The following is a 47,908-nucleotide window of genomic DNA, read 5'->3' as shown; positions in this document are numbered from 1 at the left end:
AAGCCCCTTCCAAGCCCCTTATAAGCCCCTACCAAGTAATAAATCATTGAGAAAAAACAAAACAAAAACAACTACAAGAACAAAACAAGCGCGAAAAAATGAAACCGGTGTTGTAGTAGTAAAAAAATTGTAATTCGAATGCCAAAACCATTCCCGCATTCCTATCTTTATAATGAAGGATTAAAATTTTCCTATTTACTAGCAAAGAGTGGAGGGAAACATATGGCGGTATACCGTAATGTGCAGGTGAACTTTTGGCAAGATGAATTCATATTAGATTTAACGCCAGAGGAGCGTTATTTTTACATATATTTGTTAACTGGTACGAAAACGAAGCAATGTGGTATTTACATATTACCGAAGCGTGTGGCAGAGCTTGAAACAGGTTATAGTATGGAAACTGTAGGGAAGTTGCTAAACAGGTTTGTTGAGTATGGAAAGATTTTATATGATACGGAAACGAAAGAGGTATTCATAATAAACTGGTTACACTATAACCCTATTTCAAATACGAATGTAGAGAAGTGTGTATTACGTGAGCTAAAGACTGTAAAAAGTAATGAGTTCATACATATGTTTATACGTAAATGTCTGGAAGAAGAATACATGATTCCATTATTATTGCAGCATTTTGGTATGCCAAAAGAAGAGGATAATAGTAGTTCACAAGTAGTTATTGAAGAGAAAGAAGAGGTAGAAAGTATGGAAGAGGACGTTCCAAATAGTGAAGTTTATAAGTTTTAGGAACAAAATATTAGTAGTTTATCTCCATATATTGTGAAGGAATTGAAGAATTGAATACAAAGACTTTCTGGAGAGAAAGTGTTAGAGGTACTTAAAATTGCGTTTGAAAATAATAAGAAAACGTTAGCTTATGTGAAGGGGATTTTGAGGAATTGGTGTAGTGAAAAATTAAAGGATTTTAGTGGGGAGAAGTGCGTAATGGGAAGTTTAGAGAGAAGGAAATGTATTTTGAGTAGTGTATTTTAATTTACATGAATTTAATACAGAATGTATGTTCGTTTTCGTGGGTTTTATGCTATACTACCATTAAATAAGGGTATTTTTATAATAGATAAAAAGATGCGGGGGGTACAAAGTTTGACTACTAGTACATCTGAGTTGTTTCAATATATTAATATGACAGAAGAACAGGAACAATTATCACAACGATATTTACAGACAAAAGAAGAAGAGATTTTAAAAGATATTCAACTAACGACAATTCGTGATCAAAAAAGAAGCGATTTTGCGGAGCGATTTATAAACGATTTTAGGAAAGTGCATAAACAAGATCCGGATTTTTTTCGATTATTTTACCATATACTCGAGGAGCAATTATTAAATGTTCTTGTAGTCCGTTTTGCATATGTCAGTTTCTCTAAAATGAAGATTTATTTAGAAAAAAGTGCACTTCCTTTGGACAAACTTGTAGCAATCGCATGTAAATATTTATCCAGTATTTCAAGTTATGTGAATGAAGCAAATGTTTTTCTTAGAGAGTTAACAAAAGAGAATCCGAACTATATAGAGGGACAATTACATACTTTACCAACTAAGCAGCAAGTAATATTACTTCTTGTAATGTTTGATGTAGATTATGAAAAGTTTCGTACATATAGTTCTTTATTGAATGAGAGGTTAGAAGAACATACAGAATTTATATTGAAACTGCTAGGGGAAAAGGAAAAGGTTGAAGCAGTTAAACGGTATTTAAAAGGTAAAGATGATAGTGAAGTATTTATAGGTGGGAATTTACCGGAACATATTTGGCGGCTATTATTTTGTGTTCATAAATATTCGAATGTTGCGAGGCGATATATTGAAATATTGGCGAAGAAAAATGTTTGGGGTTTTATAAACTATGCAACACGTTATATGTGTCACACTCTCGGTCAGTCTCAAAACTACAAAAAAACTGGTAGTGTAAATAGAGAAACATATGAAGAAATTCAAAGTTTTTGTACACAGTTTTGGATTTCTAAGGAAAGATTTTTTGCGCATCGTCTAAGGCAACATGATTTAAATAGTGAGGATTTTTGTAAGACGTATGAATATGAATTGCTATGCTTTATGTTGGAGGAAGATCCTGAATTTATTCAACGTACTTTGCAATATGTAAGTAAAATGAATTATCTCATCATCGCACGCACGTTAGCTGAAAAAGGATATGAGCTAAATATAGGGAAAATGCGAGAAGAATTTTTTGTTGCTGCTTTGCAAATAAAATTGTCTACAGTGCGGGATACATATCGTGATTATTTACTAGGGAAATTGTCACTTGGGGATATGGAGCAAATACTTAAAAATCCGAAATATAGAAGTATGTATTGGGGTATGCCGGTGTTAGAGGTTGCGCTTCTTTGGGATATAGATGATGTAGCAAAGAGGGAAGCTGTACTTACACTACAATTTGGAGATGATGATAGTGTTAAGTTATACGAACTTCTTTATGAATGTTCTGTCAGAGGGATAGAACCAAAACAAGTATTAGAAGATCTGCTTTCGTATGGGTTAAGTAAGGAAAAGCTTATCGCTTATGCAGTTGAAGAAGCTGCATGCTACAGTGAAGAGAGAAATAAGGCGAAGGAAGCGCTTGTTTGTGTAATTGTAAAAGAACAAGCGTACATCATTGAACGGTTTGATGAGTATTCTGCTGTGGCAAAAGCATATATTTTAGAAGAGTTAGCAAAGGATAACATGGTTAAAATGCGTCCGATTTTAATTGAAAGCTTAGGAGATTCATCTAAAAAAATGCGTGAGTCTGTAGTTAAACTGCTTTCAAAAGATGTAGAAGCTGCAGCAGATGTAGCAGTTGAACTTCATAATAAAAAGAAGATTGTTCGTGAAAATGTGATGAAAATACTAATAGAGTATAAGCTTGAAAAATATACGAAACTTGTACAGGAAGCTTTGCAAGAAAGTAAAAATGAATCTTTCGCTGGAAAATTCTCGTTTTTATTTCAAACGGAGGAAGAAAAGGTAGAAGAACTGTGTGCACGTATTTTAACTGAACAAACAAGAAAGTCACTTCTGCAATTCATTGGGGGTGAGCCACAAATCCGTTTACGTGACTCTAATGAAATTGCTGATGCTACAATTCCGTTAGCCTATTTACAACAGTATATTTCAGATGCTGCTATTGAGAAGAAAGAAACGGCAGAAGTAATTGGTAGAGCTTTAAATGAAGAAGACTTAAAAGAATATGTGCAAACAATATATCAAATATGGATTTCTCAAGACGCAGATGTGAAGAAACGTGGAATTCTTTCGTTATACGGAATGTACAGTGACGACAAAATGGTCGACATACTTAAGAAGCAAATTGATGAATGGGTGTTTCATATGAGAGGAAAGATAGCAGCGGATGCCGTTCGTGCTTTAGGTTTGTCTTCATCTAAGCTTGCACTTATGTTTATTCATGCAATAGCATTTAAGTATAAACATAAGCAAGTACGTAATGCAGCAAAAGAAGCGCTAAGTCTTGCTGCAAAAACACGTGGTATTACAGAGGAAGAACTAGAGGATCAACTGGTGCCAGACCTTGGCTTTACTATAGGTGGTGAAAAGATAATTGATTTCGGGAATCGAAGTTTTACTGCCATTTTAACTGCAGAGTCAAAAATTGAATTAGAGACAGAAGAAGGAAAACGTATGAAGTCACTTCCAAAGCCGAATGCAAAAGATGATATAGAAAAAGCTGAAGAGGCTAAGAAAGAGTTAGCCACTTTAAAGAAGGAACTCCGAAGTACTCTTTCATTGCAAAAACAGCGATTGGAAGCGGCACTTTCATTAAAGCGTTATTGGTCACATAATGCATGGAAATCTGTATTTGTGGATAATCCAATTATGAAGCAATTTTCTATTTCACTCATTTGGGGTGAATATAAGGAAGGAAAGTTGCTGAAGGCATTCCGTTATACGGAAGTTGGCGTGTTCTGTACAATTGACGGGAAGAGTTATGAACTTTCGTCTGGCACTGTTATTGGTTTCATTCATCCGTTAGAATTGTCTGGAGCTGAGAAGGAATTATGGAAAGAGCAATTAGAAAATGCGGGAATTGTACAGCCGTTCCTACAAATTGAGCGTCCAGTGTTTGTAGTAGAAGAGAATGATGAGAGTGCTATTGAGAGATTTGGCGGTATTTTACTAAATGGTCGTTCGTTATTCGGTAAGATGACGAAGCTTGGATGGATCCGTGGGTCTGTTCAAGATGGTGGTGTGTATTATACATTTTACAAAGAAGATACGCGGACTGGACTAGGAGCAGAACTTTCATTTAGCGGTGCGCCGATTGGTTATGAAGGTGAAGAGGATGTATGTGTATTTGATATTCAATTTTATAAAGCAGGTACAGTGAATCGTGGTTCATATGAATATGATGAATATGATGAAATTGATGAGGAAAGACGCATTGTACCAAAAGAAGTAGATAAACGCTTCTTTAGTGAAATGTTATATGATGTGCAAATAGCGACAGATTCAAACCTTGGACATAATGAAAGCTGGCGTAGCGAACGATAAGAAAAACCCCCTTCATTGGTAGGAAAATGAAGGGGGTTTTTCAATGTTTTTAAAAGGTTCTTTCTTAAAGGGGAGCGAATAGTGTGAGAAAGGAGGGGTTATATGGAAGTCGTTATAAAGAAGAAACGAAAAAGGGGAAAAAGAGTTTTTATTTGGTCTAGTAGTATCGTTCTTTTGTTAGTTATTTTTGCTGCGATTTTTTTGAACATATATACGCTGATATCTATGCCAAAAATAGATGGAACGATAAAGCTAGAGGATTTACAACAAGCTGTGACGGTGAAACGAGATAGTAAAGGTGTACCGCATATTAAATCGGAAAATGCACATGATTTATATTTTTCACAAGGATATGTACAAGCGCAAGATCGGTTGTTTCAAATGGATTTAAGTAGAAGACAAGCTTCTGGTATGTTAAGTGAAGTTGTTGGGGAAGCAGCTGTTGACCGAGATAAATTGTTTCGAACACTCGGTTTACGACGAGCGGCAGAAGCTTCAGTTAGTCAATATGATGGAGAAGCGAAATATGCTCTGCAGTCATTTGCTGATGGGGTGAACGCTTTTATAAGTGAGGCAAAAGAGGAAAAGAAATTGCCGGTTGAGTTTACTATATTAGGTTATGAGCCTTCTGAATGGTCAATCGTGGATTCTTTAACAATTGGAAAGTATATGGCGTTTGACTTAGGAGGACATTGGCATGGACAGGCGTTCCGATATTGGGCGCTGAAAAACCTTCCGAAAGAGCAAGCAAATGAGCTATTTCCTACATATCCGAAAGATGCACCTAGATTGCTAGCTGAACTAAAAACTACAAATGTGGACGTAGTACAAAGTTTTTCAAAAACGATAATCCCCCCGGAGTTTAACGGTAGTAATAACTGGGTTGTGAGCGGTGAGAGGAGTGCGTCAGGTAAGCCGATTTTAGCAGATGACCCTCATTTATCTCTTGCGACACCTTCTATATGGTATCAAACGAGACTTGAAATGAAAGATTTAAATGTGAGTGGCGTTATTTTCGCTGGAGTACCAGGTGTTATATTAGGCCACAATGACAAAATAGCGTGGGGCGTTACGAATACGGGGCCTGATGTGCAAGATTTATATATTGAGAAGAGAAATCCTAATAATGAAAATGAATTTCTGTATAACGATAAATGGGAGAAAGCTACGGTAGTTGATGAATCGATTAAAGTAAAAGGTGGGAAGACAATTCCTTATAACGTTACGATTACGAGGCATGGGCCAGTAATTTCAGAGTTTGCGGATAAGGGGAAGGAGAAAACGAAAACCGTATTTGCTTTAAAGTGGACTGCTTTAGAACCGTCAGCTGAGCTAAAAGCTGTATTAAATATGAATAAAGCAAAAGACTGGAATGAGTTTGAAACTGCTCTTCAAGATTTTCATACACCAACCCAAAACTTTGTGTTTGCATCAAACGATGGCACGATTGCTTATAAAGCGAATGGAAATATACCAGTGCGTAAAAAAGGTGATGGCAGCTTGCCTGTTCCAGGGTGGACAGATGAATATGAATGGGAAGGGTATATTCCATTTGATCAACTGCCGAAAGTTATAAATCCGAAAGAAGGGTTTATTTCAACTGCGAATAATAAAATTGTTGATGATGATTATCCGTACCATATTAGCAATACATGGGCGCAGCCGTATAGACAAATGCGTATTCAAGAATTTTTGCAAGAGAAGGAAAAGTATACGGTAAAAGATTTAGAAAATTTACAGATGGATCAAAAGAATTTATATGGGAAAGAGTTTACTCCTATATTTTTAAAGGAGCTAAATAAAACTGAGTTAACTGAAGCAGAGAAAGAAGGAGTAAAACGATTAACAGAATGGAACTTTTATGATAATAAAGATGAAGCGGCACCATTAATTTTTCATTTATTAATGAAAGAGATTTCTAATACGTTATTTTCAAAAGAAATACCGAAAGATGTAATGGAGTTATTTAAAGGGAAGTCACAAGTTGTTGATGAATTGATTCGAAAAGAAGTAGAGGGAGAAAATAGCGCTTGGTTTACGAAGTACGGAGGTTTCACAAAAGTTGTGCATACATCGTACGAGAATGTAATAAAGAAATTGCAGAAGGAATATGGATCGGATGTTGGAACCTGGAAGTGGGGCGATTATCATCAACTCGCTTTTACACATCCAATTTCGAAATCATCGAGTATGTTAGCATTACTAGCTTTTAATCGTGAGAAACCAGTTCCAATTGGTGGAAGCCAAGTTACCGTTCAAGCAGCGAGTTACGGCGATAACGGTATTGTAAATCACGGGGCGTCTTGGAGATTCGTTATTGATACGAAAGATATGTCAAACGGTTATCATATAGTGGGACCAGGACAGTCGGGACATTTTAGAAGCGATTGGTATCATGATCAAATAGATGATTGGGTAAAGGGAGAGTATCATACGACTACACTGAATACGGCGGGAATAGAAGGGAAAGTATTAACGTTACAGCCGAAGTGATAGGATGTTTTAATTGGTGGATGGACTGCTTTATGAAGTTATATAAAGGTGAGTGCAGATGAAGAACATATGAATTTAATTATGAATATTGGTCAATTTGAAAATTTAAATCGTGAAAAGAAAGGAAAAAGGAGCGGAAATCTGTTCCTTTTTTATTTTTCCTACTATTTTTAGGAGATTTATATGAATATAGGTGAACGAAACTTCATTTTTTTCTGGAATAAATGTGAAACGTTGTATAAAATAATCAAGAAAGTCAAAAATTATAGGGGGAAAGTTGTGAAGAAAAATAAGAGTTTAATAAGTTTTTTAGGAGTGTTTATTATGTTGTTTTCTTTTTGTTTTCAAGGAAATGTACAGGCAGATGTAAATACTGTTCAATCTGGAAAAATCAAATCAGGAAACGTAACAGTATGGGAAGTTGGAAATGTAGCGAAAGTATTAGCGGATGTGGAGCGCTTAAATTTAAATACAGTAAATGTACCGATTCAGGTAGATATCCCGAATGTGACCTCTACGAACATGGTAATTAATCAAGCGCAAAAGCAACAGGCTATTGTTTTAATTCGAGAATTATTAAAGCGTAATATTCAAGTTATAGTGGAACCGTTCCCGTATATTCAGCAGGGGAATGTTGGAGAGACAGAATGGAATCCGAATAACATTAATGATTTCTTCTGGAACTGGAAAACGGTTATTTTACAAGATATTTTTAATTCTATTACAAGTAAATACAATGTGTATGGACTAAAGATTGCTTCCAATTTCGTGAATATGGAATATGCAGAGGGATACTGGAGCGATACAATTGATTTTGTTCGTAAGCAGTATAAAGGAAATGTTTTGTATCAAATGAACTGGTGGTTAACAGCAAGTTGGGATCCTTCATACGAAGCGAAGTTTAAAGAGAAAATCAATCGTCCGTATTTAAAAAAGGTGGATATTGTTAGTATTGATAGTTGGTTTGAAGTTTCAGGAAAAAGAAATCCAACATATGAAGAAGTGAAGCAAAGTTTATTTGCAACAACAGTATATAATCGTGGACAAAATGTTGTTCAGCAATTGGAACAATTACATAATGCAACAGGAAAGCCGGTTTACTTCGGTGGATTTAACGTTCCAGCACGTGAACTTGGATTACAAAATCCATGGAATCCGGATGCTTCAAATGTGTTTTCAAAAGATGTACAATTAAATGGATGGAGTGCTTACCGAGATGTATTAGAACCGAAACCGTATTTTAAAGGTTTTTCAATTTGGTTTATTGGCTCAAATAATAGTACGCATGCGTATCAAATACATAGTAAAGAAGCAGAGGCAGTTATTAACGGATGGTACCGAAAATAAATTTTATAAAATAGGCAAGTTTTGAAGTTCAATACATATATTTTTAGTGAAAGGCCTTTCACCATCTTATCACCTAGGGGGCAATCATAATGAAATTTTTGTCTTACCTTACAGTAATATTGGTGATTCTTGGCGGTTTGAATTGGTTATTTGTAGCGTTAGATTACAATGTAGTTGAGAAATGGTTTGGTTCTATGCCGGCGCTTGTGGACACTATTTATTGGCTCTTTGGTCTTTCAGCTATCTATCAAATTTTTGATCGGTTCTTTACGAACAATTAGCTATTATTCTTTCATTATTAGAGTGTTAAGTACGATTATGTACTTAACACTTTTTTATGTGTTTATCCCGCTATTTGCCGGGCAGTAAGATCCCTACCTCAAAATTCAGCGGAAGCAAAGAAGTTAGGTGGGGGTCGGGCTGCCCGTAAAAGCCCGATTGGTGAGGGCTGATAATCAGTGGTGGATGAACAAAACCCCACTGATTAAAGTTTCACTTTATAAAAAAGTCTGCACTTGCAAGCGATTCCATCGCGTCTTGCGCCGTAATAATAGAAAACAAATTGACCGTATATAATATTTTAGGGTATAATTCAGAAAGTTTAAAAAATAATCGAATGAGAAATAGGGAGGTTATGAGGGTGATGGAGAGAGTCTATAATTTTTCAGCAGGACCATCAATACTCCCTTTGCCAGTTTTAGAGAAAGTGCAAAAGGAGCTTGTAAATTATAACGGGACAGGCATGTCTATTATGGAAATGAGTCATCGATCTTCTTATTTTCAAAGTATTATAGATGAAGCGAGTAACTTACTTCGTGAATTAATGAACATTCCTGATGAGTATGAGGTACTATTTTTACAAGGCGGTGCGTCATTACAGTTTTCTATGATACCGTTAAACTTAATGAATACGTATAAAAAAGCAGGGTACGTATTGACTGGCTCATGGTCTAAAAAGGCGATGCAAGAAGCTGAAAAAGTAGGAGAAGTACAAGTAATTGCTTCTTCTGAACAAGCGAAGTTTACTACAATTCCTAAACTGGATGGTTTACAAAATGATGAAAAACTAGATTATGTACATATTACAACGAACAATACAATTGAGGGTACGAAATATGTGGACATTCCACATTTAGATAAAGTACCGCTCGTTGCGGATATGTCCTCAAATATTTTATCAGAACAATATGATGTTACGAAGTTCGGTCTTATATATGCGGGAGCGCAAAAGAATTTAGGGCCAGCGGGCTTAACGATCGCTATTATAAAAAGAGATTTAATTGGGGGAGCAGATCGCTCTTGTCCTACTATGTTAAACTATGAAACTTACAGCAAAAATAACTCCTTATATAATACACCGCCAACCTTTAGTATTTACGTAACGAAACTTGTACTAGAGTGGTTGAAAGAGCAAGGCGGGGTATCTGCGATTGAAGAACAGAATAGAATGAAATCTTCACTTCTTTACAATTTCTTAGATGAATCAAAATTATTTACTTCACCAGTTGATTCTACGTATCGATCACTTATGAACATTCCGTTTACAGCACCGTCAGAAGAGCTGAACAATGAGTTTTTACAAAAAGCGAAAGAACGCGGCCTTGTTACGCTAAAAGGACATCGATCAGTCGGTGGTATGCGCGCTAGTATTTACAATGCGATGCCAGTACATGGCGTACAGCAATTAGTAAATTATATGAAGGAATTTGAGCTTGAGAATAGATAGGGAGATGGGGATATGTTTCGTGTTCAAACGTTAAATCAAATTGCGGAAAAAGGTTTGCAAGTACTTAGCGGAGATCGTTATGAAGTAGGGGATAGAATGGACCACCCAGATGGTATTTTACTTCGCAGCTATTCTTTACATCAAGAGGATTTTTCAAAAGACTTAAAGGCGATTGCAAGAGCTGGTGCTGGTGTAAATAATATTCCTGTCGAGCGATGTACAGAAAAGGGAATTGTAGTATTTAACACGCCGGGAGCAAATGCAAACGCCGTAAAGGAACTCATTATTGCAAGTCTTATTATGTCTTCACGTAACATTATTAATGGCGTAAGCTGGACGAAAAACTTAGAGGGTGAAGAAGTACCACAGCTTGTTGAATCTGGAAAAAAACAATTTGTTGGATCAGAAATTGCGGGGAAACGTCTAGGGGTTATTGGACTTGGCGCAATCGGTGCTTTAGTTGCGAACGATGCGTTAGCGTTAGGGATGGACGTTATCGGATATGATCCTTATATTTCAGTTGAAACAGCTTGGCGTCTTTCTACACATGTACAAAGAGCATTTAGCCTTGATGAAATTTTTGCAACGTGTGATTATATTACACTGCATATTCCTCTTACGAATCAAACGAAAGGGATTATTGGTGAACACGCTGTAGAGAAGATGAAAAAAGGGATGCGTCTATTCAATTTCTCTAGAGGAGAACTTGTAGATGAAAAGGTTCTTCAAAAAGCGTTAGAAGAAGATGTTATTACACATTACGTAACGGATTTCCCAAATGAAAATGTGATAAAGATGAAAAATGTAACAGCGACGCCTCACCTTGGTGCATCTACATCTGAGTCGGAAGAAAATTGTGCAGTAATGGCAGCACGTCAATTACGTGAATATTTAGAGACAGGAAATATTCGTAATTCAGTAAACTATCCAAACGTAGAACTGCCGTATATCGGAAAGAAACGAATTACAATTATGCATCAAAATGTACCGAACATGGTAGGGCAAATTACAGGATGTTTAGCAGAACATCATATTAATATTGCAGATATGATTAATCGTAGTAAACATTCTTGGGCATACACAATGATTGATATCGATAACGGAATTGATGATATAATAAAAGAGAATATTGTGGAAAATATAAGCAAAATTACAGGTGTTGTAGCCGTTCGAATGATTGTGTAAAGGAGAGAGGAATGTGGCAAAAATCCGACCGTTTCGGGCCATTCGTCCAGTAGAGGAAAAAGCAGCACAAGTGGCAGCTTTACCTTATGACGTATTAAATAGTGAAGAGGCAAGAGAAGTTGTAAAGGGGAATCCATATTCTTTCTTGCACGTTGATAAAGCAGAAATTGATTTAGACCCTGAACTGTCACCGTATGATGATCGCGTGTATGAAAAAGCGGGTGAAAATTTAAATCGTTTTATACGAGAAGAAGTGTTCATTCAAGACGAAGAGCCAGCGCTATACATTTATGAACTGACGATGCAAGGAAGAACGCAGTCAGGTCTTGTCGTTTGTACATCTATTGATGAGTATGAAGATGATACAATTAAAAAACATGAAAGAACACGTCATGAAAAAGAACTAGATCGCATTCGCCACGTAGATGTGTGTGACGCAAATACAGGTCCTATCTTTTTAACGTACCGTACAAAAGAAGAAGTAAAGAGTTTAATTGCAAATTGGAAAGAAAATCATGCGCCAATTTATACATTTACAGCTGAAGACGGCGTTAAGCATGTTGCGTGGAAAGTTGCAGATGAAGAAGTAATTGCGACTTTAGTAAACGCATTTGAAGATATTCCTAATCTTTATATTGCAGATGGGCATCACCGCTCCGCATCAGCTGCAAAAGTAGGGCTTATGCGAAGAGAACAATATCCGAATTACACAGGAGAAGAGGAATTTAATTTCTTCTTATCCGTTCTATTCCCTCACGATGAATTATCAATTTGGGACTATAACCGAGTTGTAAAAGATTTAAATGGATTATCAGAGGAACAGTTTTTAAATCAAATTACGCAGTACTTTTATGTAGAAGAAGCACCTGTTTCTCCGTATAAACCAAATGAGCCAAAAACATTTGGTATGTATGTAAATGAGAAGTGGTATAAGCTTACAGTGAAAGAGGAAACGTTTGATGCGAATGATCTTGTTAGAGGTTTAGATGTATCTATCCTGCAAGATCATTTATTAAGCCAAGTACTTGAAATACATGATCCGCGTTCTGATTCACGCATTGATTTTGTTGGTGGAATTCGAGGGTTAGAAGAGCTAGAACGCCTTGTGAACAGCGGTGAATACAAAGCAGCATTTGCATTATACCCGACATCAATGGAAGATTTATTAGCAATCGCAGATGCCGGAGAAGTCATGCCGCCAAAATCAACGTGGTTTGAACCGAAACTGCGTAGTGGGTTGTTTGTTCATTCTTTAAAATAAATAGACTTCTTTAGTTAGAAAAACCGAAATGATTTTTAGTTTCGGTTTTTCTTATTTTAGAAGTATTTTTGAGGAGGGGTATGGATGAAATTGCAAGTAGGCGAAAAAATCACCTTTGAACGAACTTTTACAAAAGAAGATGTTGTGTTATTTACGGAAGTATATAAAGATGAAGGTGTTCATCATGTTACACCAGATGAGCAGGGGAGATTTGTAGTACAAGGGCTGTTAACATCAACATTGCCTACAAAAATTGGCGGTGACTATAACGTACTAGCTCGCAAAATGGATTTTGAATTTTTACGTCCTGTTTTTAGCGGTGATACAATTCGCTGTGACGTAATCATTGAACAATTAGAGCCTGATGAAAAAATCGTACAAAGATAATTGCGATGTTTACATGTAGGAATCAACTTGAAAAAGAAGTTATGAAGGGGAGTTTTTCGGGGATTATTCTTTAATTGGTAGGAAAAGTAATGAGTAAGTGGGGTCCCCATGCCTCTCAGGCTTAGAGTTTTAATTCTCCCATAACGAAAATTTTATGTATTATATTCTGTTCTGTTCTTTTCTTAACTATTAGAAAATAGTTGAATAAGCTCGTCAACAAAAAGGACATTCCTAGTATTACAAGAAATGTCCTTTCCACTATATAATAGGGTATTTTGCTAAAATTCAAACTCTAAAATCAGTTTACTAGTTTGACCTGTAAACTGATAATGATAGGATCCTCTCAGATTTTCTAAGTTACCGGTAGCTTTAATAATTGTTCCTGGGGAATCCAGATTTCCTTTATCGAATATTCCTTGCTCTATAGCTGTAAATGTCCCATGTTGCCCCTTATAAATTCCTTCAAAGTGTAAAAATCCAGAAATTTTAGCAGTAGCCAAGTGACCATCATTTATATTTGAGTCTAAATAATATAATAAGTATTCAATAAAAGCTTTTCCTTTTAATTCACCATCAATATCATATTCAACATGAGCAATATTAATAGGGAAATCTTTTCTAGTATCATCAATTGGTTTTTCATCCCATTTACTTACTGTAAATGTTACTTCCATACACGTAAATCCCCCTTTATCATTAGATAAGTAATCTCCATATCATTTGAAAAGTACCAATTCACAGTCATATCTCATAGGAGTGTTTTTATTTATTTGAGTCCCGCTATATCGCTATCGAGCTAATAAAATACGCTATTTTTTCTGTAGAATCAGGAAAACATAATTATAAAACTTATGCTTCTACTTATTTAAAGTTTTACTCTACGCCACTTTCCAAAATAGAGAAAGATCCATTTCCACAATCAATTTCTGCCATCGCGCCGTAAGGTAAAATAAACTTCGGTTCGGTATGGCCAAAATTTAAATTATAAAGAATCGGCAAATCTTCTAAATGATATTCCTTCATAACCTGCAGTATTTCATGTTTGTATTCTTCATAGTATTGTTCATCTTTCGGTTTACCGAAGATGATACCTTTTGCTTTTTGCAGAATACCTTGCGCTACATAATTTCGTAACCAATACTTTATATAACTTGGTTCTGGATGATCTTCAGAAGTTTCAAAGAAGAGAATGTTATCCTCCCAATGTTTTTTCTCAGGCCAAAGTTCCGTTCCTTTTGCAAATTCTAATACTTCTATACAACCACCAATCAAGCGGCCCTGTACAGTGGTAGAGCCTTGAAGTAGCTCATATCCGTTGTTTTGTTGCATTGTACGCCTTTTCTCCTTATTTCTCTCTATCCACTCTAAACGCTCACTTGTCCATTTAGGAGCTGGTTGAATCTCGCCAATTGTCTCATTTGAAAAGAGAGTTCGATTTACCATTTCAATTGTATATGGATCCATCTCTACATTTTCAGCAAAATCAGTTAAAATGGCTGGACCGTATAAAGAGGAAAGCCCTGCTTTATGGCAAAATAAATGTGAAATAGTAACGTCAGAGTATCCCATAAAAATTTTCGGGTTTTCACGTATCACATTAAAATCTATATAGGGAAGTAAGCGAATGCTATCTTCACCACCAATATTCGCAATAATTGCTTTCACGCGCGTATCTTTAAATGCTGTCATTAAATCTTCCGCACGGGCCTGTGGGTTGTTATAAATGAATTCGCTACCTTTTAAACTATTTGGCATTGGAATAACCGTAAGGTCAAAAACTTCCTCTAATCTTTTTACTCCTTGCTCATATCGCCATCTTATCTCAGAATCACCTGCGCCTCCCCATGAAGGGCTTACTGTTGCCACGATATCACCTGGCTGTAATCTGTTTGGTTTTATTAACATGTTAACTCCGCTCCTACATAATGTAATGGACTACGGCTATACAAATCGTAGCGCTGAAAAATATGATGCATGACATTATTTTCTTCATCATTAATCTGTTTACCTGCTGGTATTCAAGAATTTAGCAGTAGTGTTGAATATAGGAATAATCGATTTATATTTGAAAAACGCGGTATGCAACATTGCATAAGAAAGACGGTTGCTATTTTCTACAACCTGTAACTATAATAGTTACAGGTTGGTCGTATCCAATCAAAAAAATACAATCATCATGAATGGAGATGTTTCATAATGGGTATGAAAAAAATAATTTTAGCAGGTGCTTTAGGTATCGCAGCATTATCAGGAACAAATTTACCAGGACTAGAAGTAACAAAAGCGAGTGCAGCTTCTATTGAATCGAATTTCTCGACGTTAGAAGGACGAGTAGTAGAAGTAGATAACGGTGTAATTGTTGTAAAATCTAAGCAATATGAGGAACCGGTTAGTGTGTATATTGATTCACTTTCAAACGTGAAAGTAGGAGATGAAGTAAAAGCTACTGGATCTATGATGCGTAATTTTACAGAATATATGGTTGCAACTGCAGTTGAAAATACAACAAACAAGTTAGGTATGCACATGAAAGAAGACGGTTCTCCTGATTATGTAATTGGTGAAGTATCAAAAGTAGGAACGATGGAAGATGAGGGAGACGGTGCTACTAAATATGTCGTAGTTGAATATCCATCGCTAAATGGGAAGAAAGCTATTATTGATGTTTTCTTAACAAAGGGACAAGTATTTCATACGGGTGAGAAAGTAAAAATTGATATGAAGTATGTAGGCTGGGGTGGTATTTCTATTAACTGGAACACAGTTGATCATATTGAAAAAGTTCATGAAGCAAAGACGAACGCTGAAAATAATGATGATGTATGGATTTGGTCTTAATTAAAATCCTGTAAATAACAAATGTATCATGTAGTATCCAGCAAATGGTGATGTGTATGACCATTTGCTGGATACTTTTTTGCTTTGTATTTTTGAGAATAAGGGATTTCCGATTAGAATATGATGTTTAAATCGGAGCGAATTTAAAAAATACAATAATGAAAGAGGTGTTTATATATGGAGCGAGATGAGATTTATTTACGAGCTAAAAAAAGAGTGGAGAATTTAAAAGCGTTTTATATTCATTTAACGGTATATATACTAGTTAACTTAATGCTTTTTTTCATAAATATAAGCTCTGATTCAAGTAAATTATGGTTTTTATATCCACTTGGAGGTTGGGGCATCGGTATTGTTATACATGGTTTGACAACTTTTCCAGTGGGGATATTCGGAAAAGAGTGGGAAGAACGAAAGATTAAAGAATATATGGAGAAAGATAAGTAAATTCATTTCTGGAATGTACGAATATAAATCTCTATGATCATATTCTATAGCTTCGCCTATTTGCTTTGTATTCGAAGTTTGTGCGAGTGTTCATTTTTTTAGCATCAATTGCATGTGAAATCAAAACTATACTTGTAGTACATAATAAATACAGTTGTTTTACTTTTTTAATTACTTGTGGATATAGGGTGAAGTTGATTTATTACCCTATATTAAAATAAAAATAAACCACTGTTCGATTTGAATATTCCACGATATAATGGTGAGAGTTTATGACAGAATAAATATTTACATAAGAAGTGAGGTACTGTATGAAAAAAAGAACAACAGACATTATTTTTATTATTATTGGTGCATTTCTTTTTGCGTTAGGTGTCAATTTGTTTGTTATCCCAAACGAGTTTGGTGAGGGCGGGGTAACAGGTATCACGATTATTACGTACTATTTATTTGAATGGTCACCGGGTTTAGTTAACTTAATTTTAAATGCGATTTTGTTAATAGCCGGTTATAAATTTTTAAATAAGATTACAACAATTTATACGATTATCGCTGTAGTTACAAACTCGCTATTTCTTCATTTGACAGAAGGCTGGACGATTGCTTCGGATGAAATGCTCGTAAATGCCATTTTCGGAGGAATATTTATTGGATGCGGGATTGGTCTTATTATTCGCGTTGGCGGAACAACTGCAGGTACTACCATCTTAGCAAGGATGACACATAAATATTTAGGATGGAGCATTAGCTACGGTCTACTGTTCTTCGATTTAATTGTTGCGTTTTCATCGTATTTCATCATTGGTGCAGAAAAACTGATGATAACAATTATTATGCTATATGTAGCAACGAAAGTGATGGAATTTGTAATTGAAGGTTTAAATCCGAAGAAGGCTATTACGATTATTTCTGATAACCCGAATGAAATTGCTGGGAAGGTCACTACGTTAATGGGCAGAGGAGTTACGGTGTACTCAGGTCATGGCTATTACACGAAAACTCCGAAGGAAATTCTTTATGTTGTTATTAATAAGCAAGAAGTAGTGAAGCTAAAACGGATTGTTCAAACTACGGATCCAGCTGCATTCATTGCTATACACGATGTTCGTGATGTATTTGGAGAAGGGTTTGTTGATATTTCTAAGGCTTAGAAATTCTTTTTGGTTAAAATAATCTTAATACTAAAACGTAAGAATCTATTTTGAATAATCTTTTTTCAAAATAGGTTCTTTTTCTTTTTCTTTTTCTTGCAAAAAATTCAATTGTTTCTTAATGTAAAGATGTAGAAGGATGAACAAGAGAGGGTTTAATGAAGATGATACATATTTTATTAGCTGATGATGATAAGCATATTAGAGAGTTATTACATTACCATTTACAAAAAGAGGGGTTTAAAGTTTTTGAGGCTGAAGATGGGAAGGTAGCGCAAGAAGTATTAGAGAAGGAAAATATTCATCTTGCGATAGTGGACATTATGATGCCGTTTGTTGATGGCTATACGTTATGTGAAGAAATCCGGAAGTATCATGATATACCGGTTATTTTATTAACTGCGAAAGATCAGTTAGTTGATAAAGAAAAAGGATTCATTTCTGGTACGGACGATTATATTGTAAAACCGTTTGAGCCAGCTGAAGTCATTTTCCGTATGAGAGCTTTGTTGCGCCGTTATCAAATGCTGAGTGCAGACATTATTACACTTCACGGGACGACAATTGATCGTAAAGGTGTTGAAGTAAAGTGTAATGATCAAACGATTTTACTACCATTAAAGGAATTTGAATTATTATCACAGCTCGCTAGTTATCCTGGGAGAACATTTTCAAGAGAAGAGTTAATTGAGCTAGTATGGGGAATGGATTTTGAAGGGGACGAACGAACGGTTGACGTTCATGTGAAGCGACTGAGAGATCGTTTCTCAAAACGAACTGATGATTTTCAAATTACGACAGTGCGCGGACTCGGTTATAAGTTGGAGCTGAGATAAGATGAAATCACTATATTCTAGATTTGTATTTATGACGGTCGGGATTATGCTACTTAGTAGTATTATCGGTTTTTTATTAACGAACGTATATTATCAAGTGAAGTTAAAACCGTATAATAGTGAAAAGATTTTAACGTATGCAAAAGAAGTTAAGTCATTATATGAAAAGCAAAGTGAAGGAAATCAAGAGGCGTACTTGCATTCTATTGCGAAATTAGGATATGAAATTTATATTGTTGATGATCAAAAGAATGGAAAGCGTATCGGTAATGCGTTCCGTAAAACGTCAATTAGTGATGATACCGTTCATAAAGTATTGCAAGGGGAAACGTTTAACGGCGTTTCCACATATCCAACACGCCTTTTTATTACAGGTTTTTTCGATAATGAATTAATTAATAGTGTCGGTGTACCAGTGCAACACGGTGATAAACAATATGCTTTATTTATTCGTCCTGACATTCAGAACCAATTTGGTGAGATGCGAATTTTCTTAGCGGTATTGCTTGGGTTTATCGTTTTGTTAAGTATTATTTTTATTGCGATTGCAGCAGGATATATCGTTCGCCCAATTCGTAAATTTACGAAGGCTACGCAAAAAATTGCGAGTGGTGAATATGAAATCGAATTAGACGTAAAACGAAAAGATGAAATAGGAACGTTATCTACAAGTTTCCAAAAGATGACGAAAAGTATAAAAGAACTAGATGAAATGAGACAAGAATTCGTTTCAAACGTTTCACATGAATTCCAGTCGCCGCTTTCTTCCATACAAGGGTTTTCGAAGACATTACAAACAGAAAAGATGAGTGAGGAAGAAAGAAACCATTACCTACAAATTATTGAGGGCGAAAGTAAGCGAATGTCTAGTTTATGTAAACAGTTACTTACGCTTGCTTCATTAGATAAAGAAGAGCAAGTGTTGCAAATAAAAGAATTCAATTTGCAAAAACAAATTAAAGACGTCATTTTTATGCTTGAGTGGAAATGGCGTGAAAAAGATATCGCCGTTGAATTTGATGTGCCGGATATTGCTATAAAAGGTGATGAAAACTTACTTCATCAAGTATGGAGTAATATTTTCACGAATAGTATTAAGTTTTCAAACGATGGTGGGACCATTGAGTTTTTTGTCGAAGAGTTAGAGTCTAGTGTTATTATTTCTATATCCGATAACGGAATCGGCATGGAAAAAGAAGAAATGGATCGTATTTTTGATCGTTTTTACAAAGTAGATACGGCAAGGACAAGAAATGTAGAAGGTAGCGGTTTAGGATTATCGATCGTGCAGAAGATTGTTGAACTGCATAACGGAAACGTTTCAGTGTATAGTACGAAAGGGGAAGGGACTACTGTTCGGGTTGAACTTCCGAAATAGATGTAAGGGAAGAGGCTGTTTGGAGCGGCCTCTTTTTTGTTCGTTAGTATACGTGCAAAGTGAAAAAATGTGAGTCATTTTCATTACATAATCGGACAAGTTTGTGGAGTGAAACCAGGAGGAAGTTTGTTTAGAAATGTAGAATTTCTACATAGTTATAAGGATTTTATTGAAACTGTAACTATTTAGGGAGGAAATTACTTTGAAACGAATTGACGTGTTATTAAACGTACTAGATTCAACATTCGATAAAGAGAGTTGGTATGCACCGTTTAAACATGCTATTGAAGGACTTACAGCCGAACAAGCTATGTGGAAACCATCTGGTGAGGGAACGAAAACCATTTGGGAAAACGTTAATCATCTCATTTATTACAAAGAGAGGCTTGCTGCAGACTTGGAAGGCCGTGAATGGACACATAATCTTGACGGTAATGACACCTTTTATCTTACTGGGCAATCTAATGATGATATGGAATGGGAGAAAGTCGTTGAACGTTCTAAAAATGCTCAGTGTAATGTAAGACAGGCATTAAGTGCAATTTCCGAAAGAGGGCTTGAGCAAAATTCACTAGAGGGGAAATTACTGGACATCATGCTTCATGATGCTTATCATACAGGCCAAATTATTCAATTAAGGAAAATGCAGGGGTCTTGGCCATCAAATCGTTAATCGAACGTTTTCGTTGGTGCTATTGTTATATTTTTAGTGAAGTATTTTACATTCAAAATTAAATAACTATAATTATAACCCCGTCCAAATTTAGAACGGGGTTATGTTTAGTTTGCTATAAAGCCGCACCTTTCTCGCACTCTTCCTTAAACCGAAGCTCAAAAGTATCCGCTGTAATTTCATCAGCTTTCGGCAAAGCCCGTAATTTCGGATGAAGCAGCCATACGAGAGAAATGAATAAAATCCCGATGCTAGCGAGGGCGAAAATGAGTTGGCTACTATATACATTTGCAGTGTATCCGCCAATTAAAGAGCCAAGCGGCATAGCAATTGTGCCCATACTCCGTGTGACTGAATTGATACGCCCAAGATATTGGTTTGGAATTACAATTTGACCAATTGTCGCAAATAATATGTTGGTCGCACCGATTGGTATCCAAGCTAAGCCGAATAAAAAAATGGATAACCATTGAAACGGTACAACCGTAGAGAGAAACCAAAAGAAAGCGCCAGTCGCAAAGCTAATAATGGAGACACGGCCAACATTATGTTTACCAACCCATGAACTGAATAGAGCTCCAATTAAACAACCGGCTGATATAGCGGCTAAATAGAAACCATATAATTTCACACCGCCTAAAGAATCAGCAACAGAAGGGAGTATTGCCATCGTCATACCGATTGAAAAATTAGCGACAACTGAACCGATTAAGAAGACACCCATCAATGAACGAAAGACGATTGAAAACCCTTCTTTTAAATCAGAGAAATATTGCTTAGTTGAAAGTGTTGTGCCTGCTTCGGTTTGCTTTGGCATTTTTAATGAAAAGAACAAAAGGGCAGTAATCGCAAATGTAAAGGAGTCAATTACATATAAAGTAATGGCGCCAAGTAGTGCTACTAATATGCCAGAAAGAGTCGTGCAAATTAAATCAATACCTTGGTATGCAAATGAGAAAAGTGAATTTCCTTTTAATAATTGTGTTTTATGCAGTAGAAGTGGTAAAGCTTTTGACTGTGCGGGATAGGCGAATTGTTCAATAAAGGCTACGATGGGCATGATGATGAGTAGTAGTTGGACTGTTAATAGGTCGAAGTAGTGTGTAATAGGAATGATTAAAATAAGAATGCATTGCAAAACTTGTGTGATGACGAGGGTGTTTTTTATTGACCATCTATCAACGAATGGACCAGTAAGAAATTGTAGTGCAGAAGGTAATAACGTAAGGGAACCAGCCAATCCAGAATAAAAAGGATTACCACTTAATTTGTATACGAGCCACATTGCTGCTACATAATACAAGCTATCTCCTATGTTTGTAAAAATTCTCCCTAAAAATAATAAGAGGAAATTCCGGTTTTTTAATATGTCCACTTTATCTACTCCTTTATAATAAATTTATTCGGTAAAATAAATTTGACCGTCTCAGTAAAAAAAATCGTATTACGATTTTTCTTCTTCTTTAATAAATTGCTGCATTGTTCTCTCAGCGATTTGAAGTGCAGTAGTAGAAATATAATAAGGTTTACTATTCGGATCTTTATCTGCACCTTTTGTGATTTCGTTTAATTCAGCCATCAATTCATGAAACTTTTTCACCCACACTTGAAATTGTTCTGGCGTAGCATCAAATTCCCAGCAAGATGAAACGTAATTCCACTCAGTTGGATTTTCACTTGCATTTCGTAATGTAAAAGCTTCTTCTGGTGCAGCGAGAATTTGGCTTTTTGTTCTTTCTATCATTTGTAAAAATATTTGGCGACCTGATTCGCTTAATATTTCTAAATGAGGTAATAGATCTGCGGCAGGGGTGAAGCCCTTAGCGACAGATTGATAAAACTTTTGAATGATGCCATTTTTTTCTTCGGTGTAAACGATCTCTATAAGCCCATTCTTTTCTAATTCTTTTAAATGATAATGAATTTTCGCCCTTGAAATGCCGAATTTCTCAGATAGTAATTGTCCAGTATAAGGACGTTCGCATAGACGTATCATCATTTCGGCACGTAGTGGATCGCTTAATGCTTTTAGTTGGCTATAAGTAGTTAGTGTTAACACGGGCTTCAACATAATCAACTCCTTAAATGAAATTACTCGGTCAAGATTATTTGACTGAATTGTATCAGGGATTTCATTTGTTTTCAATACTTTCAGAAAATTTATTTTTTTGCTCTGTAATCTTCTGTTCATACTCCGTTCATATTTCTTTTTTATGATAAGTGCATAGAAAGAAAGAGGAAGGAGCGAGCGAAATGTTTTTAGCTCTGCGTGAATTAAAACAATCAAAATTAAGATACGGATTAATTGGACTTATTATGGTTTTATTATCATTTTTAGTCCTTGTTATTTCAGGATTAGCAAATGGATTATCATATGATAATGCTTCATCGATTCAAAATATGGAGGCAAATAAGTTTGTTTTAGCAGATGATGCGGAAAATAAATTACTTCGTTCACAAATTAAGAAAGATGATGTAGATAACGTAGTAAATCAAGTGGGCGAGAAAGAGGCAGTTCCGTTTCGTGTGAAAGTTTCAACGTATGAAAAGAAAGATAGTTCGAAAAAAGTTGATGTCGCTATTTTCTCAAGTGAACGTGATACATTTTTAGAACCGAATATTGTAAAAGGTGAGAAGTTAGGTGCAGCAAACAACGAAATGGTTGCTGATGAATCAATTAAAGAAAAAGGAATCGATATTGGAGATACAATTATTGATCCTGTTTCAAAGAAAGAATTTAAAATTGTTGGATTTACGAAAGATCAAATGTTTAGCCATACACCAGTCGTTTATGTAAATGAAGACGTATGGGGATCTATTTCACAACCAAACCAAAAAGATTATAGTGCAATTGCGCTGAATACAGATAAAGAAGTAAAAAATGCTCACGTAATTGATAAAAAAGAAGTACTGCAAAGTATTCCAGGATTTAAAGAAGAGCAAGGAACATTAACGATGATTATTGCATTCTTACTTGTTATCGCTGCGTTACTAATCGGTGTATTCTTCTATGTAATTACGTTGCAAAAAACACAGCAATTAGGTGTATTAAAAGCAATCGGTACGAAGAACTCTTATTTAGCAAATAGTTTAGTTGTGCAGGCGTTATTCTTATCAGTCGTTGCGATGGTAATCAGTATTGTTCTTGTACAAGGATTAGAACAAATTTTACCAGCGGGTATGCCGTTCTTATTAACAACACCGATGATTGCACAATACGCAGCAATCTTTATCGTCATTAGTATTTTAGGAACACTTATTTCGTTATACCAAGTATTAAAAGTTGATGCATTAGAAGCAATTGGAGGCGGGATGTAATGACTTCATTATTAAAATTAGACAAAGTAAGTAAAGTGTACGGAGAAGGGAATACGGAAGTAACAGCCCTTCATCCGATATCGCTTGATGTGAAAGCCGGAGAATTTATCGGAATCGTCGGTCCTTCTGGATCAGGAAAAAGTACGTTATTATCAATCGCGGGTGCGTTACTATCACCGTCAAAAGGGGATATTTACATTCGTGAACAAAATATTACACAGTTATCCGAAAAGGAAATGACAGATATTCGTTTGAGAAAAATCGGATTCATATTCCAGTTTGCAAACCTTGTTCCATATTTAAATGTGAAGGAACAATTGCTTTATATTGCTAAGCTAAAAAAAGAAAACAAGAAAGAATCGGAAAAGCGTGCGGATCATTTATTAGCTGCATTTGGATTAGGAGAAAGAAAAAATCATTATCCAAATCAACTATCTGGTGGAGAAAAACAAAGGGTAGCAATCGCTCGTGCGTTCATGAACAATCCAGATTTAATATTAGCAGATGAGCCAACTGCAAGCTTAGACTCAAAACGCGCACGTGAAGTCGTTGAAATGATGAAACGTGAAGTGAAAGAAAGTCAAAAAGCAGCTATTATGATTACACATGATGAAAGAATGCTTGATGTATGTGATCGTATATTGACGCTTCGAGATGGACAGTTAATTCAAAATTAAACAATGAAAAAGGAACTCTTACGATTGTAAGAGTTCCTTTTTCTGTTTAAAGTAAAGAGTGTTTATTTATTTTGTCACACATTAACAAGAGGAAGAGGGTGGTATACTTTGTGGAAAACGGAAAAGATTTTCGGGGTCGTATTTTGCTTTTATTTTCCGAAGCTTATCAAAGTTTGCTCCGTAATATTCTTGTCCAAAATTTTCGATGTTTTGATCTGGAACATTAACATAAGAACCAGATACATAAGGTTTTATTAATTGGCGTACCCTTTCAACTGATGCTAGATTGGCAGCTTCCTCGGATTTGTCTGTCCAGCTAGCAGTCCATTCCGTATAAAATAATGGGCTACGCCAAAAGAAAGCTGTTTTACTACTAGGTACTTTACTTATAGCACCTCCCCAATTAATAAAAAAGAAATTAGCTTCTGTTCCAGTAGCTTCTTCTAAAAATTGTTTCATAATTGAAATAGGTTCTTCCGGCCAAAGGTCAAGTGCCCAAGCTGAAGAAAACTTAACGCTTTGATCAGATCGACCAGGGATTGGCTCATCAGGATCTAAGAAATCGATAGCGGCTGGGTAGGGTAATTCTTCTATAACAATTTGAGTTGGAGTTCCAGCACTTGTTAAAGGTTCTAATAGTTGTATGAGTTCGTTTTTTGAGCCTAAAAAAATACCTTCTGCATGACAAAGTCCATTTATCTTGCTGTAAATTTCAAGTAGGCATCCTAATCGTGAGTCTACAAAAGGCGCCCATTCTTGCCAAACTTTGAAAACAGTTTCTAACTGATCCCATGGCCAAATGATATTGAAGACTGTGGCAGTATTAGGGGCGCGATGAAGCTTCAATGTATATTCAGTATTGTATCCGAAATTTCCGCCACCACCACCTCTAGAAGCCCATAATAAATCTTTATTGCAACATTGATCTGCTTGAATGATTCGGCCTGTTGCATCTACTGTTTCTAAAGCTATAAGGTTATCACTTATTAGACCGATTGTTCGTGAGACTACTCCAAAACCACCACCCATTGTAATGCCACCGATTCCAACTGTTGGACTATCTCCAAACGGTGACATAAAACCTTCTCTAGCTAGTCCCTTTACAAGTGGGCCGACGTGAATTCCAGTTTGAACGGTTGCTATACCATTCTTTTTATCTAAACTTACTTTGTTCATATCACTTACATCGATAACAATGCCGCCATTTACTACAGAAAGGTTTTTATCTAGCGCATGTCGACCGCTTCTGACACGTAACGGAACATGATTTTCGCGAGCCCATTTAATGGCGTTACTGACATCATATGAACTTTGTGCAAAAACAAAGACGAGGGGGAAGACATCAACGTAAGGATTCCAATTCTTGATAGCTTCTAAATAGCCGGGATCTCCTTTGTAAATTACTCGTCCTGTGAGTTTTGTTGAACCCATGTATTTCACTCCTTATAAATATTTATAGATGTCGTTCTAATGTAGCGATGGAACATGGTCATGTAGGAATTAGAAGTATAAGAACTTTATGGGAGGGGGGATGAAAATATCATGTAGGTATGAGTAGAGGCTGAATATATGGTGGTTTAGATGATTTGAAAAATTTTATTGCTACACAAGTTCTATTAGTAGTGTATGAATTGAGAGTTAGTATTGTTAAAGAATTGTACACTTTCCTATTAGCATGACTTAGGAAAAGGACAGTATGAATGAGAGTTTTTCAGTTTTGTTAAAGTATAAGGAACTAATCTAAGTTTGAAATTTGATAATCATATTTATTTTTGGGGTATTATCATAATGAAAAAGTGAAAGGTTTGTCTTTACAACAAATGATATGTGGATAGAAATAGAATGTAACTTGAGAGGAATAACTAGTTTGTAAATTCACTTATATTTGGTCTCTTCCTTAAGAAGCCTATGCATAGGCTTCTTAGAGAAAGGACAGTAGATTATATAATCTAAATGATAACTGTTTTATAAATATTTTTTAATTTTATTACGAGTAAGTAATAAAACACCGCCTAATACAGATAACATTCCTAGAGCCATATTGTTTGATTGCTCACTACCAGCGTTAGGAAGTTCTTTAGCATTGTTTTTTGCTGGAACAGTAGTATTGTTATTGTCTGTTTGCGCCTGTTTCGATTGTGATACCTCATTAATTTTGTTATCAACATTTTGCTTCGTTGTATGTAACTCAGCTAATTTGTCGTCAATTTTTTTCTCAGTATGTTTAAAGTCGTTGATTTTAATATCTAAGTCTTGTTTTTTCTTTGATAAGTCATCTGAAACAGTTTGTTTCGCTTGTTTCATTTCGTCTATTTTATTGATTAAGTCTTGTCTAGCCTCTTGTAATGCAGCAAGTTTGTTTTTTACATCTTGTTTAGCTAGTTCTAAGTTAGAGGCAAGGCTAACTAAAGTGCCTTTAATTTTCTTAAGTTCTTCTAACGTGTTACCAGTATTCGGCTTATTTTCTTTTAGCTCAGCTAGTTTGTCCTCAGCAGTTTGTTTCGCATTCTTTAACTCAGCTAATTTTTCATCTACTTGTTTTTTAACTTCCTTAAGTTCATTAACCTTCTGATCGATGTTCTCTTTATGTTGCTTAATTTCATTCACTTTTTCATCGACAGTTTGTTTATGTTCTTTAATCTCATTAACCTTTGTCTCGATATTTTGCTTATGTTCTTTCATTTCAGCAACTTTGTCATCTACTTGCTTTTTATGCTCTTTGATTTCAGAGATTTTCTCATCGACAATTTGTTTGTCTTGTTGAAGTTTTGCATCTAAGTCTTGTTTATGTTGTTTAATCTCACTGATTTTTTCATCAGCAACTTGCTTATGCTGCTTAATTTCGTTTACTTTTGCATCAACATTTTCCTTAGCTTGGTTAAGGTCATTTAACGTTTGATCCACGTTTTCTTTATGCTGCTGCAATTTCGCATCTAAGTCTTGTTTATGTTGCTTAATTTCAGCTAAACGATCTCCAGTACTTTGCTGAGGAGTAGCATCATTTACTTCTGCATGAGCTGAATTCGCGCCAGCAATCATCGCTAAAGCTAGTGTAGACGCAGCAATTGTTTGTTTTGTTTTCATATTTTTGTACCTCTTTTCTTTCATATGCATGAGCTGTTTTGTGTAAAATTGAGCATATAGAAGTAGATTCTTTCATCATTATATACTATCTGCGCCGCCTAGAGGAAGTATTTGCATAATAATCTATGATTATGTAATTTTCATAATCTCTTATTTTGGGTAGGGGAGAACTCTTCAGCAAGATGAACAATTTCTAATAAAGTAGAGTTTACATCCTTACTATTACGAATAACAAACAAATAATCAGCTTCGTCTTCTACAGGATCTATTACATTTTCATGAAGTGATTCGGCTTGTTGGCGATGGAGAACTTCTTTGAAACTACAATAGTTCCCCCTAAAAATATTTGTACTTCGTTTACTAAGAGCCACTCTTTCATAAAGTACAAAATCTGGAATGTCAAAATGGACCAATATGCGTACATATTCGTTTTGCGGAAATACTTCGTTTAGTAAATAGAATCTTCCGTTTTTACTGAGATTGGAGTTACAAATAATAAGGTGTAAATTTGTATATTCTTTCGCATAATCAACAATGAATTTTGAAAGACCATGCTTTAGTGTATTCGGTCCTTCTGTCGGCTGTAATTTTTCATAATGCGTGTTAATAAATTCAGCTTGGTTGTCTTGATCCATAACGAAAGAGTAGGGTAATTCTTTTTCTAATGCCTTTGCAAATGTAGTTTTTCCACTGTGTGTTTTCCCTACTGTAATGATGACTAATCTTTTCATGACGCCCTCCATTTGTATTGTTATAAACTGGAATATTCGGTGTGGATTGAAATCTTCCTGCTAGAAATTACACAAATTGTTGGAGCGCTAGTAGGCTGAAAACTTGACAAAAAAACTTATTTATGCTATAATTTACCAATATTAAAATAAGGTGTATAATAGGGTTCTCCTGGCCAGGGGAACCCTATTTTTGTTGTGAAAATGAAGGAGAGTGTATGTGCATGAAACAAGGTGAAGCAAGTGTAACGTCATTAGTATCGGCTTTCGGAAGGGCATATCATAGTGAATTTGATAATCCTAAAATCTTTGATGATTATGTAGCTAAAAATTTCATTTCACAAAAAGAACGTAACGATATTGAAACGAATATGGTTCAAGGTATACATTTTTTCAATACAGACATTGCAGAGCAGTTTCAAGACAATCCAAAAGAGATATTAAAATGGATTACGCAAGTTCAGTTATCACCAACACCTTTAGCACGTGCGGCATATTGTGAAAGAGTATTACTACATGAAATTATATTAGGAGCAAAACAATACGCCATACTCGGTGCAGGCTTAGATACGTTCGGTTTTAGACACCGAGAATTAGAAAATAAAATAGAAATATTTGAAGTGGATCATCCTTCTACGCAAGCGTTTAAGAAAAAAAGAGTGAAGGAAGCAGAACTTGAAGTTCCAAATAACCTTCATTTTGTTTCGCTGGATTTTACGAAAGGATTTTCCTATGAACAGTTACAGAATGAAGGGTTTGAAAATAAAAAGACTTTCTTTAGTCTTTTAGGTGTTACGTACTATTTAACGAAAGAGGAACTTTCCAGTTTAATAGAATGTTTATTTGAAATGGTTCCAGAAGGGAGTTCTATCGTTTTTGATTATCCGGCTGAAAACTTATTTACAGAAAAGGGGCTGTCCAATCGAGTGGAAAACATGGTGAAAATGGCTGCGGTAGGCGGAGAACCGATGAAATCGTGTTTTTCTTATACAGAAATGGAAGCACTGTTAGAGAAGGCGGGCTTACTCATTTATGAGCACTTATCACCAGAAGACATAAATAAATTATATTTTGAAGGAAGAAATGATTATTTAGCAGCTTTTGAGACGGTGCATTATGTGCATGCGGTGAAGAGATAGGAAATTAACAGGCATGGAGAGGAATCCCTGTGTCTTTTTTTATAAAAAAGGAAATGGGCCGTAGTGATGGAAAATAAAATGAGAAATATATTATATATGAATATCTGTTTTGTAGAAACTAAAGGAAAGGGGAAATAGAAAATGTTGAAATTACAAGGGAAATATAATGAAGCAAAAGTGTTTACTACGAATGTAGAAGAAACAGCAGCAGGTCAAATACTCGATCTTTGTAACCAAGAGTTCGTAAAGGATAGTAAGATTCGTATTATGCCAGATACACATGCGGGCGCAGGTTGTACGATTGGGACAACAATGACAATTCAAGATAAGATTGTTCCTAATTTAGTCGGGGTTAACTAATCGGCTCAGACTGTAAACTACTCACTCAATTGACTGGGAACCCTAACGATAAAAGGCGAGGGCAATCAGCAGCCAGTGGTTATGGTGACATAATCGAATGGTTCAGAGACTTGTATCATGTTAGCAGACTAAGGTACAGAATTATTCCTCATCCATTTTGAGTTGAAGAGGAATAATTAATACGGTGAGCCTACAGTAGAGACTGCATATCTCGATGACTGTAGAGAAGGTATAGTCCACTCTTTCAGGAAACTGGGAGGTCGGTACGATATTGGTTGTGGCATGGAAGTTGTTAAGATTAATAAGAAAAAAGAGGAAATCAATTTCGATCACTTAGACGAAACGATACGTAGATTTGTCCCAAGTGGTTTTCGTATTCGAGATAAGGAACATAGATTTTCAAAAATGATTGAGTTTAATAGTGTAAGGGCCCCATTTACATTGCAACGCGCTCAAAAGAGTATTGGTACGCTTGGCGGGGGAAATCATTTTGTCGAACTGAATGAGGATGATAAAGGAAATGTATATATTGTCATTCATAGTGGTTCTCGTAATTTAGGGAAACAAGTAGCAGAGTATTATCAAAACTTTGCTTACGAGCAACTTATAAACGTTAAATCGATTAAAGAGGAAATCATTGAACGTTTAACGAAGGAAGGCAGACAACAAGAAATACATGAAGCTTTACGTGAAATTAAGAAACCGGTAATTCGCAAGGAATTAGCTTATTTAGAAGGACAAGGATTTAAAGATTACATGAATGATATGAAAATTGCTCAAAAGTATGCGGAGTTAAATCGTAAAGCAATGATTGATGAAATCGTCACTAAAATGGATTGGAAAATAACAGATCAATTCACTACAATCCATAACTACATCGATATGGAGAATATGATTCTACGAAAAGGTGCTATTTCAGCTCAGAAAGATGAACGAGTAATCATTCCAATTAATATGAGAGACGGTTCAATTATTGCCTTTGGTAAAGGAAATCCAGATTGGAACTTTTCTGGACCTCATGGAGCAGGGCGTATTATGAGTCGTAAGAAGGCGAAAGAAGTACTTAACTTAGAGGATTTTCAAAATACAATGACAGCGGTTTGGACTACATCTGTTGCAGAAAGCACTTTAGATGAAGCACCAATGGTATATAAGCCAATGGATGAAATTATTGAGAATACAAAGGATACAATCGATATCAAGCATGTCATTAAGCCGATTTATAATTTTAAGGCTAATTAAAAGAGGGGTAATGTTTATTATTAGAAAATATAATGTTGGGAAGTAGGCATTATATTTTCTAATAATCCTCTAAAATCGATGCAGTGAGCTCTTATAGATAAAATCGAGTTTGTCGGCATATGGAGAGTTTGTTTTACCGGAATTGTTCGGATTAAATGAAGAGAACTTGAAAAGATAGCCTATTTTGTGGCGGTTATGTAATAGAGATTAAAAGAAAACGCATCAAACTAAAAGATTTACCATCAAAATTTACATTTATTTAATGTTAAAGGTTAGAAAGCTAGATTGACGCGAATTACTAATTGTGGAGTGCGAAAAAAAGACAAAATCTCTTAAAAAACACTTAATTTTTCATTCCATCAATCTTTACAATCTCCCCATATAATGTGAATTGGACAAGCACCTAAGAGAGAGCAGAACATGTCAGTTTGTACATTCTATTATTAGGGGGAGAATTTGTATGAAAAAGACAGTTGCTTCGTTAGCAGTTATGGCGGCATTATTACCGACGTTTTCAGCATATGCAGAAGGGAAAGAGCAAGTCCGAAAATCAGCTACAACTTTTAACGTTATTAGTGATATTCAAGGGGATTTAGGGGATTTTGATCATGTGCTAAAAGATATGAACAAAGTGACGCCACTTTCTAGAGCGCTTATTATGAATGGGGATATAACGCCAACTGGACAACAGTCACAATATGATGATGTAAAGCGTGTGTTAAATAAAAATAAGCATCCGGAAAATGTATGGTCTACTGTTGGGAATCATGAGTTTTATGCTGGGAAATGGACAGCTGATGGGAAACTCTCTCAAAGTACATGGCCAAATGGTGTAACGGAAGAAACACTATTTGGTCGCTACTTACAATTTAGCGGACAAGAAAAGGTATATCATAAAAAAGAATTAGATGGCTATCCACTTTTATTTTTAGGAACTGAAAAATATATGAAATACCACGATTCAAAAATGTGGGATGAAGTATATATGAGTGATGAGCAATTAGGTTGGTTAAAACAAAATTTAGAAGATTATAGTCAAAAAGATAAAAATAAGCCAATCTTTATTTTCTCTCATCACGTTTTACCTGATACAGTATCTGGATCAAGACAATCACCATATTTACAAGATTATTTAAACGTGGATAAATTGTACGATATATTAAAAGACTATCCGCAGGTTGTTTTCTTCACGAGTCATACACATTGGGATTTAAACTTACCTGACTGGGCTGGTAAAAAGAAAATTACAGGCGGAGATGAAAAAGGTTTCACTGTTGTAAATACGGGCGGGATTGAAACAGGCTGGATGTCAGCAGGACCAAATGGAGGAGAGAAAACTGCTCCAGATGGCTACTCATTTAAACAAGGGTTACAAGTGAAAGCATATGGTAACGATGTAATTGTGACAGCTTACGATTACAAACGTGATAAGGATATAAAGAAGTTATTAATTAGTGATTCAAAAATTGCGCAGATGGCACCAAATGTAACGGCAGATGATAGTAAAAATATAATTGTCGGAGCAACAGAATATATGGAGTATACTATTGAAGGAACGAATGAGTGGCATACGTTTAGTAAAGCAAATCCTCCGAAATTTGATGGAGATAAAGTCGTATACGTACGCCATAAAGGTGAAATGAATTTACAGCCAGGATTAACGCAGCTTCTTCGTTTTTCAGCAAATAAGTAATTAGTAAGGGCCTACTTTTTAATGAGTGGGCTCTTTTTATTTTGTCGGTAAGTCGATATGAATTTCATGTACCGTACTAGAAATTGAAAATTATCTATGTAATTTCATGCATCGACACTGAAATCCAATACATTTTTACCCTAGAAGGTGACTTCACCATTTTTACATGTAATAATAGTAACGTTACATATATTGTGAAAGAAGTACAAAAGGAGCGTTACAATGAATTTAGCTAAATTCCCGAGAAAAAAATATACAGAATCATATACACCAATTGAAAGGCTAAACAATTTTTCTGAAGCACTTGGTGGTCCAACTATTTATTTTAAACGAGATGATTTACTTGGTTTAACAGCCGGTGGTAATAAGACGAGAAAGTTAGAATTTCTAGTTGCGGATGCACAGGAAAAGGGTGCAGATACGTTGATTACAGCTGGTGGTATTCAGTCAAATCATTGCCGCTTGACACTTGCTGCTGCGGTAAAAGAAAAGATGAAATGTATCCTTGTATTAGAGGAAGGGCTTGAGCCAGAAGAGAAGCGAGACTTTAACGGTAACTATTTCTTATATCACTTACTAGGTGCTGAAAACGTAATTGTTGTACCGAACGGAGCAGATCTTATGGAAGAGATGCAAAAAGTAGCGAAAGAAGTTAGTGAAAAAGGTAATACACCATATGTAATACCAGTTGGCGGATCAAATCCTACTGGCGCAATGGGATACGTTGCTTGTGCGCAAGAAATTATGGCGCAATCATTTGAGCAAGGAATTGATTTCAGTTCAGTCGTTTGCGTAAGTGGTAGCGCTGGTATGCACGCTGGTTTAATTACTGGTTTTTCTGGAACGCAAAGCCATATTCCTGTAATTGGAATTAACGTAAGTAGAGGAAAAGCTGAGCAAGAAGAGAAAGTAGCAAAACTTGTAGATGAAACTTCAGCACACGTTGGTATTCCAAACTTTATCCCGCGCGACGCTGTTACGTGCTTTGATGAATATGTAGGGCCAGGCTATGCGTTACCAACGCCGGAAATGGTAGAGGCAGTTCAGTTACTTGCGAAAACAGAAGGTATTTTACTTGATCCAGTGTATACAGGTAAGGCAGTAGCGGGATTAATCGACTTAATTAAAAAAGGTAAATTTAATAAGGAAGACAATATTTTATTCGTACATTCAGGTGGTTCACCAGCTTTATATGCGAATACGTCTCTATTTGCGTAAATGTAAAAAGCATTGGGTATCCAATGCTTTTTTGTTATATACTGGAATTGTCGGGAAGTAGGAGGATTATATGAACTCAAATTTAAAATGGATCATATATACGGTACTCGGCATTTCTATTCTATTAATCTTATTTGTAGCTTATGGGGTGTATTCTTATTTTACATTTTAAAAGCGTAATGGAAGTGAACTATTATATACACTAAAGGCGGAGAGCGCTATGCAAATGAGAAATTTGTATTTAGTCTTCAGCGTGATTTGTTTATTTGTAGTAACCAACTGTTCAAATAATATAGGAAATCATGATCAAACAATCGAAGTACAAAAACATGCTGGTGATAATCATTATGAGGATTTGAAGGTAATTACAGACAAGAATAAAGTATTGCAAGTAAAGAAAATATTAAATGATACTAACTTTGAAAATAAAAAGGTGGAAATGTCTCGTTCAGCTGATTATCAGTTTGTTTTTCAGTTTAAAAATCCGAAAATAGAGGCGAAAGCTGTGTTATATCAAATGTGGATTAATTCTAATAAGGATAAAGTAGAAATAATGGCGGGGGATAATCAGTACGCTCAATTAGCAGAGAAAGACGCAGCTGCTTTGTTTCAGATTATTACCGGAGAGAAATGAGCTGAATAAAAGTATATGGTACTCATTTTTTTCGTATTCATCAATGCAATGTATGTTGTAGTTTCATATGTTAATTACTTACAATACTTTCTAAAAGGAGAATACATAATGAGAGCAAAGAAACTAGTAACGTTAGCAGTTCCATTTATGCTGTTAGTCGGATGCGAGGTAGGAGATAAAGATTCTACTCATAAGACTGAGCAAACTAGTAAAGCAATAACGAAAACAGTAATTTCCGAAAAACAGTATCCGTACTACATATGTGAACAAGTGGTAGAGTTCCAATTTAAGAAGGATGAACTATTACTAAACTTAGGAGAATCCTTAAAGGATAAAGAAAAAGCAAAAGATGTATTAAAAACATCAAACGAGATAGATAAAATTTTAGACAATATGGAACACATAAAAGTACCTGATACATACAAAGACATTCACAAATCCATACAAGAAGGGGTAACAGAGGCAAGAAAAGCAACGAAGTTAATTAAGGATGCTGGTAAAGAAGATAAACAGCAGATTCAAGAAGCTACAATGAAAGGTTCTGAATTTTTATCAGGTGTAGACGGAGAGCATTGGAAAAAAGCAATTTATGAGTTATCACAGGAAAACAAAGATGCTTACAGTAAAGCACTTGATAAGAAAGTAAAGGAGCACTCAAAGTAAAACAGTAACTTGTAACAATGCATACCCACCTCAAATTTCCGCGAATGCCAGGAAGTTAGGTGGGAGATTACTTCCCTTACATGTGGCTGATTAAAGCTACAGCCACATTCTCCTGTTCTAATTAACTAAAAGAAGAATTTCCCCATCCCGATTAGGCTACTAATCATTCCTATTCCATTCATGGTGCCTTTTCCTGCTGTAAGTAAGTTTCCAAGCATTCCTAGCTGACCGTTACCTCCGTTATTTCCCCATCCCATGGGACTTACCTGTCCACCCCATCCTGGAGGGTTTCCAAAAACACCCCATTTATTGGTACTAAAATTAAAAGGGTTGGCTGGCGGCGATAGTAAAGCGGCAAGATGCCCTTGTGCAAACATCCCCGTATGATTGAAAGGTTGAGCCCAGGGGAAGGGGGGATTTTGAAAATTGAAACCTGCATGGCCTGGTAATGGAGCCCAATTAGCAGAATGTCCTTGGGGCATCATCCCTACATAATTGATTGGCTGACCCCAAGAGAAGGGAGGGGGTTGGGGGTTGAAACCCGTATAATTGGTTGATGAATCCCAACCAACTGGATAGACCCGATAACTCCGATTCCCAGGAATCTTCAAACCATTCATTCCCTCAGCTTTAGTTATTTGGGGCTGTGAATATAATGATGCCATTGAAATTTGGTTATTATATTGTTCCTCGTTTTCCATTGAATTCAAATACCAATATTGGTACATATGTTTATTCCCCTCACTTTAAAAATGTAATGTTAGACTTAGCCTATGTAATATTCCTTTTTATGAATGGTTACATAACTAGATCTACAAGCCCGTATTTAAAGGAATGGGTGCGTGGTCTTTTTGATTTATCCCGCTATTTGGGGGCTGCCTATAAAAGCCCTACTGATTAAAATTTCACTTTATTTTAGAATGGTATTTTCAATTGCTTCTTTTGTTTATTTCAGCCTAATTTAATTTCCGTTAACAAACGTAATTATAAAGGTTTAATCAATAAAAAATTTTTTAAAATGTTATGTTGAGCAAGTGGAATTGCTAAAAAGAGAATATCTATTCGAAGAGTTTGGCAAAATACTGCAAGGGTAATGTATTCCTATGCAAATATGTAAACGATTTAAACGAATCAATGAAATTTATAATGAAGGGGCAATTAAATATATGGGTGAAACATTACATAAAAGAAAACCACCATATTTAATGCTTGTAATCCTTTTTATTGGGGCATTTGTTTCATTTCTAAATAACTCGCTTTTAAATGTAGCTTTGCCATCAATAATGAAAGATTTAGACATTAAAGATTATTCAACGATCCAGTGGCTTTCTACAGGGTATATGCTTGTAAGTGGTATATTAATTCCGGCATCAGCATTTTTAATAACGCGTTTCTCAAATAGGAGCTTATTTGTTACATCTATGGTGATTTTTATTTTTGGTACTGCCTTAGCGGCTGTAGCGCCGAATTTTGGTTTATTACTTACTGGTCGGATGGTTCAAGCAGCAGGTTCTTCAGTCATGGGGCCTTTGTTAATGAATATTATGCTAGTAAGCTTTCCAAGAGAAAAAAGAGGAACAGCAATGGGGATCTTTGGATTAGTTATGATTACAGCTCCAGCAATTGGACCGACACTATCAGGTTATATTGTAGAGTATTATGACTGGCGTTTGCTTTTTGAAATGATTTTACCGTTAGCAATCATTAGTTTACTGTTAGGGATTTGGAAATCGGAGAATGTCATGAGACAAAATAAAAATGCAAAACTTGATTATCTCTCATTACTATTATCTTCTGTCGGTTTTGGTGGTTTGTTATATGGATTCAGTTCTGCAAGCTCTGATGGTTGGACAAATAAAATTGTCTTAACAACCTTAATCATAGGCGCTATTTCCCTAATTGCTTTCATTATCCGTCAATTAAAAATGGATGAGCCGTTATTGGATTTACGTGTTTACAAGTACCCAATGTTTGCACTTGCGTCTGTAATTGCAATTGTCAACGCGGTGGCCATGTTTTCGGGTATGATTTTAACACCAGCTTATGTACAAAACGTCCGTGGTATTTCACCGCTGAGCTCTGGGCTGATGATGCTTCCAGGTGCGGTAATAATGGGGGTTATGTCACCAATTACAGGTAAACTATTTGATAAATATGGCCCTCGGATTCTTGGCATAGTAGGACTTTCCATTACTGCTGTTTCAACTTATATGCTGGCAAACCTGCAAATTGACTCTAGTCACACACATATTATTCTTATTTACACACTGCGGATGTTTGGGATGGCGATGGTGATGATGCCACTTATGACAAATGGTCTTAATCAATTGCCAACTCGCCTAAACCCGCACGGTACAGCTGTTAATAATACAGCTCAACAAGTGTCCGGTTCGATTGGTACTGCGATTCTTGTTACGATTATGAATTCTGTAACAAAAACAAAAGCTGAAAGTCTAATGTCTGATATAGATCCAACAACCTTCACAGAAACTACGAAGGCAATAGTAACTCAGAAGGCTTTATTATCTGGAATTCAATATTCATTCTATGTAGCGCTTGGCATGAATGTTGTTGCACTACTATTAGTTTTTTTCGTTAAACGTGTAGATACAAGCGCGGAAGCTGTCGAGAAGTTAAATCGGTAGAGAAGAATAAAACTCTAGATAATGATTCCTACAAGTTTTTTTGCTGATTAGTTAGACAATGAAGAAATGCAATTTTTTGCTGTTAAGTCGCCGGTATTTAAAGCTGGAAAAGAACTAAAAGAAGCAGGGAAATAATTATATAGTCAAAGAGGACCTGATGTTCATATCAGGTCCTCTTTCATTAGTAACACCGTATACTTGCTTATCGTATTGGTTTAACTAAACTATTTACTAATACTACAATCTTAAGCTCGTCAACTTCTTTATTTTGGGGTGTTTTAGAAGAAAATTAATCAAAATAATCGTTTTATAAACAAATACAAGAAATGAAATCCGTTTGCAATTTCTCATAAACATTATAATTTTAGATTATTTTTTAACACCAACATTAAAAGGCTCCAATTATATTAATTCGCTTCATTCTAATTTAGTATTTTTCTACAAGTTATAAATCTAATTGCCAAGCTTATACTCAATATCATAATCATGAATAATTAGGGAAAAGATAAAATGAGGTAATTAATTACATATCTGTATCCCAGGCGATTAATGGCTATTTTCTCTTTATTAAATGGGGTATTTTATTTCATGCTTTTTTGAAAGGGTGTTTTTAATGGAAAAAAAAGTATCTACCATTCCTCAGCCGAAAACATATGGACCGCTGGGTAATCTCCCATTAATCGATAAAGATAAACCGACTTTATCGTTTATTAAGCTAGCTGAAGAGTATGGTCCCATTTTTCAAATTCAAACTTTAAGTGATACCGTCATTGTTGTTTCTGGACATGAACTGGTAGCAGAAGTCTGTGACGAAACACGGTTCGATAAAAGTATAGAGGGCGCTCTAGCAAAGGTTCGTGCCTTTGCTGGAGACGGATTATTTACAAGCGAGACTCACGAGCCTAACTGGAAAAAAGCTCATAATATTTTGATGCCTACATTCAGCCAACGGGCAATGAAAGATTACCATGCCATGATGGTCGATATTGCCGTACAACTCGTTCAAAAATGGGCGCGACTTAATCCGAATGAAAACGTGGATGTTCCGGAGGATATGACCCGCCTTACATTGGATACAATTGGCCTATGTGGTTTTAATTACAGATTTAATAGCTTTTATCGTGAGACTTCCCATCCTTTTATCACTAGCATGAGCCGTGCTCTAGATGAGGCGATGCACCAATTGCAGCGGCTAGATATAGAAGACAAACTCATGTGGAGAACGAAACGTCAATTTCAGCATGATATTCAATCCATGTTTTCTTTAGTAGATAATATTATTGCTGAACGTAAAAGTAATGGAAATCAGGAAGAAAATGATTTACTTTCCCGTATGTTAAATGTAGAGGATCCGGAAACTGTTGAAAAATTAGATGATGAAAACATTCGTTTCCAAATCATCACTTTTTTAATAGCTGGGCATGAGACAACAAGCGGATTGTTATCTTTTGCAATCTATTTTTTATTAAAGAATCCGGATAAATTGAAAAAAGCATATGAAGAAGTAGATCAGGTATTGACCGATCCTACTCCAACATACCAACAAGTTATGAAACTTAAGTATATCCGGATGATTTTAAATGAATCGCTACGCCTATGGCCTACCGCTCCAGCATTCAGTCTCTATGCAAAAGAAGATACAGTGATTGGTGGAAAATACCCAATTAAGAAAGGAGAAGATCGTATTTCTGTTCTTATTCCACAGCTACATAGGGATACAGATGCATGGGGAGACAATGTGGAAGAATTCCAACCTGAACGATTTGAAGATTTAGATAAGGTTCCTCATCATGCTTATAAGCCATTTGGAAATGGTCAACGAGCATGTATCGGTATGCAGTTTGCACTTCATGAAGCCACTCTCGTAATGGGCATGCTTCTTCAACATTTTGAATTAATCGATTATCAAGACTATCAGCTGGACGTAAAACAAACATTAACGCTAAAGCCCGGTGATTTTAAGATTAGGATTCTACCCCGAAATCAAAATATCAGCCATCCTACTGTTCTTGCACCTATAGAGGAAAAGCTGAAAAATCATGAAATCGAACAGCAAGTTCAGAAGACTCCTTCTATTATTGGGGCCGATAATCTTTCGCTTCTTGTTCTGTATGGCTCGGATACAGGGGTAGCAGAAGGTATTGCAAGAGAACTAGCAGATACAGCTAGTTTAGAAGGGGTTCAAACGGAAGTGGTAGCTCTTAACGATCGAATTGGAAGTTTGCCAAAAGAAGGAGCGGTTCTTATTGTAACTTCTTCTTATAATGGAAAACCTCCAAGTAATGCAGGGCAGTTTGTGCAGTGGTTGGAGGAACTAAAACCGGATGAGCTAAAAGGTGTTCAATACGCAGTTTTTGGTTGCGGAGATCATAATTGGGCTAGTACCTATCAGCGGATTCCAAGATACATTGATGAGCAGATGGCTCAAAAAGGAGCAACAAGATTTTCTACACGTGGAGAAGCGGATGCAAGTGGTGATTTCGAGGAACAGCTCGAGCAATGGAAACAAAGTATGTGGTCTGATGCGATGAAGGCATTTGGATTGGAACTCAACAAAAATATGGAAAAAGAGCGTAGTACTTTGAGTCTGCAATTTGTCAGTCGTCTTGGAGGATCTCCTCTGGCACGAATATATGAAGCAGTTTATGCATCTATACTAGAAAATCGTGAACTCCAATCATCCAGCAGTGATAGAAGTACGCGACATATCGAGGTATCCTTGCCAGAAGGAGCTACGTATCAAGAAGGAGACCACCTTGGAGTGCTGCCAATTAATAGCCAGAAAAATGTTAACCGAATTTTAAAACGATTTGGATTAAACGGAAAAGATCAAGTCATACTGAGTGCAAGTGGACGAAGTGTAAATCACATACCTTTAGACAGTCCTGTTAGTTTATTTGACCTTCTTAGTTATAGTGTCGAAGTTCAAGAAGCTGCCACTCGAGCACAAATACGAGAAATGGTGACATTCACAGCATGCCCGCCGCATAAAAAGGAATTGGAATCATTAGTAGAAGAAGGAGTTTACCATGAACAAATATTAAAGAAGCGTATTTCAATGTTGGATCTTCTTGAAAAGTATGAGGCTTGTGAAATCCGATTTGAACGCTTTTTAGAACTTCTTCCTGCGCTCAAACCGCGTTACTATTCTATTTCAAGCTCTCCACTTGTTGTACAGAATCGTCTGAGTATTACGGTCGGTGTTGTTAATGCGCCTGCATGGAGTGGGAAAGGGACATATGAAGGAGTCGCTTCTAATTATTTAGCTCAGCGTCATAATAAAGATGAGATTATCTGTTTCATTCGAACACCACAATCAAACTTTCAATTGCCTGAAAATCCAGAAACACCAATTATCATGGTTGGGCCAGGTACTGGAATTGCACCATTCCGTGGATTCTTACAAGCGCGTCGTGTTCAAAAGCAAAAAGGTATTAACTTAGGACAAGCGCACTTATATTTTGGGTGTCGTCATCCTGAAAAGGATTATCTCTATCGGACAGAATTAGAAAATGATGAAAGAGATGGATTAATTTCTTTACACACAGCTTTTTCTCGCTTAGAAGGATATCCCAAAACATATGTACAGCATTTAATAAAACAAGATAGAATTAATTTAATTTCGTTATTAGATAATGGAGCTCATCTTTATATATGTGGTGATGGAAGTAAAATGGCTCCAGATGTAGAAGATACCCTTTGTCAAGCATATCAAGAAATTCATGAAGTCAGTGAACAAGAAGCAAGAAATTGGTTGGATCGTTTGCAAGGTGAAGGGCGATATGGAAAAGATGTTTGGACTGGTATCTGAATTTTTCTCAATTAGTAAAGTAATATTTAACTAATGAACTTCTTTCGAATAAGTGTTAATTTAAAAAATAAACTGATGTATCCCGCTATTTGCCGGACAGTAAGACCCCACCTCAAAATTCAGCGGAAGCAAAGAAGTTAGGAGGCGGATGAACAAAACCCCTACTGATTAAAGTTTCACTTTATAAAAATCCCGTATTTTTATTGAATGCGGGATTTTCTTATTTTTAAATAAGCTGGACTGATACTGTAGAAAAAGAAAAAATCTCATATGAAACCAAAGCTATATAATCTTAGCTTGAAGGGCATGGTGTTAACCAATTTCTTGACGTGATTTGAAATTTAGAATATAAACCTTTACTCATTGGCTGAACAGTTTTTAGCATAGTGTCAAATTGCGGGGGAATTTATCAAATTAGGTATACCTTCTATAACGTATGGGATGAATTTTGCGTTAGAAAAATAATAGGTAAACAATTTGACAATTAAAATGTCCTCCTTTAATATACATGTCATAGCATGTACTTAGTGGAACAAACAAATTTATCGTGAATGATTGGCTCGTATGCTATATCCATTTTATAACTTAATTTATAGAGGTGATACATGAACTTACATGATTTACTAGGCTACCTTGTCCATCGTACTGATGTAAAAATGTCCAATTATTTTACGAAGAGATTAAAGCCTTATGGAGTTACGCCAGAGCAGTGGGGGATTATTAGTGTTCTTAGCAGCCAAAGGGGCACTACTCAAAAAGAGTTAGCAGAAGCTATTGATAAAGATCAAACTACTGTCGTAAGAATGATACAGTCAATGGAGAGAAAAGGGATTGTAAAGAAGGCTTTGAATGACCAAGATAGGCGTTCACATAACCTTTTTTTAACTGAAAAAGGTGACGAGTTAAAAAAAACAATCTTACCTGTGGTTCAAGACGCTCACAATTTCGTTACGAGTAATTTGAGTGAGGAAGAGATCGAACAATTAAAAACATTATTAAACAAATTATATGGTACACGCTATTAATACTTGTTCCTTATTGATGCTTATGCTATTTATAAGGAACAAGGTTTGCTAGATGTATTATACATGCTATAACATGTATTTTGGTTTGTTTCGAGGGAGGATAGGAATATCTTTATTTTGTATGATATGTGATTCAGGGTCATTTTTTTACCTAGTACCAGTCAAATTTTTGTATTGTATATGCTATAGCATATAGATTTATTCGTTTCGTATTGAAAAGGGTAATGGTCACTACCTGAACAATACTGAGATTTTCAACAAATAAATAAGAAAGATGTGATTACTATTTTAATTTTAATTAATATTATAAAAGCTGTGTTATTTGTGTTCTTTTTAATGACAGGAACGAAAATTATATCCGGGAAAATGGCAGATGAATTTAAACGATTTGGTTTACCTTCGTTTTTTAATTTTTTAACTGGAGCTTTTGAGATTGTAGGAGCAATTGGAATGTTAATAGGCATTTGGATCCCAGTAGCAGCTTTATTGGCAGGATTCTTATTGGGCGGTACGATGCTTGCAGCGGTACTTACTCTCATTGTATTAGCAAGAGATCCTCTTAAGAAAGCAATACCTGCGCTTGTCTTGTTTGTCCTCAGTTTAGGGGTAAGCTTATATCATATATTTTAAACATAACTAAAAAACATTACACTCTATGTGTTCAAGTTGATATCATTTTGTAATTATTTTATAAATAAGGGGTGTGAAAACATATGAATGGATTAGTATTATTTAATGTCTTAGCGTTTCTTTCTATATTAATGACAGGTATTGTTGCTGGAACTGTTTTTGCATACTCTAATTCAGTCATGCCTGGTCTTCGTAATTCGGAGGACCGTAATTTTGTTCTTTCGGTTAGACACTTTACTTCATCGGTGGCGAATCCGATTTTTCTCATCATTTCAAACGGTGCTCTTATAGCACAAATCGGTTTTGTTGTATTATCCGTTTACTTACAGCAATTTGATAAAGTGGTTTTAGGAGCAATAGCATTAATCAGTTATGTCGCCACTCTACTAATCACTTTCACAGGAAACCTTCCGATGAATAAAGCAATCATCTCAGCTGAACTACCTGTAAGAGATTCTGGCTGGGCTGAACTTAGAGTCCAATTTGAATCACGTTGGACGTTGCTGAATCACGCGCGTACCTTAACTTGTATTTTGAGTGTGTCAGCATTATTAGTAGCGTTTCTCATTCATTAGTAGTATTCATGTATTTAAAAATAATTAACAGGACTTGATATTCATATATCAGGTCCTGTTTCATTGTGCAGCGTATGTTCCGGTTTTGATTCCTTGAACAACTAAACTTCCTAATGCATCTCCCATTTCTTTTGAACCATCTCCAAACATCCATGCATTTGGAACACTCATGTTTAACTCATGTTCTTTATCGTACATATGCCATTATTCTTCTAGCTTATTAACTGACATTAGTCATTCACCTTATTATTATTATTTAAATGTTTTGAATTTAATGAACAACCTATTGTCTGTCAATATTTTAGAAGAACATGTAATATTGTAGTTTTTATACAGGTGAAATCAAATCAAATTGGGAAATATATGTACATATTTTTTGGGAAATGGGGATTTCTCCCTGTCACCCTTTTGCTTTTTTGAATTTACTGTAGAGGAGATTTGAAATAAGGGGTGAATGTTTTGGATCGATGTAAAGAGTTTCATTTTCCTTGTGCTTTTCCACCTTTTACTCCGGGGGTTACAGGACCAACTGGAGCTACAGGACCAACTGGAGCTACAGGACTAACTGGATCAACAGGATCTACTGGGGCTACGGGATTAACAGGACCAACAGGACCAACTGGAGCTACGGGATCAACAGGATCAACTGGAGCTACAGGGCCGACGCTCCCTTTAGTAGTAATGACGGCTATTAAATCGGGAGCTCAATCTACTACAGGGGTTATCACTTCATGGACAGAACAAGTAGATACTGCAACTAGTTTTAACTCTGTTACGGGAGTTTATACGATTCCTACAACAGGTTACTACAATATTGAAGCGACTTTTAGGGTTATAGTAGATCCAGAGGGCACAGTAGGGTGGATTGGGAGTATATTAGTTAATGGATTAGATGTAGCTTCTGGTTTTCAGTTCTTAGAACCAAACACGGTTACTGCAAATGATACAACATTAACACTGGCTAAAGTGGAAAGTTTGAATGTGGGTGATCAAGTACAATTAAATATTAATCTAGATTCAAGCCCGACTGGGATGCTTCAAGGAGGAGTGGATACAACATTCAGTATTTTTAGGATAACGTAATTATTTATCTCAGTTGGTTCATTTCCTGGCGAAGTAGGAGTCAATCCAAATCTGAATTAATAGAGGTACTGCAACATTGCTATCAAGCTAAGAAAAGTAATTACCCCAAAACGAAAATTTTATCTTTTATTGGAGTTCACAAAAATTAGAGTCTTTTATAGCAATGAAGTTTATTTTTCTTTGTTTAACTAGCCGGTAGTTTAGTTTACTCCTATACTGTCGTGTATTATTTACGGTTTATAAATAGGTGTACTTCTAATCTAGTAATAATTTAGGTATATAAAAAGACACTATATATAGTGTCTTTTTATACGTTGACCTATTCTGAAAGAAAATGTAGTGATTTAATAATAGTTTGTTGGATGCTTCTTGGTTGATATTAGTATACCGATTATCATCGGTGATTTTAAATGTAATTATACATATATACGATTTTTGATATATAGTAGTTGAGTCATGTTTTTTCTTTTTATATGTCGTGCATAATTTAGATTTTATAATGTCTTTCCATAAATCCTCCTTCATTGAAGTAAAAGGAATATCTATACTAGAAAATAAAAAAGGAATATTTTAATAATATAGCCAGATTTTATAGTAAAATAGGTCTCATGATATGAATGTACAATTTAGATATGAGATCAACGGACTATATGCTTTTAGAACTGAGAAAGACCTTGAAACAAATAAGTTATATATTTTAAGACAGTAATGTTCCAAGCAGTATAGATGGGAACGTCAAGAACTTAAATGATTTAAGGTTCACACTATATAAAAGTTGAAGTATAAGACTAAGGAAAGAGGGCTTTGCAGTGTGCTGCATATTCAAGAATTAATTTTACGTAGGGAGTGCTTATATGAAAAGCATGAAAAATGTGATATTACTAGTAGTATGTTTCCTATTTTTAAGTGGTTGTAATCAAGTTGGTGAAGATGAGGTACAAAAATATATAAAAGAAAAACACGGAATCGATGTTGTTGTAACACATATGAGCCCTTTAAATGAAAATAATATGGGACATGCATACCATACTGTGCAAGCAAAGAACAATAAAAATATTCAATTTCGAGTAGAGGTAGATGGTCTCTTCTATTCATCCATAAACAGTGATGAATACAAATATGGAAAAAAAACATATGAGGCATATCAGAAATTCCAACCTACTCTAGAAGAAATCAAAAAGTTAGGGTACGTGGAAACTAAAACTGATAACGCTCTTCAATATTTGTCAGAGGATAGAAGATCAGATGAAGGAAAACCAACTAATGAATTATTATTAACTTTGCAAATGAGTAACGAGATTGACTTTAGCCAATTTGAATCAGTAGAATTAGATCGTTTATATACTCTATTTCAGCTTATCCAGAAAAATAATAAAAATATAACAGAACTTGAAATTAAGGATTATAATGGCAAATCTTTAGGTGGACCTTTTAAAAATGTGCAAAAAATGATAACAAAAGAAGAGCTGTTACTAACAATGAAAAAAACGATGGGCAATGCCATAGACATTTATTTGGAAAATTGGATTAAAAATCATACAAAAATAGAAGAGAGATTAATTGCAATTCAAAGCAATCGTTTTGAATTGGAAGGTATTACTTATTCAAATTTGAAAGATGGGGATGTTCGAGGATATAAGGTGAATTTAATTATTAATACCGGTAGTAATGAATTTGAAAATAATCCCCTTGTAATTAAAGATTTAATCAAGGTAACCACAATCCTTAAAGAAGAACTATATAATAAAAAATTTCAGATATATTTACAAACTAAGAATGGAACAAGATATACACCTTGGTTATCATCAGAAGAAATTAAAAAAGCTATTAACATCGAAGAACTTGTAAAAGAGCGATATCCTGAGAATTAAGTGTAAAGTCCTTTTCATATTTGTTATTTGATGTGAAAGCACAATATTTCGAAGTATCATCCATGCCCATCAACTTAAGAGTTTTATAACAATCCAGGTTAAAAATTCCATGTGTTTTTGAAAGAAAACAGCTTATATTTTTGTTTTGGGGTATTTGCTTTTTATAGTTTGATGGTGATGTGGTGCTATCTCTATATGTTATTATTAATTGCACTAGGAGCATAGGAACGTTATAATAATCCCTAATTACATATAAAGAGGTGCAAAAAATGAATAAAACAGAATTAACAAAAGTAGTTGCGGATAAAGCAGAACTTACACAAAAGGATGCTGCTACAGCGACACAAGCTGTATTAGACGCTATAACAACAGCCCTTGTAAATGAAGAGAAAGTACAGATTCTTGGATTCGGTACATTTGAAGTACGTGAAAGATCTGCACGAACAGGTCGTAATCCGCAGACAGGTGAAGAAATGCAAATTGCTGCTTCAAAGGCACCTGCATTTAAAGCTGGAAAAGAATTGAAAGAGGCAGTGAAATAAGGGTACTAAGAGAAAAAAGGATCTGATATTCATATCGGATCCTTTTTATTTGTAACACAGCAATTTCTAATTTAAAGTGTAAAAGGACAATAAAGCTTATGAGAAAAGAGAGTATACTTTGGTATTGTGTAATAAAAATAAGGCCCACATAGGGAAATAGGTGGGCTTTTTTATTGGGTATTACTATCTCATTGTACAAAAGGGAATTTGCGTTAAAATAATAGCATATTTTTATAGTTCTTATATTGAGAAATAAAGAAAAGACGCCCTAAGGCGTCCACGCAATTGGGTAGATAAGATTTTAGTTTTCCAATCTAAAGAAGTTTTGTATCAGCTCTTTGAGAGTATATCATGATATCTGGATGATATATCATGCATTATTACATACGCCTGAAAACCCCTCTATTTTTTATTTGATAAAGTATATTAATAATATTTAAATAAATATTTCTGATAATTCAAAATATTTACAAATTCGCGAAAGCGATACATTTAAGGTGTAAGTTATAAAAATATTTAAGGGGGAATTTTTATGTTCAAAAAATTAGTAGTAGGAGCATTAGCAACTGGTATTGTATAAATAACAGGAGGAATCGGGGCAGCTTCAGCTGATACGAAAAAAGATGTGAGCTCTCCGAAGCAAACAACATGCTCAATTCCTTATGAGTATTCTAATGGTAAATTCAAAAGAACTCTTTATTACCCAAATGGAGTATATGCTAAT

38 protein-coding genes and 4 pseudogenes are annotated in these 47,908 nt (G+C 35.4%); 33 read left to right on the top strand and 9 right to left on the bottom strand.

From position 1 onward, the window contains the following. The first annotated feature begins 222 nt into the window (after positions 1 to 222). The 9 genes and pseudogenes from COK05_RS25325 to COK05_RS25285 all read left to right on the top strand — a co-directional run bounded on the left by COK05_RS25325 (position 223) and on the right by COK05_RS25285 (position 12,997). Positions 223 to 990, top strand: a pseudogene (locus COK05_RS25325) (DnaD domain-containing protein). 111 nt (positions 991 to 1,101) lie between these two features. Further along, positions 1,102 to 4,524, top strand: coding sequence for a DUF4132 domain-containing protein (locus COK05_RS25320; protein ID WP_098614745.1), 3,423 nt, complete (start codon positions 1,102 to 1,104; stop codon positions 4,522 to 4,524). A 102-nt stretch (positions 4,525 to 4,626) separates the two neighbouring features. After that, a complete protein-coding gene (locus COK05_RS25315; protein WP_098614744.1) occupies positions 4,627 to 7,017 on the top strand; it encodes a penicillin acylase family protein in 2,391 nt (796 codons plus the stop codon). Positions 7,018 to 7,296: 279 nt separating this feature from the next. Next, on the top strand, positions 7,297 to 8,364 hold the full coding sequence (locus COK05_RS25310; RefSeq protein ID WP_141539248.1) for a glycoside hydrolase family 113: 1,068 nt from the start codon (positions 7,297 to 7,299) through the stop codon (positions 8,362 to 8,364). 89 nt (positions 8,365 to 8,453) lie between these two features. Continuing rightward, positions 8,454 to 8,645 carry a DUF378 domain-containing protein gene (locus tag COK05_RS25305; RefSeq protein ID WP_000670802.1) on the top strand — a complete coding sequence of 64 codons (192 nt, stop codon included), beginning with the start codon at positions 8,454 to 8,456 and terminating at the stop codon, positions 8,643 to 8,645. Positions 8,646 to 9,007: 362 nt separating this feature from the next. Continuing rightward, on the top strand, positions 9,008 to 10,090 hold the full coding sequence (serC, locus tag COK05_RS25300; RefSeq protein ID WP_098614743.1) for a 3-phosphoserine/phosphohydroxythreonine transaminase: 1,083 nt from the start codon (positions 9,008 to 9,010) through the stop codon (positions 10,088 to 10,090). A 12-nt stretch (positions 10,091 to 10,102) separates the two neighbouring features. Continuing rightward, complete coding sequence (locus COK05_RS25295; RefSeq protein ID WP_098614742.1) at positions 10,103 to 11,275, top strand: 3-phosphoglycerate dehydrogenase family protein; 1,173 nt, start codon at positions 10,103 to 10,105, stop codon at positions 11,273 to 11,275. Positions 11,276 to 11,288: 13 nt separating this feature from the next. Beyond that, a complete protein-coding gene (locus tag COK05_RS25290) occupies positions 11,289 to 12,536 on the top strand; it encodes a DUF1015 domain-containing protein (RefSeq protein WP_098614741.1) in 1,248 nt (415 codons plus the stop codon). Positions 12,537 to 12,620: 84 nt separating this feature from the next. After that, positions 12,621 to 12,997, top strand: a pseudogene (locus COK05_RS25285) (enoyl-CoA hydratase). Between the two features lie 204 nt (positions 12,998 to 13,201). On the opposite strand, the gene COK05_RS25280 reads toward COK05_RS25285, so the two are convergent. Both COK05_RS25280 and COK05_RS25275 read right to left on the bottom strand, forming a co-directional pair. After that, complete coding sequence (locus tag COK05_RS25280; RefSeq protein ID WP_098614740.1) at positions 13,202 to 13,597, bottom strand: DUF3224 domain-containing protein; 396 nt, start codon at positions 13,595 to 13,597, stop codon at positions 13,202 to 13,204. Between the two features lie 199 nt (positions 13,598 to 13,796). Further along, positions 13,797 to 14,828, bottom strand: coding sequence for a S66 family peptidase (locus COK05_RS25275; protein WP_098614739.1), 1,032 nt, complete (start codon positions 14,826 to 14,828; stop codon positions 13,797 to 13,799). Between the two features lie 291 nt (positions 14,829 to 15,119). Between COK05_RS25275 and COK05_RS25270 the strand changes: the two genes are divergently transcribed. The 6 genes from COK05_RS25270 (at position 15,120) to COK05_RS25240 (ending at position 20,246) form a co-directional block, all read left to right on the top strand. Beyond that, positions 15,120 to 15,761: an ATP F0F1 synthase subunit alpha gene (locus COK05_RS25270; RefSeq protein WP_098614738.1), complete on the top strand. Its 642-nt coding sequence runs from the start codon at positions 15,120 to 15,122 to the stop codon at positions 15,759 to 15,761. A 177-nt stretch (positions 15,762 to 15,938) separates the two neighbouring features. Beyond that, the gene (locus tag COK05_RS25265) at positions 15,939 to 16,208 is read left to right on the top strand and encodes a 2TM domain-containing protein (RefSeq protein ID WP_098614737.1); all 270 of its coding nucleotides are present in this window, start codon (positions 15,939 to 15,941) and stop codon (positions 16,206 to 16,208) included. 311 nt (positions 16,209 to 16,519) lie between these two features. Further along, positions 16,520 to 17,359 (top strand): YitT family protein, encoded by an 840-nt coding sequence (locus COK05_RS25255; protein WP_000747488.1) that lies wholly within the window; start codon positions 16,520 to 16,522, stop codon positions 17,357 to 17,359. A gap of 158 nt (positions 17,360 to 17,517) precedes the next feature. Then, on the top strand, positions 17,518 to 18,195 hold the full coding sequence (locus COK05_RS25250) for a response regulator transcription factor (protein ID WP_098614736.1): 678 nt from the start codon (positions 17,518 to 17,520) through the stop codon (positions 18,193 to 18,195). Between the two features lies 1 nt (position 18,196). Further along, on the top strand, positions 18,197 to 19,573 hold the full coding sequence (locus COK05_RS25245) for a sensor histidine kinase (protein ID WP_098614735.1): 1,377 nt from the start codon (positions 18,197 to 18,199) through the stop codon (positions 19,571 to 19,573). Positions 19,574 to 19,775: 202 nt separating this feature from the next. Next, a complete protein-coding gene (locus tag COK05_RS25240; protein WP_098614734.1) occupies positions 19,776 to 20,246 on the top strand; it encodes a DinB family protein in 471 nt (156 codons plus the stop codon). Between the two features lie 115 nt (positions 20,247 to 20,361). Here the strand turns inward: COK05_RS25240 and COK05_RS25235 are convergent, their stop codons facing one another. Together COK05_RS25235 and COK05_RS25230 are read right to left on the bottom strand one after the other, a co-directional pair. After that, positions 20,362 to 21,621 (bottom strand): MFS transporter, encoded by a 1,260-nt coding sequence (locus COK05_RS25235; RefSeq protein ID WP_098614733.1) that lies wholly within the window; start codon positions 21,619 to 21,621, stop codon positions 20,362 to 20,364. A 69-nt stretch (positions 21,622 to 21,690) separates the two neighbouring features. Continuing rightward, on the bottom strand, positions 21,691 to 22,314 hold the full coding sequence (locus COK05_RS25230) for an ArsR/SmtB family transcription factor (RefSeq protein WP_098614748.1): 624 nt from the start codon (positions 22,312 to 22,314) through the stop codon (positions 21,691 to 21,693). A 185-nt stretch (positions 22,315 to 22,499) separates the two neighbouring features. Between COK05_RS25230 and COK05_RS25225 the strand changes: the two genes are divergently transcribed. Beyond that, positions 22,500 to 23,564: an ABC transporter permease gene (locus COK05_RS25225; RefSeq protein WP_098614732.1), complete on the top strand. Its 1,065-nt coding sequence runs from the start codon at positions 22,500 to 22,502 to the stop codon at positions 23,562 to 23,564. Beyond that, complete coding sequence (locus COK05_RS25220; protein WP_098614731.1) at positions 23,564 to 24,241, top strand: ABC transporter ATP-binding protein; 678 nt, start codon at positions 23,564 to 23,566, stop codon at positions 24,239 to 24,241. The genes COK05_RS25225 and COK05_RS25220 overlap by 1 nt, the downstream gene beginning before the upstream one ends. Positions 24,242 to 24,322: 81 nt before the next feature. Here COK05_RS25220 and COK05_RS25215 read toward each other — a convergent pair whose 3' ends face one another. The 3 genes from COK05_RS25215 to COK05_RS25205 form a co-directional block, all read right to left on the bottom strand. Next, a complete protein-coding gene (locus tag COK05_RS25215; protein WP_098614730.1) occupies positions 24,323 to 25,672 on the bottom strand; it encodes an FAD-binding oxidoreductase in 1,350 nt (449 codons plus the stop codon). A gap of 534 nt (positions 25,673 to 26,206) precedes the next feature. Continuing rightward, complete coding sequence (locus COK05_RS25210; RefSeq protein WP_098614729.1) at positions 26,207 to 27,325, bottom strand: LPXTG cell wall anchor domain-containing protein; 1,119 nt, start codon at positions 27,323 to 27,325, stop codon at positions 26,207 to 26,209. Between the two features lie 140 nt (positions 27,326 to 27,465). Beyond that, on the bottom strand, positions 27,466 to 28,056 hold the full coding sequence (locus COK05_RS25205) for an ATP-binding protein (RefSeq protein WP_098614728.1): 591 nt from the start codon (positions 28,054 to 28,056) through the stop codon (positions 27,466 to 27,468). A gap of 221 nt (positions 28,057 to 28,277) precedes the next feature. On the opposite strand from COK05_RS25205, the gene COK05_RS25200 reads away from it, so the two are divergent. The 7 genes from COK05_RS25200 to COK05_RS25160 all read left to right on the top strand — a co-directional run bounded on the left by COK05_RS25200 (position 28,278) and on the right by COK05_RS25160 (position 35,002). Further along, positions 28,278 to 29,192 carry a class I SAM-dependent methyltransferase gene (locus COK05_RS25200; protein ID WP_176539469.1) on the top strand — a complete coding sequence of 305 codons (915 nt, stop codon included), beginning with the start codon at positions 28,278 to 28,280 and terminating at the stop codon, positions 29,190 to 29,192. Positions 29,193 to 29,333: 141 nt separating this feature from the next. Next, positions 29,334 to 29,552 (top strand): RtcB family protein, encoded by a 219-nt coding sequence (locus tag COK05_RS25195; RefSeq protein WP_098614726.1) that lies wholly within the window; start codon positions 29,334 to 29,336, stop codon positions 29,550 to 29,552. Between the two features lie 282 nt (positions 29,553 to 29,834). After that, positions 29,835 to 30,794: an RtcB family protein gene (locus COK05_RS25190; protein ID WP_098614725.1), complete on the top strand. Its 960-nt coding sequence runs from the start codon at positions 29,835 to 29,837 to the stop codon at positions 30,792 to 30,794. A 460-nt stretch (positions 30,795 to 31,254) separates the two neighbouring features. Beyond that, a complete protein-coding gene (locus COK05_RS25185) occupies positions 31,255 to 32,487 on the top strand; it encodes a DUF4073 domain-containing protein (protein ID WP_098614724.1) in 1,233 nt (410 codons plus the stop codon). Between the two features lie 222 nt (positions 32,488 to 32,709). Then, positions 32,710 to 33,705, top strand: coding sequence for a D-cysteine desulfhydrase (locus COK05_RS25175; protein ID WP_098614723.1), 996 nt, complete (start codon positions 32,710 to 32,712; stop codon positions 33,703 to 33,705). A gap of 220 nt (positions 33,706 to 33,925) precedes the next feature. Next, a complete protein-coding gene (locus COK05_RS25165; RefSeq protein WP_098614722.1) occupies positions 33,926 to 34,339 on the top strand; it encodes a hypothetical protein in 414 nt (137 codons plus the stop codon). 108 nt (positions 34,340 to 34,447) lie between these two features. Next, a complete protein-coding gene (locus COK05_RS25160) occupies positions 34,448 to 35,002 on the top strand; it encodes a hypothetical protein (RefSeq protein ID WP_098614721.1) in 555 nt (184 codons plus the stop codon). Positions 35,003 to 35,127: 125 nt separating this feature from the next. On the opposite strand, the gene COK05_RS25155 is transcribed toward COK05_RS25160, so the two are convergent. After that, the gene (locus tag COK05_RS25155; RefSeq protein WP_098614720.1) at positions 35,128 to 35,730 is read right to left on the bottom strand and encodes a hypothetical protein; all 603 of its coding nucleotides are present in this window, start codon (positions 35,728 to 35,730) and stop codon (positions 35,128 to 35,130) included. A 438-nt stretch (positions 35,731 to 36,168) separates the two neighbouring features. On the opposite strand from COK05_RS25155, the gene COK05_RS25150 reads away from it, so the two are divergent. The 5 genes from COK05_RS25150 to COK05_RS25130 all read left to right on the top strand — a co-directional run bounded on the left by COK05_RS25150 (position 36,169) and on the right by COK05_RS25130 (position 43,688). Continuing rightward, on the top strand, positions 36,169 to 37,647 hold the full coding sequence (locus COK05_RS25150; RefSeq protein WP_098614719.1) for a DHA2 family efflux MFS transporter permease subunit: 1,479 nt from the start codon (positions 36,169 to 36,171) through the stop codon (positions 37,645 to 37,647). A gap of 613 nt (positions 37,648 to 38,260) precedes the next feature. Beyond that, positions 38,261 to 41,458, top strand: coding sequence for a bifunctional P-450/NADPH--P450 reductase (gene cypD, locus COK05_RS25145; RefSeq protein ID WP_098614718.1), 3,198 nt, complete (start codon positions 38,261 to 38,263; stop codon positions 41,456 to 41,458). A gap of 605 nt (positions 41,459 to 42,063) precedes the next feature. Beyond that, positions 42,064 to 42,483 carry a MarR family winged helix-turn-helix transcriptional regulator gene (locus COK05_RS25140; RefSeq protein ID WP_098614717.1) on the top strand — a complete coding sequence of 140 codons (420 nt, stop codon included), beginning with the start codon at positions 42,064 to 42,066 and terminating at the stop codon, positions 42,481 to 42,483. A gap of 279 nt (positions 42,484 to 42,762) precedes the next feature. Continuing rightward, positions 42,763 to 43,113 carry a DoxX family protein gene (locus COK05_RS25135; protein WP_098614747.1) on the top strand — a complete coding sequence of 117 codons (351 nt, stop codon included), beginning with the start codon at positions 42,763 to 42,765 and terminating at the stop codon, positions 43,111 to 43,113. Positions 43,114 to 43,196: 83 nt separating this feature from the next. Next, positions 43,197 to 43,688: an anthrone oxygenase family protein gene (locus tag COK05_RS25130; protein WP_098614716.1), complete on the top strand. Its 492-nt coding sequence runs from the start codon at positions 43,197 to 43,199 to the stop codon at positions 43,686 to 43,688. A 66-nt stretch (positions 43,689 to 43,754) separates the two neighbouring features. Here COK05_RS25130 and COK05_RS25125 read toward each other — a convergent pair. Next, a pseudogene (locus COK05_RS25125) lies at positions 43,755 to 43,886 on the bottom strand (ASCH domain-containing protein); the annotation flags it as partial. 252 nt (positions 43,887 to 44,138) lie between these two features. Here COK05_RS25125 and COK05_RS32010 point away from each other — a divergent pair. The 4 genes and pseudogenes from COK05_RS32010 to COK05_RS32230 form a co-directional block, all read left to right on the top strand. Beyond that, a complete protein-coding gene (locus tag COK05_RS32010) occupies positions 44,139 to 44,771 on the top strand; it encodes a complement C1q domain-containing protein (RefSeq protein ID WP_098614715.1) in 633 nt (210 codons plus the stop codon). Between the two features lie 854 nt (positions 44,772 to 45,625). Then, positions 45,626 to 46,642 (top strand): hypothetical protein, encoded by a 1,017-nt coding sequence (locus COK05_RS25115; protein ID WP_098614714.1) that lies wholly within the window; start codon positions 45,626 to 45,628, stop codon positions 46,640 to 46,642. Positions 46,643 to 46,911: 269 nt separating this feature from the next. Then, the gene (locus COK05_RS25110; protein ID WP_098614713.1) at positions 46,912 to 47,184 is read left to right on the top strand and encodes an HU family DNA-binding protein; all 273 of its coding nucleotides are present in this window, start codon (positions 46,912 to 46,914) and stop codon (positions 47,182 to 47,184) included. A gap of 580 nt (positions 47,185 to 47,764) precedes the next feature. Next, a pseudogene (locus COK05_RS32230) lies at positions 47,765 to 47,908 on the top strand (LCI fold-containing protein); the annotation flags it as partial.

The organism is Bacillus cereus (assembly GCF_002567495.1).
Taxonomy (GTDB): domain Bacteria; phylum Bacillota; class Bacilli; order Bacillales; family Bacillaceae_G; genus Bacillus_A; species Bacillus_A cereus_AQ.
The sequence above is the reverse complement of the archived record's forward strand: the minus strand, read 5'-3'. Positions and strand labels throughout refer to the sequence as shown.

Excerpts from the sequence above, each read along its gene's own strand:
- COK05_RS25315 (WP_098614744.1), top strand. The coding sequence starts at position 4,627 with ATGGAAGTCGTTATAAAGAAGAAACGAAAAAGGGGAAAAAGAGTTTTT.
- COK05_RS25305 (WP_000670802.1), top strand. The coding sequence starts at position 8,454 with ATGAAATTTTTGTCTTACCTTACAGTAATATTGGTGATTCTTGGCGGT.
- serC (WP_098614743.1), top strand. The coding sequence starts at position 9,008 with ATGGAGAGAGTCTATAATTTTTCAGCAGGACCATCAATACTCCCTTTG.
- COK05_RS25295 (WP_098614742.1), top strand. The coding sequence starts at position 10,103 with ATGTTTCGTGTTCAAACGTTAAATCAAATTGCGGAAAAAGGTTTGCAA.
- COK05_RS25280 (WP_098614740.1), bottom strand. The coding sequence starts at position 13,597 with ATGGAAGTAACATTTACAGTAAGTAAATGGGATGAAAAACCAATTGAT.
- COK05_RS25275 (WP_098614739.1), bottom strand. The coding sequence starts at position 14,828 with ATGTTAATAAAACCAAACAGATTACAGCCAGGTGATATCGTGGCAACA.
- COK05_RS25270 (WP_098614738.1), top strand. The coding sequence starts at position 15,120 with ATGGGTATGAAAAAAATAATTTTAGCAGGTGCTTTAGGTATCGCAGCA.
- COK05_RS25265 (WP_098614737.1), top strand. The coding sequence starts at position 15,939 with ATGGAGCGAGATGAGATTTATTTACGAGCTAAAAAAAGAGTGGAGAAT.
- COK05_RS25255 (WP_000747488.1), top strand. The coding sequence starts at position 16,520 with ATGAAAAAAAGAACAACAGACATTATTTTTATTATTATTGGTGCATTT.
- COK05_RS25250 (WP_098614736.1), top strand. The coding sequence starts at position 17,518 with ATGAAGATGATACATATTTTATTAGCTGATGATGATAAGCATATTAGA.
- COK05_RS25245 (WP_098614735.1), top strand. The coding sequence starts at position 18,197 with ATGAAATCACTATATTCTAGATTTGTATTTATGACGGTCGGGATTATG.
- COK05_RS25225 (WP_098614732.1), top strand. The coding sequence starts at position 22,500 with ATGTTTTTAGCTCTGCGTGAATTAAAACAATCAAAATTAAGATACGGA.
- COK05_RS25220 (WP_098614731.1), top strand. The coding sequence starts at position 23,564 with ATGACTTCATTATTAAAATTAGACAAAGTAAGTAAAGTGTACGGAGAA.
- COK05_RS25215 (WP_098614730.1), bottom strand. The coding sequence starts at position 25,672 with ATGGGTTCAACAAAACTCACAGGACGAGTAATTTACAAAGGAGATCCC.
- COK05_RS25210 (WP_098614729.1), bottom strand. The coding sequence starts at position 27,325 with ATGAAAACAAAACAAACAATTGCTGCGTCTACACTAGCTTTAGCGATG.
- COK05_RS25205 (WP_098614728.1), bottom strand. The coding sequence starts at position 28,056 with ATGAAAAGATTAGTCATCATTACAGTAGGGAAAACACACAGTGGAAAA.
- COK05_RS25200 (WP_176539469.1), top strand. The coding sequence starts at position 28,278 with ATGAAACAAGGTGAAGCAAGTGTAACGTCATTAGTATCGGCTTTCGGA.
- COK05_RS25195 (WP_098614726.1), top strand. The coding sequence starts at position 29,334 with ATGTTGAAATTACAAGGGAAATATAATGAAGCAAAAGTGTTTACTACG.
- COK05_RS25190 (WP_098614725.1), top strand. The coding sequence starts at position 29,835 with ATGGAAGTTGTTAAGATTAATAAGAAAAAAGAGGAAATCAATTTCGAT.
- COK05_RS25185 (WP_098614724.1), top strand. The coding sequence starts at position 31,255 with ATGAAAAAGACAGTTGCTTCGTTAGCAGTTATGGCGGCATTATTACCG.
- COK05_RS25175 (WP_098614723.1), top strand. The coding sequence starts at position 32,710 with ATGAATTTAGCTAAATTCCCGAGAAAAAAATATACAGAATCATATACA.
- COK05_RS25165 (WP_098614722.1), top strand. The coding sequence starts at position 33,926 with ATGCAAATGAGAAATTTGTATTTAGTCTTCAGCGTGATTTGTTTATTT.
- COK05_RS25160 (WP_098614721.1), top strand. The coding sequence starts at position 34,448 with ATGAGAGCAAAGAAACTAGTAACGTTAGCAGTTCCATTTATGCTGTTA.
- COK05_RS25155 (WP_098614720.1), bottom strand. The coding sequence starts at position 35,730 with ATGTACCAATATTGGTATTTGAATTCAATGGAAAACGAGGAACAATAT.
- COK05_RS25150 (WP_098614719.1), top strand. The coding sequence starts at position 36,169 with ATGGGTGAAACATTACATAAAAGAAAACCACCATATTTAATGCTTGTA.
- cypD (WP_098614718.1), top strand. The coding sequence starts at position 38,261 with ATGGAAAAAAAAGTATCTACCATTCCTCAGCCGAAAACATATGGACCG.
- COK05_RS25140 (WP_098614717.1), top strand. The coding sequence starts at position 42,064 with ATGAACTTACATGATTTACTAGGCTACCTTGTCCATCGTACTGATGTA.
- COK05_RS25130 (WP_098614716.1), top strand. The coding sequence starts at position 43,197 with ATGAATGGATTAGTATTATTTAATGTCTTAGCGTTTCTTTCTATATTA.
- COK05_RS25115 (WP_098614714.1), top strand. The coding sequence starts at position 45,626 with ATGAAAAGCATGAAAAATGTGATATTACTAGTAGTATGTTTCCTATTT.
- COK05_RS25110 (WP_098614713.1), top strand. The coding sequence starts at position 46,912 with ATGAATAAAACAGAATTAACAAAAGTAGTTGCGGATAAAGCAGAACTT.